The 56,195-nt window shown below is 36.4% G+C and carries 65 protein-coding genes, 3 tRNA genes and 1 pseudogene; 39 read left to right on the top strand and 30 right to left on the bottom strand.

Annotated features, from left to right (window positions below):
* The first annotated feature begins 14 nt into the window (after positions 1-14).
* From rplN to pmbA, 22 genes are all read left to right on the top strand, one after another.
* Entirely contained in the window at positions 15-389 is a 375-nt protein-coding gene (rplN, locus tag CF67_RS05065; protein WP_034415248.1) for a 50S ribosomal protein L14, read from the top strand.
* Positions 390-405: 16 nt separating this feature from the next.
* Complete coding sequence (rplX, locus tag CF67_RS05060; RefSeq protein WP_034415246.1) at positions 406-729, top strand: 50S ribosomal protein L24; 324 nt, start codon at positions 406-408, stop codon at positions 727-729.
* Between the two features lie 25 nt (positions 730-754).
* The gene (rplE, locus tag CF67_RS05055) at positions 755-1,306 is read left to right on the top strand and encodes a 50S ribosomal protein L5 (RefSeq protein ID WP_034415288.1); all 552 of its coding nucleotides are present in this window, start codon (positions 755-757) and stop codon (positions 1,304-1,306) included.
* A 4-nt stretch (positions 1,307-1,310) separates the two neighbouring features.
* Positions 1,311-1,616 carry a 30S ribosomal protein S14 gene (gene rpsN, locus CF67_RS05050; RefSeq protein WP_034415245.1) on the top strand — a complete coding sequence of 102 codons (306 nt, stop codon included), beginning with the start codon at positions 1,311-1,313 and terminating at the stop codon, positions 1,614-1,616.
* 29 nt (positions 1,617-1,645) lie between these two features.
* The gene (gene rpsH, locus CF67_RS05045) at positions 1,646-2,047 is read left to right on the top strand and encodes a 30S ribosomal protein S8 (protein ID WP_034415243.1); all 402 of its coding nucleotides are present in this window, start codon (positions 1,646-1,648) and stop codon (positions 2,045-2,047) included.
* A gap of 25 nt (positions 2,048-2,072) precedes the next feature.
* Positions 2,073-2,606 (top strand): 50S ribosomal protein L6, encoded by a 534-nt coding sequence (gene rplF / locus CF67_RS05040; protein WP_034415240.1) that lies wholly within the window; start codon positions 2,073-2,075, stop codon positions 2,604-2,606.
* 10 nt (positions 2,607-2,616) lie between these two features.
* Entirely contained in the window at positions 2,617-2,970 is a 354-nt protein-coding gene (gene rplR, locus CF67_RS05035) for a 50S ribosomal protein L18 (RefSeq protein WP_034415286.1), read from the top strand.
* Between the two features lie 18 nt (positions 2,971-2,988).
* Complete coding sequence (gene rpsE, locus CF67_RS05030; protein WP_034415237.1) at positions 2,989-3,492, top strand: 30S ribosomal protein S5; 504 nt, start codon at positions 2,989-2,991, stop codon at positions 3,490-3,492.
* A 9-nt stretch (positions 3,493-3,501) separates the two neighbouring features.
* Complete coding sequence (rpmD, locus tag CF67_RS05025; protein WP_034415235.1) at positions 3,502-3,693, top strand: 50S ribosomal protein L30; 192 nt, start codon at positions 3,502-3,504, stop codon at positions 3,691-3,693.
* A complete protein-coding gene (gene rplO / locus CF67_RS05020) occupies positions 3,684-4,124 on the top strand; it encodes a 50S ribosomal protein L15 (protein WP_034415233.1) in 441 nt (146 codons plus the stop codon). Before rpmD ends, rplO begins: the two co-directional genes overlap by 10 nt.
* Positions 4,117-5,442, top strand: a complete 1,326-nt coding sequence (gene secY / locus CF67_RS05015; protein WP_034415231.1) for a preprotein translocase subunit SecY — start codon at positions 4,117-4,119, stop codon at positions 5,440-5,442. The genes rplO and secY overlap by 8 nt, the downstream gene beginning before the upstream one ends.
* Positions 5,443-5,474: 32 nt before the next feature.
* A complete protein-coding gene (gene rpmJ, locus CF67_RS05010; RefSeq protein WP_034415229.1) occupies positions 5,475-5,588 on the top strand; it encodes a 50S ribosomal protein L36 in 114 nt (37 codons plus the stop codon).
* 148 nt (positions 5,589-5,736) lie between these two features.
* On the top strand, positions 5,737-6,093 hold the full coding sequence (gene rpsM / locus CF67_RS05005) for a 30S ribosomal protein S13 (protein ID WP_034415226.1): 357 nt from the start codon (positions 5,737-5,739) through the stop codon (positions 6,091-6,093).
* 21 nt (positions 6,094-6,114) lie between these two features.
* Positions 6,115-6,504: a 30S ribosomal protein S11 gene (gene rpsK, locus CF67_RS05000; protein WP_034415223.1), complete on the top strand. Its 390-nt coding sequence runs from the start codon at positions 6,115-6,117 to the stop codon at positions 6,502-6,504.
* 26 nt (positions 6,505-6,530) lie between these two features.
* Complete coding sequence (gene rpsD / locus CF67_RS04995; RefSeq protein WP_034415221.1) at positions 6,531-7,151, top strand: 30S ribosomal protein S4; 621 nt, start codon at positions 6,531-6,533, stop codon at positions 7,149-7,151.
* 35 nt (positions 7,152-7,186) lie between these two features.
* Positions 7,187-8,176, top strand: a complete 990-nt coding sequence (locus tag CF67_RS04990) for a DNA-directed RNA polymerase subunit alpha (protein ID WP_034415220.1) — start codon at positions 7,187-7,189, stop codon at positions 8,174-8,176.
* Between the two features lie 28 nt (positions 8,177-8,204).
* The gene (rplQ, locus tag CF67_RS04985; RefSeq protein WP_034415217.1) at positions 8,205-8,561 is read left to right on the top strand and encodes a 50S ribosomal protein L17; all 357 of its coding nucleotides are present in this window, start codon (positions 8,205-8,207) and stop codon (positions 8,559-8,561) included.
* A 31-nt stretch (positions 8,562-8,592) separates the two neighbouring features.
* On the top strand, positions 8,593-9,204 hold the full coding sequence (locus tag CF67_RS04980) for a flavin prenyltransferase UbiX (protein ID WP_034415215.1): 612 nt from the start codon (positions 8,593-8,595) through the stop codon (positions 9,202-9,204).
* A 70-nt stretch (positions 9,205-9,274) separates the two neighbouring features.
* Positions 9,275-10,264 carry a thiamine ABC transporter substrate binding subunit gene (gene thiB / locus CF67_RS04975; RefSeq protein ID WP_034415284.1) on the top strand — a complete coding sequence of 330 codons (990 nt, stop codon included), beginning with the start codon at positions 9,275-9,277 and terminating at the stop codon, positions 10,262-10,264.
* A 22-nt stretch (positions 10,265-10,286) separates the two neighbouring features.
* The gene (thiP, locus tag CF67_RS04970) at positions 10,287-11,894 is read left to right on the top strand and encodes a thiamine/thiamine pyrophosphate ABC transporter permease (protein ID WP_034415211.1); all 1,608 of its coding nucleotides are present in this window, start codon (positions 10,287-10,289) and stop codon (positions 11,892-11,894) included.
* Positions 11,895-11,902: 8 nt separating this feature from the next.
* The gene (gene thiQ, locus CF67_RS04965; RefSeq protein ID WP_034415208.1) at positions 11,903-12,610 is read left to right on the top strand and encodes a thiamine ABC transporter ATP-binding protein; all 708 of its coding nucleotides are present in this window, start codon (positions 11,903-11,905) and stop codon (positions 12,608-12,610) included.
* 122 nt (positions 12,611-12,732) lie between these two features.
* Entirely contained in the window at positions 12,733-14,073 is a 1,341-nt protein-coding gene (pmbA, locus tag CF67_RS04960; protein ID WP_034415201.1) for a metalloprotease PmbA, read from the top strand.
* A 158-nt stretch (positions 14,074-14,231) separates the two neighbouring features.
* Here pmbA and CF67_RS04955 read toward each other — a convergent pair whose 3' ends face one another.
* Genes CF67_RS04955 through CF67_RS04925 form a run of 7 tightly spaced genes read right to left on the bottom strand, consistent with a single transcriptional unit; the run spans position 14,232 to position 19,963 of the window.
* Positions 14,232-15,662, bottom strand: coding sequence for an RNA polymerase factor sigma-54 (locus CF67_RS04955; RefSeq protein ID WP_034415198.1), 1,431 nt, complete (start codon positions 15,660-15,662; stop codon positions 14,232-14,234).
* Positions 15,663-15,710: 48 nt separating this feature from the next.
* Positions 15,711-16,436, bottom strand: coding sequence for an LPS export ABC transporter ATP-binding protein (gene lptB, locus CF67_RS04950; RefSeq protein WP_034415281.1), 726 nt, complete (start codon positions 16,434-16,436; stop codon positions 15,711-15,713).
* Positions 16,437-16,438: 2 nt separating this feature from the next.
* Entirely contained in the window at positions 16,439-16,933 is a 495-nt protein-coding gene (gene lptA / locus CF67_RS04945) for a lipopolysaccharide transport periplasmic protein LptA (protein WP_034415196.1), read from the bottom strand.
* On the bottom strand, positions 16,914-17,471 hold the full coding sequence (gene lptC, locus CF67_RS04940) for an LPS export ABC transporter periplasmic protein LptC (RefSeq protein ID WP_034415194.1): 558 nt from the start codon (positions 17,469-17,471) through the stop codon (positions 16,914-16,916). Before lptC ends, lptA begins: the two co-directional genes overlap by 20 nt.
* Positions 17,468-18,019, bottom strand: coding sequence for a 3-deoxy-manno-octulosonate-8-phosphatase KdsC (gene kdsC, locus CF67_RS04935; protein WP_034415192.1), 552 nt, complete (start codon positions 18,017-18,019; stop codon positions 17,468-17,470). Before kdsC ends, lptC begins: the two co-directional genes overlap by 4 nt.
* Positions 18,020-18,994 (bottom strand): KpsF/GutQ family sugar-phosphate isomerase, encoded by a 975-nt coding sequence (locus CF67_RS04930; RefSeq protein WP_034415190.1) that lies wholly within the window; start codon positions 18,992-18,994, stop codon positions 18,020-18,022.
* A 21-nt stretch (positions 18,995-19,015) separates the two neighbouring features.
* Positions 19,016-19,963: a calcium/sodium antiporter gene (locus CF67_RS04925; RefSeq protein WP_034415187.1), complete on the bottom strand. Its 948-nt coding sequence runs from the start codon at positions 19,961-19,963 to the stop codon at positions 19,016-19,018.
* Between the two features lie 230 nt (positions 19,964-20,193).
* Here CF67_RS04925 and CF67_RS04920 point away from each other — a divergent pair, with 230 nt between their 5' ends.
* From CF67_RS04920 to CF67_RS04885, 8 genes are read left to right on the top strand one after another with little or no spacing between them, the layout of a single operon-like run.
* A complete protein-coding gene (locus CF67_RS04920; protein WP_034415185.1) occupies positions 20,194-20,988 on the top strand; it encodes an ATP-binding cassette domain-containing protein in 795 nt (264 codons plus the stop codon).
* Positions 20,989-20,990: 2 nt separating this feature from the next.
* Positions 20,991-21,779, top strand: a complete 789-nt coding sequence (mlaE, locus tag CF67_RS04915; RefSeq protein WP_034415183.1) for a lipid asymmetry maintenance ABC transporter permease subunit MlaE — start codon at positions 20,991-20,993, stop codon at positions 21,777-21,779.
* A gap of 2 nt (positions 21,780-21,781) precedes the next feature.
* Positions 21,782-22,243: an outer membrane lipid asymmetry maintenance protein MlaD gene (mlaD, locus tag CF67_RS04910; protein WP_034415182.1), complete on the top strand. Its 462-nt coding sequence runs from the start codon at positions 21,782-21,784 to the stop codon at positions 22,241-22,243.
* An 18-nt stretch (positions 22,244-22,261) separates the two neighbouring features.
* Entirely contained in the window at positions 22,262-22,912 is a 651-nt protein-coding gene (locus CF67_RS04905; protein WP_034415173.1) for an ABC transporter substrate-binding protein, read from the top strand.
* Positions 22,909-23,217, top strand: coding sequence for an STAS domain-containing protein (locus CF67_RS04900; RefSeq protein WP_034415170.1), 309 nt, complete (start codon positions 22,909-22,911; stop codon positions 23,215-23,217). Before CF67_RS04905 ends, CF67_RS04900 begins: the two co-directional genes overlap by 4 nt.
* Positions 23,218-23,239: 22 nt before the next feature.
* Complete coding sequence (locus tag CF67_RS04895; protein WP_034415167.1) at positions 23,240-23,494, top strand: BolA family protein; 255 nt, start codon at positions 23,240-23,242, stop codon at positions 23,492-23,494.
* 10 nt (positions 23,495-23,504) lie between these two features.
* Entirely contained in the window at positions 23,505-24,758 is a 1,254-nt protein-coding gene (gene murA, locus CF67_RS04890; protein WP_034415164.1) for a UDP-N-acetylglucosamine 1-carboxyvinyltransferase, read from the top strand.
* Between the two features lie 47 nt (positions 24,759-24,805).
* The gene (locus tag CF67_RS04885) at positions 24,806-25,549 is read left to right on the top strand and encodes a 1-acylglycerol-3-phosphate O-acyltransferase (RefSeq protein WP_034415161.1); all 744 of its coding nucleotides are present in this window, start codon (positions 24,806-24,808) and stop codon (positions 25,547-25,549) included.
* A 96-nt stretch (positions 25,550-25,645) separates the two neighbouring features.
* Here CF67_RS04885 and CF67_RS04880 read toward each other — a convergent pair.
* From CF67_RS04880 to mutY, 4 genes are all read right to left on the bottom strand, one after another.
* Positions 25,646-25,721 (bottom strand) — tRNA-Asn (locus CF67_RS04880).
* 49 nt (positions 25,722-25,770) lie between these two features.
* A tRNA-Phe gene (locus CF67_RS04875) sits at positions 25,771-25,846 on the bottom strand.
* A 123-nt stretch (positions 25,847-25,969) separates the two neighbouring features.
* Positions 25,970-26,245: an oxidative damage protection protein gene (locus CF67_RS04870; protein ID WP_034415159.1), complete on the bottom strand. Its 276-nt coding sequence runs from the start codon at positions 26,243-26,245 to the stop codon at positions 25,970-25,972.
* 22 nt (positions 26,246-26,267) lie between these two features.
* Entirely contained in the window at positions 26,268-27,308 is a 1,041-nt protein-coding gene (mutY, locus tag CF67_RS04865; protein WP_034415150.1) for an A/G-specific adenine glycosylase, read from the bottom strand.
* Between the two features lie 325 nt (positions 27,309-27,633).
* Between mutY and trmB the strand changes: the two genes are divergently transcribed.
* Positions 27,634-28,359, top strand: a complete 726-nt coding sequence (gene trmB / locus CF67_RS04860) for a tRNA (guanosine(46)-N7)-methyltransferase TrmB (RefSeq protein WP_034415280.1) — start codon at positions 27,634-27,636, stop codon at positions 28,357-28,359.
* Positions 28,360-28,438: 79 nt separating this feature from the next.
* Here trmB and hemW read toward each other — a convergent pair whose 3' ends face one another.
* The 10 genes from hemW to metK all read right to left on the bottom strand — a co-directional run bounded on the left by hemW (position 28,439) and on the right by metK (position 36,461).
* Complete coding sequence (gene hemW / locus CF67_RS04855; protein WP_034415147.1) at positions 28,439-29,608, bottom strand: radical SAM family heme chaperone HemW; 1,170 nt, start codon at positions 29,606-29,608, stop codon at positions 28,439-28,441.
* 4 nt (positions 29,609-29,612) lie between these two features.
* Positions 29,613-30,245, bottom strand: coding sequence for an RdgB/HAM1 family non-canonical purine NTP pyrophosphatase (rdgB, locus tag CF67_RS04850; RefSeq protein WP_052538149.1), 633 nt, complete (start codon positions 30,243-30,245; stop codon positions 29,613-29,615).
* A gap of 3 nt (positions 30,246-30,248) precedes the next feature.
* Positions 30,249-30,683 carry a DUF4426 domain-containing protein gene (locus tag CF67_RS04845; protein WP_034415144.1) on the bottom strand — a complete coding sequence of 145 codons (435 nt, stop codon included), beginning with the start codon at positions 30,681-30,683 and terminating at the stop codon, positions 30,249-30,251.
* A 36-nt stretch (positions 30,684-30,719) separates the two neighbouring features.
* Positions 30,720-31,277, bottom strand: a complete 558-nt coding sequence (locus CF67_RS04840) for a YggT family protein (RefSeq protein ID WP_034415141.1) — start codon at positions 31,275-31,277, stop codon at positions 30,720-30,722.
* Positions 31,278-31,321: 44 nt separating this feature from the next.
* The gene (gene proC / locus CF67_RS04835; RefSeq protein WP_034415137.1) at positions 31,322-32,140 is read right to left on the bottom strand and encodes a pyrroline-5-carboxylate reductase; all 819 of its coding nucleotides are present in this window, start codon (positions 32,138-32,140) and stop codon (positions 31,322-31,324) included.
* 59 nt (positions 32,141-32,199) lie between these two features.
* Positions 32,200-32,907, bottom strand: coding sequence for a YggS family pyridoxal phosphate-dependent enzyme (locus tag CF67_RS04830; protein WP_034415135.1), 708 nt, complete (start codon positions 32,905-32,907; stop codon positions 32,200-32,202).
* A 106-nt stretch (positions 32,908-33,013) separates the two neighbouring features.
* Positions 33,014-33,457 carry a Holliday junction resolvase RuvX gene (gene ruvX, locus CF67_RS04825; protein WP_034415277.1) on the bottom strand — a complete coding sequence of 148 codons (444 nt, stop codon included), beginning with the start codon at positions 33,455-33,457 and terminating at the stop codon, positions 33,014-33,016.
* Between the two features lie 39 nt (positions 33,458-33,496).
* The gene (locus CF67_RS04820) at positions 33,497-34,051 is read right to left on the bottom strand and encodes a YqgE/AlgH family protein (protein ID WP_034415133.1); all 555 of its coding nucleotides are present in this window, start codon (positions 34,049-34,051) and stop codon (positions 33,497-33,499) included.
* A gap of 38 nt (positions 34,052-34,089) precedes the next feature.
* A complete protein-coding gene (gene gshB, locus CF67_RS04815) occupies positions 34,090-35,046 on the bottom strand; it encodes a glutathione synthase (RefSeq protein ID WP_034415131.1) in 957 nt (318 codons plus the stop codon).
* Between the two features lie 260 nt (positions 35,047-35,306).
* A complete protein-coding gene (metK, locus tag CF67_RS04810) occupies positions 35,307-36,461 on the bottom strand; it encodes a methionine adenosyltransferase (RefSeq protein ID WP_034415129.1) in 1,155 nt (384 codons plus the stop codon).
* A gap of 434 nt (positions 36,462-36,895) precedes the next feature.
* On the opposite strand from metK, the gene mdh reads away from it, so the two are divergent.
* Complete coding sequence (gene mdh, locus CF67_RS04805; RefSeq protein ID WP_034415127.1) at positions 36,896-37,840, top strand: malate dehydrogenase; 945 nt, start codon at positions 36,896-36,898, stop codon at positions 37,838-37,840.
* A 36-nt stretch (positions 37,841-37,876) separates the two neighbouring features.
* On the opposite strand, the gene ispB is transcribed toward mdh, so the two are convergent.
* The gene (gene ispB / locus CF67_RS04800; RefSeq protein ID WP_034415125.1) at positions 37,877-38,821 is read right to left on the bottom strand and encodes an octaprenyl diphosphate synthase; all 945 of its coding nucleotides are present in this window, start codon (positions 38,819-38,821) and stop codon (positions 37,877-37,879) included.
* 260 nt (positions 38,822-39,081) lie between these two features.
* Here ispB and rplU point away from each other — a divergent pair, with 260 nt between their 5' ends.
* The 4 genes and pseudogenes from rplU to folA all read left to right on the top strand — a co-directional run bounded on the left by rplU (position 39,082) and on the right by folA (position 41,455).
* Positions 39,082-39,408, top strand: a complete 327-nt coding sequence (gene rplU / locus CF67_RS04795) for a 50S ribosomal protein L21 (protein WP_034415124.1) — start codon at positions 39,082-39,084, stop codon at positions 39,406-39,408.
* Positions 39,408-39,665 carry a 50S ribosomal protein L27 gene (gene rpmA / locus CF67_RS04790; protein WP_034415120.1) on the top strand — a complete coding sequence of 86 codons (258 nt, stop codon included), beginning with the start codon at positions 39,408-39,410 and terminating at the stop codon, positions 39,663-39,665. Before rplU ends, rpmA begins: the two co-directional genes overlap by 1 nt.
* A gap of 181 nt (positions 39,666-39,846) precedes the next feature.
* Positions 39,847-40,887: pseudogene (gene cgtA / locus CF67_RS04785) on the top strand (Obg family GTPase CgtA); the annotation flags it as partial.
* An 82-nt stretch (positions 40,888-40,969) separates the two neighbouring features.
* Positions 40,970-41,455 carry a type 3 dihydrofolate reductase gene (gene folA, locus CF67_RS04780; protein ID WP_034415117.1) on the top strand — a complete coding sequence of 162 codons (486 nt, stop codon included), beginning with the start codon at positions 40,970-40,972 and terminating at the stop codon, positions 41,453-41,455.
* Positions 41,456-41,473: 18 nt separating this feature from the next.
* Here the strand turns inward: folA and CF67_RS04775 are convergent, their stop codons facing one another.
* The 7 genes from CF67_RS04775 to pepA all read right to left on the bottom strand — a co-directional run bounded on the left by CF67_RS04775 (position 41,474) and on the right by pepA (position 52,866).
* Positions 41,474-42,316, bottom strand: coding sequence for a symmetrical bis(5'-nucleosyl)-tetraphosphatase (locus CF67_RS04775; protein ID WP_034415114.1), 843 nt, complete (start codon positions 42,314-42,316; stop codon positions 41,474-41,476).
* A 125-nt stretch (positions 42,317-42,441) separates the two neighbouring features.
* Positions 42,442-43,245: a 16S rRNA (adenine(1518)-N(6)/adenine(1519)-N(6))-dimethyltransferase RsmA gene (gene rsmA, locus CF67_RS04770; protein ID WP_034415113.1), complete on the bottom strand. Its 804-nt coding sequence runs from the start codon at positions 43,243-43,245 to the stop codon at positions 42,442-42,444.
* Between the two features lie 23 nt (positions 43,246-43,268).
* A complete protein-coding gene (gene pdxA / locus CF67_RS04765; RefSeq protein WP_034415110.1) occupies positions 43,269-44,267 on the bottom strand; it encodes a 4-hydroxythreonine-4-phosphate dehydrogenase PdxA in 999 nt (332 codons plus the stop codon).
* A complete protein-coding gene (locus CF67_RS04760) occupies positions 44,257-45,549 on the bottom strand; it encodes a peptidylprolyl isomerase (protein WP_034415102.1) in 1,293 nt (430 codons plus the stop codon). Before CF67_RS04760 ends, pdxA begins: the two co-directional genes overlap by 11 nt.
* A gap of 43 nt (positions 45,550-45,592) precedes the next feature.
* A complete protein-coding gene (lptD, locus tag CF67_RS04755; RefSeq protein WP_034415275.1) occupies positions 45,593-47,926 on the bottom strand; it encodes an LPS assembly protein LptD in 2,334 nt (777 codons plus the stop codon).
* Between the two features lie 259 nt (positions 47,927-48,185).
* Complete coding sequence (locus CF67_RS04750) at positions 48,186-51,047, bottom strand: valine--tRNA ligase (RefSeq protein ID WP_034415100.1); 2,862 nt, start codon at positions 51,045-51,047, stop codon at positions 48,186-48,188.
* Positions 51,048-51,354: 307 nt separating this feature from the next.
* Positions 51,355-52,866: a leucyl aminopeptidase gene (gene pepA, locus CF67_RS04745; RefSeq protein ID WP_034415096.1), complete on the bottom strand. Its 1,512-nt coding sequence runs from the start codon at positions 52,864-52,866 to the stop codon at positions 51,355-51,357.
* Between the two features lie 201 nt (positions 52,867-53,067).
* On the opposite strand from pepA, the gene lptF reads away from it, so the two are divergent.
* A complete protein-coding gene (lptF, locus tag CF67_RS04740; RefSeq protein ID WP_034415094.1) occupies positions 53,068-54,171 on the top strand; it encodes an LPS export ABC transporter permease LptF in 1,104 nt (367 codons plus the stop codon).
* Entirely contained in the window at positions 54,171-55,241 is a 1,071-nt protein-coding gene (gene lptG, locus CF67_RS04735; protein WP_034415092.1) for an LPS export ABC transporter permease LptG, read from the top strand. The genes lptF and lptG overlap by 1 nt, the downstream gene beginning before the upstream one ends.
* Before the next feature lie 96 nt (positions 55,242-55,337).
* Here lptG and CF67_RS04730 read toward each other — a convergent pair whose 3' ends face one another.
* Positions 55,338-55,820, bottom strand: coding sequence for an RDD family protein (locus CF67_RS04730; protein ID WP_034415090.1), 483 nt, complete (start codon positions 55,818-55,820; stop codon positions 55,338-55,340).
* Between the two features lie 160 nt (positions 55,821-55,980).
* Here CF67_RS04730 and CF67_RS04725 point away from each other — a divergent pair.
* Positions 55,981-56,066 (top strand) — tRNA-Leu (locus CF67_RS04725).
* Positions 56,067-56,195: the final 129 nt, after the last annotated feature.

Genomic DNA, 56,195 nt, shown 5'->3' with positions numbered 1-56,195 from the left:
AGTGAAGTGCTAGTATGATACAAGTTCAAAGTATATTATATGCTGCTGATAATTCGGGTGCTCGTAGAGTGATGTGCATTAAGGTTCTTGGTGGTTCTCGTCGTCGGTATGCACATATAGGAGACATTATTAAGGTTGCCGTGAAGGAAGCTATCCCTCGAGGTAAAGTTAGAAAGGGTGATGTTCTTAAGGCTGTTGTTGTTCGAACCTGTAAGGGTGTGCGTCGTTCAGATGGTTCCGTTATTCGTTTTGATCGGAATGCCTGCGTACTGTTGAATGATACTACGGAGCAATCTATTGGTACACGTATCTTTGGTCCGGTAACACGCGAACTACGTAATGAAGCAAAGTTCATGAAGATAGTTTCGTTGGCTCCGGAAGTTTTGTAAGGAGTATTGTAAAGAAATGGCTGCAAAAATACGTCGTAATGATGATGTCATCGTTCTTACCGGCAAAGACAAAGGTAAAAAAGGTAAGGTAGTCAAGGTGTACCGGAGTGGTAAGGTTGTTGTTGAAGGTATCAATTTTATTAAGAAACATCAAAAGCCTGTGCCAGCTTCGGGTCAGAAGGGTGGTATCATTAAACAAGAAGCAGCTATTGATGTTTCTAATGTTGCAATTTTTAACACAACTACTGGCAAAGCAGACCGTGTTGGTTTTCGTTTTGAGGATGGAAAGAAAGTTCGTTTTTTTAAATCTAATGGCGAAAATATTTCTAGTTTTAAATAAAAAAAATAATTTGGAGAATTTTACTGTGGCGAAACTGCATGGTTACTATAAGTCATTTGTAGTTCCTGAACTTACGAAAAAGTTCAGTTACACGAGCGTCATGCAAGTCCCTAGGATTGAGAAAATTACGTTGAACATGGGTGTAGGTGAAGCAGTTAATGACAAGAAACTATTAGAAAATGCAGTATTTGATATGGAGATGATCTCTGGTCAAAAGCCTGTCATTACTAAAGCACGTAAATCCGTTGCTGGTTTTAAAATTCGTGAAGGTTACCCAATTGGTTGTAAAGCAACTTTGCGTGGTAGACGTATGTGGGAATTTTTTGAGCGCTTAATTTCAATTGCTCTCCCGCGTGTACGTGATTTTCGTGGCATGAACGCTAGGTCTTTTGATGGACGTGGCAACTACAGTATGGGTGTGCGTGAGCAAATCATCTTCCCTGAAATTGATTATGACAAGATCGATCGTGTACGTGGTCTTGATATTGCCATAACAACCTCAGCCGATACTGATGATGAAGGCCATGCCCTATTGGTTGCTTTTGGCTTCCCGTTACGTAAATTAGTGAAGGATTGATATCATGGCTAAACAATCGGTGAAAGCGCGAGAAGTTAGACGTGCTAAGTTGGTAGCTAGGTTTGCTAAGAAACGTTCTGTTTTTAAGGCTACTATTAGTGATATAAATGCATCTGATGAAGAGCGATGGAATGCAGTTTTAAAATTGCAATCTCTTCCGCGTGACTCGAGTGCATCGCGTCAGCGTAATCGTTGCAATCAGACAGGTCGTTCAAATGGTTATTTGCGCAAGTTCGGTCTAAGTCGTATTAAAGTTCGTGAGGCTTGTATGAAGGGTGAAATTCCAGGTCTTTGTAAAGCTAGTTGGTAATTGGTACTTAACCACTTGGAGTAAATTTTATGAGCATGCAAGATCCGATTTCGGATATGTTGACCCGAATTCGTAATGGTCAAGCAGCGAGAAAAGTTGCTGTGAAAATGCCTTCTTCAAAGCTGAAAGTCGCAATCGCTGAATTGCTTCAAATAGAAGGTTATATTTCTGATTTCAATGTTGAAAATGCTGGAGATCCAGCAAAGCCTGAGCTTAAGCTTGTTCTTAAGTATTTTCAAACGAAGCCGGTAATTGAAGAAATTCAGCGTGTATCACGTCCTGGCTTGCGTGTTTACAAGAAGAAGGATTCGTTGCCGTTAGTGATGGGCGGTTTGGGTGTTGCTGTGATATCTACCTCTAAAGGTCTAATGTCTGATCGTTCGGCTCGTGAAGTAGGTCTTGGCGGCGAAATTATTTGTTATGTAGCTTAATTATTATGATTGGGAAGAAGAGATTATGTCTCGCATTGCTAAAGTACCTGTCTCTATTCCGTTTGGTGTGAAGGTGAATTTAACCGATCAGGAAATCACTGTAAAGGGTGGTAATGGTGAACTGACTCGTGTGATAAATGACGCTGTAATGATTGAACAGAAGGGTAACAGTTTAGTTTTTCATGCACGTATCAGGGCCGCTGCTGCTCGCGCACAAGCTGGAACAGCTCGTGCTCTTGTAGATAATATGATCGTTGGTGTTACTCAGGGTTTTCATAAAAAACTAATTTTGAAGGGTGTTGGGTATCGTGTTGTTCTGAAAGACAACGTTGTAGTTTTAACTCTTGGATTTTCACATTCAATACAGCACGCTTTGCCTTGTGGTATCAAAGTGAATTGCCCAAATCAAACTGAGATCATAATTATGGGATGTGATAAACAGTTAGTTGGTCAGGTTGCGGCTGATATTCGTTCTTACCGCGAACCTGAGCCTTACAAGGGTAAAGGTATCCGTTATCTGGATGAGGATGTACGTACCAAAGAAGCTAAAAAGAAGTAAGGTTGACGCTATGGATAAGAAAGTATCTCGTATTCGCCGTGCTATGCGCACACGCTGTAAGATTGCAAAATTGGGGGAAATTCGTTTGGTGGTGCATCGAGCTTCACGCCACGTATATGCTCAAATTATCGCGCCTAACGGATCCGATGTTATTGCGGCAGCCTCGACTGTAGAGAGAGCTATACGTAGATCAGTAAAAAATACCGGTAATATCGAGGCAGCAAAAGTGGTAGGTAGAATTATTGCTGAACGTGCACTTGAAAGAGGTATCTCAAGTATTTCATTTGATCGTTCTGGTTTTCGATACCATGGTCGGATAGCGGCATTAGCAGAATCTGCTCGTGAAGTTGGTCTGAAATTCTAGTAAAGGTTGATAGTGAAGATGGCTAAAGAACAACAATCTAATGTTAATGACCTACAAGAAAAGCTAATCTCTGTGAATCGAGTCTCTAAGACAGTCAAGGGAGGACGCGTTATGAGTTTTACCGCGTTAACGGTAGTTGGTGATGGTAACGGTCGTGTAGGTTTTGGTTATGGGAAAGCTCGCGAGGTACCTGCTGCGATTCAGAAAGCAATGGAGAAAGCACGTAGAAATATGATCACTATTGCTCTCAAAGAAGGAACTCTTTATCATGCAGTGAAGGGTCGTCATTCAGGCTCTAAAATTTATATGCAGCCTGCTTCAGAGGGTACTGGTGTGATTGCGGGTGGTGCTATGCGTGCAGTACTTGAAGTAGCTGGTGTGCATAATGTATTGGCTAAGGCATACGGTTCTACTAATCCGATTAATGTTGTTCGTGCAACTATTGCAGGTTTAGTGGATGTTAAATCTCCAGAAATGGTTGCTGCTAAGCGTGGTCTGGCTGTTGAGAATATTTTAAGGTAGAAGAGTGCTATGGCAATTGTTAGAGTAACTCAAATTAAAAGTGTAATCGGGTGTCTACCTAAGCATAGGGCATGCCTTAAAGGTTTAGGACTTTGTAAAATTAATCAAACAGTCGAACTTGAGGATACGCCGTGTATTCGTGGTATGATAAATAAAGTTCATTATATGGTTAAGGTTGAGGAGAGTTTGGGATGCGTTTAAATACTCTATCACCGGCTTTAGGCTCTAAGTTTTTAAAGAAGCGTTTAGGTCGCGGTATTGCTTCAACTTTTGGTAAGACAGGAGGTCGTGGTCATAAGGGACAAAAATCACGCTCTGGAAGCAGTATTCATTTAGGTTTTGAAGGGGGGCAGATGCCTTTAAAACAACGTCTACCTAAATTAGGCTTTACCTCTCGCAGGAGCCTGTTATCTGCTGAGGTTCGTTTATCTGAATTAAGAAAAGTAGCCGGCGATGTAGTTGATATTAAAAGTCTTAAGGTAGCCAATATTATTTCTAAGAATATTAAGTTTGTTAAAATTTTTCTTTCTAAAGATAGATTTAGTAAGGTTGTTACCATTAGAGGTATACGTGTAACGAAAGGTGCTAGAGGTGTTGTTGAAGCTTTAGGTGGTAAAGTTATAGATGGTTAAGAAATCAGATTTTCGTAATGCGCAAACTGGTTTGATTCGGTTAAGGTCGCGTTTGTTGTTCGTCATAGGTGCTCTTTTAGTGTTTCGAGCAGGTTCTTTTGTGCCTGTTCCTGGCGTTAATGCAGCTGTGCTTGCTGATTTATTTGCGCAACAAAAAGGGACTATTGTAGAGATGTTTAACATGTTTTCTGGTGGAGCCCTCGAACGTGCGTCTATTTTAGCATTAGGAATTATGCCTTATATTTCAGCTTCTATTATTATTCAATTGCTTACCCTAGTTCATCCACCGTTAATTGAACTAAAAAAAGAAGGTGAAGCTGGTCGCCGTAAAATAAGCCAGTATACGCGTTATATGACTCTTTTATTGGCAACATTTCAGGCTATTGGCGTTGCAACTGGTTTACCAAATATGGTCGATAATTTAGTTGTTATAGACAAAGCTGTGTTTACACTCATTGCCACCGTGAGTTTAGTAACTGGCACTATGTTTTTGATGTGGTTAGGTGAGCAGGTTACAGATCGTGGTGTTGGTAATGGCATTTCGTTATTGATTTTTGCGGGTATTGTCGCGGGATTGCCTTCTGCAATCGGAAAAACCTTTGAGCAAGCACGGCAAGGTGAATTGCATTTTCTTCTATTATTGCTAATGAGTATGTTAGTTTTCTGTGTAATTTATTTTGTTGTTTTTATGGAACGTGGTCAGCGTCGTATAGCTGTTAATTATGCAAAGCGTCAACATGGTCGCAAAATTTTTGCCGCTCAAAGTACTCATTTGCCTTTGAAAATTAATATGGCGGGGGTTATACCAGCGATTTTTGCATCAAGTATTATTTTATTTGCAGGCACGTTGTCTCAATGGTTTGGTCAAGGTGATGAGAGTAATCCTTCTTGGTTAACTGATATATCTATAGCTCTCAGCCCAGGTCAGCCGTTATATGTTATTTGTTATGCGGTCGCGATAATTTTTTTCTGTTTTTTCTATACAGCTTTAGTCTTTAATCCACGTGAGACAGCAGATAACCTAAAAAAATCTGGTGCATTTATACCTGGCATTCGTCCAGGTGAACAGACAGCAAGGTATATTGATAAAGTAATGGCGCGTTTAACTCTTGTTGGCGCACTGTACATTGCTTTTATTTGTTTAATTCCAGAATTTATGATGGTAGCTTGGAATGTTCGTTTTTATTTCGGTGGTACATCATTGTTGATAGTGGTTGTTGTAATCATGGATTTTATGGCGCAAGTTCAAACTTATCTGATGTCGCAACAATATGATTCTGTGTTAAGAAAAGCGAATCTTAAAGGCTACAGTCGTTGATCAAAGTGTCATTTTTGTGGAGTAATTAAAGAGTGAAAGTTCGTGCTTCTGTTAAGAAAATTTGTCGTAATTGTAAGTTGATCAAGCGCAACGGTGTTATTCGTGTTATTTGTGTGGAGCCAAGACACAAGCAACGCCAAGGGTAATTAGAAATTTTTACTTGAAATACGATACTGTCAAGTATATTCTTGGTCAAGTGTTTGTGTGCAAGAGAATCTGAGTAGTATTCCACGGTGTATCCTCAACGGGCTTTACCGGGATGTTTTTTTATATTGTAATTACTAGGAGTTAATAGTGGCCCGTATAGCAGGTATTAATATTCCTGATCAAAAACATGCTGAAATTGCTTTAACTGCAATTTACGGTATCGGTAGGACTCGTTCCAGAGCTATTTTGGCTAAGGTGGGTATCAATACAGCCGTCAAGATCAGTGAGCTAAGCGAAGAACAGCTTAATAAGCTACGTGATAGTATAGCCGGACATACTGTGGAGGGCGATTTACGTCGCGAAGTATCCATGAATATCAAACATCTTATGGACCTTGGCTGTTACCGAGGTCTTCGTCATCGTCGCAGTCTACCATTACGTGGGCAGCGTACTAAAACCAATGCTCGTACCCGCAAGGGTCCGCGTAAGCCGATTAAAAAATAGATCGGATAAGGTAACTTTAAAATGGTAAAACAAGCAACTCGCCCTCTTAAGCGAGTACGTAAGCAGGTTTCTGATGGTGTAGCGCATATTCATTCATCTTTTAATAATACAATTGTGACTATTACAGATCGTCAGGGTAATGCCTTAGCTTGGGCAACTGCTGGTGGTTCTGGATTCCGTGGATCTCGTAAATCCACTCCCTTTGCTGCTCAAATTGCTGCTGAACGTTGCGCTGAAATGGCTAAAGAATACGGTTTAAGAAACTTAGAAGTTATGATTAAGGGTCCAGGTCCAGGGCGGGAATCTACTGTTCGTGCGCTGAACGCTGCTGGTTTTCGTATTACGAATATTGTTGATGCCACACCAATCCCTCATAATGGTTGTCGTCCGCCTAAAAAACGTCGTGTGTAACCTTTTTGAAATATTGGAGAAAGATTATGGCAAGGTATCTAGGTCCCAAATTAAAGCTTAGTCGTAGAGAAGGGACTGACTTGTTCCTTAAGTCTGGTGTACGTTCCATTGATAGTAAGTGTAAAATTGATAATGTGCCAGGTATACATGGAGCTCGTCGTGGTCGTTTGTCTGAATACGGTATTCAATTGCGTGAAAAGCAGAAAGTTCGGCGTATCTATGGAGTTTTAGAAAAGCAATTTCGCAATTATTATAAAAAGGCTGCACGTCTTAAGGGAAACACAGGTGAAAACTTGCTTCAGCTTCTTGAAGGGCGTCTTGATAACATAATTTACCGTATGGGGTTTGGTGTAACTCGCGCAGAGTCGCGTCAGTTAGTCAATCATAAGGCTGTTCTAGTCAATGGTAGTGTTGTTAATATTCCTTCCTTCAAAGTATTGGTTAACGATATAATTTCAATCCGTGAAAAAGCTCAGAAGCAAGCTCGTATTAAGGCTGCTTTAGATATTGCTGAACAACGCGAAAAAATAACTTGGATTGAAATTCATGTTGATAAGATGGAAGGTAAGATTAAGCGCGTACCTGAGCGTTCTGATTTTTCACCTGATATCAATGAGCAATTGATTGTCGAACTTTACTCTAAGTAAATTTCGGATTTAATTTAGAACTAAGAGAGGATATAATGCAAGGTTCTGCAACGGAATTTCTTAAGCCGCGCTTCGTTGACATAGAGCAGATTAATACGAAGCATGCAAAAGTCACTCTTGAGCCGTTAGAGCGTGGCTTTGGTCATACTCTAGGTAATGCGTTGCGTCGTATTCTTCTATCTTCTATGCCAGGCTGTGCTGTAACAGAAGTGGAGATTGAAGGCGTATTACACGAATATAGTACTAAGGAAGGAGTACAAGAGGATATTCTTGAGATCCTTCTGAATCTTAAAGGGCTTTCTATAAGGGTTGCTGATGGAAAAGATGAAGTATTTATTGAATTAAGCAAATCAGGCTTGGGTCCTGTGACTGCGGCTGATATTATTTGCGATGCTGATGTTAGGATCGTAAATCCAGAACATGTTATTTGTCATCTGACTGCTGATGATGCTGAAATTACTATGCGAATTAAGGTAGAACGGGGTCGAGGTTACGTTCCAGCTTCTGCTCGTGTCCATATTGAAGATGAGCGTCCAATTGGTCGTTTATTAGTAGACGCAACATATAGTCCAGTGGATAAGATTGCTTATTCGGTTGAAGCCGCCCGCGTAGAGCAGCGTACAGATTTAGATAAGCTTGTAATTGATATGGAGACGAATGGTACTTTGGAACCTGAAGAGGCTATTCGTCGCGCCGCTACTATTTTAGCTGAGCAACTGGACGCTTTCGTTGACTTACGTGACTTACGGGTGCCTGAAGAGAAAGAAGAAAAACCAGAGTTTGATCCCATTTTACTACGTCCTGTGGATGATCTTGAATTGACAGTTCGCTCTGCTAATTGTTTAAAAGCGGAGGCGGTCCATTATATTGGTGATCTTGTACAGCGTACTGAAGTAGAGTTGCTTAAGACTCCAAATCTTGGTAAAAAATCTCTTACGGAAATTAAGGATGTACTTGCATCACGTGGTCTTTCTCTTGGTATGCGCCTTGAAAATTGGCCTCCAGCGTCTATTGTTGAAGATTAATATACAATAATTTAATAAGGATTAGATTATGCGTCATCTTAAGAGTGGTCGTAGATTAAACCGTAATAGTAGTCATCGTAAAGCAATGTTGAGTAATATGTCTAGTTCTCTTGTTACTAATGAGATCATTAGGACTACTTTATCAAAAGCAAAGGAGCTACGTCGTGTAATTGAGCCTTTAGTTACATTAGCTAAAAAAGATACTGTTGCTAGTCGCCGTCTTGTGTTTTCACGTATTCGTAATGATCGAGTAGTTGCGAAATTGTTTAATAAATTAGGTCCACGATTCGTTGCTCGTAACGGCGGTTATACTCGTATTTTAAAAGCTGGTTTTCGTGTTGGCGATAAAGCTCCAATGGCTTATATTGAATTTGTTGATCGTTAACGTTTTCTGATTTAGTGTATTATAATTGCAGATGATTAGGGAAAAATCAATAACTCTCGCAATTACGGGTGCGTCCGGCGCTTTTTATGCCCTGCGTCTGCTTGAGTGTTTATTGTCTTTACGGTATAAAGTGCACTTGTTGATATCATCAGCAGCAAAGGTGGTTTTAGCTGCTGAGAATAATTTTCAGTTGCCGGATGAACTACCAATGATAAAAAAGGCTTTCCTTGACCGTTTTGGCTGTCTTTCAAATAATCTGGAGGTTTACGGTCAAAAAGACTGGTTTTCACCTTTAGCTTCAGGATCAGATGCACCAAAGCAAATGGTTGTTTGTCCGTGTTCTATGGGTAGCGTTGCTTCGATTGCGCATGGCATATCCAAAAATTTGATTGATAGAGCTGCTGATGTGGTTATAAAAGAATGCGGTCAACTTTTGTTGGTGGTTCGTGAAACTCCATTTTCAACTCTTCACTTAGCTAACATGTATAAATTAGCTCAAATGGGTATTACTATTATGCCTGCTTCGCCTGGTTTTTATCATCATCCTAAGTCGATTGCAGATTTGGTTGAGTTTATTGTAGCGCGTATTTTGGAACATCTTGATATTAAACAGAAATTAATTCCACGTTGGGGAACGGATTGATCATTGTTAAAACTGAGTCATTATAAGTTAATAAGATCAACTCAATTGTTAGGTTAGGACTTTGTTTGGAATTGTTAGATTTTTATTCTTTATTTCAGCAGCAATTTTTTCATTTTCATTGCGGGCTACCCATGATACTTTGGTTGTGTATACATATGATTCATTTGTAGCTAAGTGGGGGCCTGGACTGGAAATTAAGAGATTGTTTGAGATGGATTGTAACTGTAAGGTTAGTTTTGTTACTCTCGGCGATGGTGTTTCTCTATTAAATCGTTTGCGTTTTGAAGGTGAAGCAAGTAAAGCAGATATTGTATTAGGCTTGGATAGTAACCTAATGTTAGAAGCAGAACTGACAGGTTTATTTGTCGAGCATAATGTTGATATATCTTCTTTAAATTCTCTCAAAGATTGGAAAAATCGTGTTTTTCTCCCTTACGATTACGGATATTTCGCTTTTGTATACGACAAAAGGAGATTAGCAAGTCCACCGAAAAGTCTAAAGGAGTTAGTTATGCGAGATAATCATTTAAAAGTGATATATCAAGATCCCCGAACATCGATTCCAGGACAAGGTTTAGTGCTGTGGATGAAGTCAATATATGGTGATCGTGCATTAGAAGCGTGGAAAAAATTTGCTAAAAAGACAGTGACTATCACAAAAAATTGGTCTGAAGCCTATGCGATGTTTTTAAAAGGCGAATCTGATTTAGTGCTTTCATATACTACATCGCCTGCTTATCATTTGATAGTAGAGGGTAATGAAAATTATGTAGCGGCTGATTTTTCTGATGGACACTATATGCAAATTGAAGTAGCTGCGAAAGTTAGAAGTTCAACTAACCAAAAGCTTGCAGATCGTTTTATGAATTTTATTTTGAGCAATGATTTTCAATCTRTGATACCAACAGGTAATTGGATGTATCCAGTGATTGATGTCACGTTACCTGAGGGTTTTAAAAGGCTTTCAAAGCCTAAAAAACAGCTTGTTTTCCCTTTTGAGAAAGTAGCTGTAAATCGTAATTCTTGGATTGAAGAATGGCGAAACTCTTTGATATTTTGAGTTTGATGAATTAGGTAAGCTGTTGGATTCGGTTTCTAAAGTTGGTATTTGGATAGCGATAGTTATTTTGGTTTTTATCGTTCTAATATTGCGTTCTTTTTTTATTGAAATTTCGTTATCTGACGTTACCTTAGTATTGCTAGATCCTTACTACCAACATGTAACTAAGTTCAGTTTTTATCAAGCGTTTTTATCGAGTCTGTTTAGTGTAGTTTTTGCTTTACCTATTTCTCATGCCTTATCGTATCGTAAATTTAAGGGTCGTTCTTTGTTGTTAAAGTTGTTTTCTACGACCTTAGTATTACCTGTTTTTGTTGGAATTTTTGGTTTACTGGAGATTTATGGAAACAATGGTTTATTAGTTAAATTATTACAGTCGTTTGGTGTTCAGTTATCATTTTCAGTTTACGGATTCAATGGTATTTTACTCGCTCATGTATTTTTTAATTTACCATATGTAAGCTATTTGCTATTGCAAGAATTAGAAAGAATTCCTAGTGAACAACATAAACTATGCGCTTATTTGGGAATGAGTCGTTTGAATAAATTTAGGTGGATTGAGTGGCCAAGGCTGCGTCAGCAGCTTCCCCATGTGTTTGGATTGGTTTTTATGTTGTGCTTCACCAGTTTTGCCACTGTAATGGCTTTAGGTGGCGGTCCCAAGCATACTACTATCGAAATAGCTATTTATCAGGCGATAAAGTTTGATTTTAATCTGAAAGTAGCAGCTTTGTTAGCAATCTGGCAAATTTTGTTGTGTGGGGTATTTCAATGTTGTATACAGCGTATGGCAAAACCAATGCCAATCTCCATTGGTTCCAATAATCATGGTCATATCTTAAGCAATCAAGATTATTGGGTAAGAGTTTGGGATGGTTTTTGGATTATAGCTTCTTGTTTGCTGGTTTTTCCTCCTTTACTGATGGTAATTTTAAGTGGTTTTAATAGTCAAACAATAAATGTATTAACTGATGCTCAATTTTTGATGGCATTGTTATTTTCGTTAAAAATAGCGGTTTTTTCTAGCGGTATTGCCTTATTGGTTGGAATTTCTATTGTGATTACAAGTAGAGCATGGCGTTTAAACCGTAAAGAGCTTAGAGCAGATAAAATTGAGTTAATTGGAATGATTATTTTAATCACTCCGAGTTTAGTACTTAGTAGTGGACTGTTTTTGTTGTTACGAAAATGTTTAGGCTGCAACAGCTTTATCTACATTACTATTGTTATAGTTAATGCTTTGATGGCGCTTCCCTATGTAATTAAAGTTCTTTCTCAGCCGATGTTATGCGTTGCACAGAGATATCAATTTTTATGCTTGCATTTGGGCATAAAAGGTTGGAAGAGATTTAAGATTATTGAATGGAAAATATTGAAAAAACCAATTTTTTACTCTTTTTCAATTAGTTTTATGCTGTCTCTCGGTGATATAAGTTCCTTTGCTTTGTTTAATAGTCAAGAGTTACAAACTTTGCCTTTTTATCTTTTCCAATTGTTAAGTAGTTATCAAATGGACGCAGCAGCAGTTGTTTCATTAGTTTTGCTCTTTTTCAGCATTATCTTTTTCTTTTTAATTGACTTTTTATTCTGGATGAATGAAAAATTTTTTAATTGTAAATGTGTTTTATGAGATGCTCAATGTTAAATCTTAGCCAGGTGAGACATGATTTTGATCAAAGATCATTTTTGTTTAACTTAGAGATAAAACAGGGATCAATTGTTGCCTTAATGGGATCTAGCGCTTCTGGTAAATCAACTTTATTGAATTTAATTGCAGGTTTTATAGAGCCGATTAGTGGAACAATCGAGGTAAAAAATGTATCTCTATCTAGAATACCTCCTAATCGACGTCCTTTTTCAATATTGTTTCAAGAGCATAATTTATTTACTCATTTAACAGCAATGGATAATATTGGTTTAGGTTTGAATTCTGGATTGCGTTTTACTAAAGAAGAAAAACAGTGTATTGTGTATGCTGCGGAAAAGGTGGGTGTGGATGAAGTACTTGATCGATTACCTGGACAACTTTCTGGTGGTCAACGTCAGCGTGTAGCACTTGCTCGTTGTTTTGTTCAGTCTCGCTCAATTTGGTTGTTAGACGAACCGTTTTCTGCGCTTGATCCAGTTTTACGTTACGAGATGCTGATCTTGTTAAAGAGCTTAGCAATAGAGCGTAATATTACTGTTGTGATGGTTACGCATGATATTAGTGACGCGAAATTAATAGCAACGAATTTGGTTTTTTTAGTAAATGGTAGAGTGGAAGTAGCGTTTGATATCTCTGAATTATCAAATGAGATGACAAATAATCCGTTTATAAGAAATTTTATTAAAGTTGTTGAATGAGCTTTCAAAATATGTCTACACTGATAATTATGATTTGGATAGGTTTTGAGTCAGAATATTGAAGGATAAAAGAATTTTTGTTTACCTTGCTGTAGTTTTAATAACAAACGTTTAGCTTAAATATGGATGTAAAACAACAAGTGAGTCAGCAGCGTGTTAGGTTGGAAGTTGCTGTCAGAAAAGCGCTGGATATTGCTTTAGCAAGCGCCCATGCTTGTGAAGTGGCAATTACAAAGTCAACTGGTTTTAGTGTTACTACTCGTATGTGTGAAGTAGAAAGTATTGAGTTTAATAGTGATGGTGTACTTGGTATTACCGTGTATCGAGATCAGAGAAAGGGTAGTGCTTCAACATCTGATTTAAGTGAAAAAGCGATTCAGCAAGCAATAGTAGCTGCACTTGATATCTCTCGGTATACTTCAGAGGATCCATATGCGGGTTTAGCGCCAAGAGAATTAATGATCCAGAGTGTCCCTGATCTGCATTTGTTTTATCCAGATATGCCGAAACTAGACTATGCAGCGCAAATTGCGATTGCAGCTGAAAGAAAAGCGTTGTCTTATACTAAGATTAAACAAAGTGATGGTGCAAGTTACGATAGTCGCTACGCAGTTAAGGTTTATGGTAATAGTCATGGATTACTCGCCAGTTATTCATCTAGTCGGCATAGCATAAGCTGTTGTGTTATTGGTCAAGGGAAAAATAATAGGATGGAGCGTGATTATAGTTACACAGTTGCTCGAGATTGTAATGAGCTTTGGACACCAGAAACTGTCGGTCAACAAGCAGCCGAAAAGACTATAAGCCGTTTGGATTCAAAAAAGCTTACTACTGGTAAGTATCCGGTTATGTTTTCTTCTGACGTAGCAACAAGTCTAATAGGTCATTTGATCATTGCAATTAGCGGTGTAAATTTGTACCGTAAATCCTCATTTTTACTTGATTGTCTTGGTCAACAGATATTACCGAAATGGTTTAATATTGTAGAACGTCCACATGTTTTAGGTGGTTTAGCGTCTGCTCCATTTGATGACGAAGGTATATTTACACAAGATCGTCAAATCATTGCTGATGGTATATTAACAACTTATCTATTGACCAGCTATGCTGCACGTAAAATGAGTATGATTCCAACAGGGCATGCAGGTGGTGTTCATAATTGGTTTGTTAAGTCAACAGGACAAAATTTTGAGATGATGTTAAGAGAGTTGAATACGGGTTTACTTGTTACTGAAATAATGGGCCAGGGTATAAATGTTGTTACAGGTGATTATTCTCGTGGAGCAGCTGGTTTTTGGGTGGAAAATGGGGAGATTAAGTATCCGGTTTCGGAGGTAACAATTGCAAGTAATCTGAAAGATATGTTCATGAATATTGTTGCTGTTGGTAAGGATACTGAAGTGCGTTCTCAGGTGCAAACCGGTTCTATTTTACTTGAGTCCATGAAGGTAGCAGGCGATTGATTTTTAAAAATAAGTTTTGCCAATTATTTTTACAGCGCACCTTTCAATTCTTTATGTTTGGAGAGCATACTCCAGAAGTGGTTTGTTATAAAAGGGATCTTTATAGAATAAAGATTGTTTGAGTTTAAACTCAGCATTTTAGTGCTTAGATATGATAATCATATTAGACGTCTGCGTTGACTGGAGGATAGTATACCTAAAGATTCACGGTATTTTGCTATCGTTCTTCTGGCAACTTTAATTCCTTGTTCTGCAAGTAGGCCTGCGATTTTGTTATCGCTAAGTGGTTTTGAGGTGTTTTCAACAGCAACTAGCTTTTTGATTAATGCCCTAATTGCAGTAGATGAACGTGCTCCTCCATTTTCGGTGTTTACATGACTAGAGAAAAAGTACTTTAATTCAAAGATACCTCTTGGTGTATGTATAAATTTTTGGGTTGTAACTCGTGAAATAGTTGATGCATGCATATCGACTGCAAGAGCAATATCATTCAGGACCATTGGTTTCATAGCCTCTTCTCCATGTTCAAAGAAATCATGTTGATGTTCAACTATGCATTTTGATACTTTAAGTAATGTATCATTTCTGCTTTCTAAGCTTTTAATCAACCATTTAGCCTCTTGCAAATGACTTTTTATATACTGACTATCAACATTGTTTCCTTTAAGACTAGCATATTGTTGGTTTACTTTAAGTTTCGGTATATTACCTGGGTTAATTTTAACCGTCCACTTTCCATGTTTTTTAAATCCAGACACATCTGGGATAATGTATTCAGTGTTATTAAGAGTGATACAATTTCCTGGATAAGGATTTAATCTCTGAATTAGAGCTAAAGCACTACGCAGCTCAGTTTCTTTGAGTTTAGTATTTTTAGTGATTAATTTATAGTCACGGTTACGTAACTCTTCAATATATTCGGTAAGAATTAGTTTCGCTTCGTTGAGCCATGGAGTATTTTTTTCTAGAGTGGCTAATTGAAGTAGTAAGCAATCCTGTAGGTTTATTGAAGCTACTCCTAAAGGATCAAATTGCTGAATGCGTTTTCGAACAGCTTCAATTTCATCTAATTCAATTTCTTTGTTGTTAAAGCTTGCTAAAATGTCTTCTGTAGAAACATTTAAGTAACCTCGATCATTAACTGCATCAATTATAGTAAGTGCAATAGTACGATCATTTTCGCTAAATGGTGTAAGATCGAGCTGCCAAAGCAGATAATCATAGAGTGATTCAGTGGTTTCACCCTGGTAAATAGTCATCTCATCATCGAGAGCTATACCTGCGTTGCTAGTATTAGCGCTGTAGACATCATTCCAAGTGGTATCGATTTCTAATTCGTTGCTTATTTCGGATTTTTTAATCAGTTCAGAGCTATCCTTAGAATCAATTTGAATAGTTAAATCTTTTTCTGCGCTCTGTAGTAATTCTTCAGTTTCTTCTTCAAGATCTAGTAATGGATTGGAATTAAGAGCTTCTTGGATCTCTTGTTGAAGATCTAATGTGGATAATTGTAGTAAGCGAATTGCCTGTTGCAACTGAGGTGTCATTGTCAGCTGCTGGCTTAGCTTCAGTTGTAATGAAGGTTTCATTCAGTGAATTACCTTAACTGTTTCTTATAAAGTTTATCTTTCATTTAATCATAGACGGAATTGTTCACCTAGATAAACTTGCTTTACTTGTTCATTATTCAGAATATCTGTTGGTGTTCCTTCTGCGATTATGTGACCTTGGCTAACAATGTATGCCTTTTCACATACATCTAAGGTTTCACGAACATTGTGGTCAGTAATGAGCACACCTAAACCTCGGTTTTTGAGATGTTTAATAATTTTTTTGATATCGATAACGGAAATAGGATCAACACCTGCAAATGGTTCATCAAGTAAGATAAACTGTGGGTTAGCTGCTAACGCTCGAGCAATTTCTACTCGTCGACGCTCTCCACCAGATAGAGCTATACCAGTGATTGATCGAATATGTTGAATGTTGAATTCTTTCAATAAATCCTCCAATTTGTCCTGCTGTTCCTCATGAGTCATTTGTTTACAGGTTTCTAACACTGCCATAATATTATCTTCAACATTAAGTCTGCGGAATATGGAAGCTTCTTGAGGCAAGTAGCCAATACCCATACGAGATCTTCTATAGATAGGCAAAATACTAATATCTTTATCATTGATGCTAATTTTTCCTTCATCGCGAGCGATTAGGCCTACTATCATGTAGAAAGAGGTTGTTTTACCTGCGCCGTTAGGTCCTAGCAAACCAACTATTTGTCCAGATTCAACTTGCAAGCTAACATCAGATACTACTTGGCGTTTTTTGTAATTTTTAGCTAAATGTTCTGCTTTTAGAATTGCCATAATCATTTTTGTATTGCTTGTAATTGAAGTACTGTGGTCACTCTGTCTCCTATATTGCCATCAGCAATTAGTTTTTGTTTAGAAATTTTATAACGAATCTTACTACCACGAATCATACTATCGTCTTGAGCTAACATAGCTCGCCTAAGCATAGTGAGCTGATCATCTACTGTTTTGTAGCACAATTCTTCAGCTTCACCGTAGAGAACTTTGTTGTCATCAGTAAGTTGAGAGAATGTTGCTAAATTGCCGTAGCCTTTTATTTCTTGTATACCACCAGTCTTCATATCACGGATAATAACAACTTTGTCTGCATTAATCTTTATGCTACCTTGTTTAAGTTTCACATTTCCTAAGAATGTAGCCTGGTTATTTTGCATATCTAATTGTTGGCTATTAGAATCAATGTACACAGGTTGATTTTGGTCTACTGATAATGCCATAGTGTTGCCGTATGTAACTAGGCAAGCGATAAGGCTAAGATGCGAAATTTTCATATCTGCTTTGTACTTTATAAAGAAGGGCAGTTTTTTTGGAGAAATTTCCCTTCATTGCTTTTCCTTCAGTTTTAAATTTATGGCCTGTTAGTGTTACTTCATTATTTGTCCAAAAATTTTGATTATCGAGTTCCATACTAAGTTTTTCTGTTGAGATAATGTTTACGTCTGAAGTGTTAAGCAAATTCTCTACAAGGACATTATCATATAAAGTTAATATATGGTTCTTACTTAATGTGGCTTTGTTTGCAGTAACTCTCCATTCTTGAATTTGGCCTTTTTTGTAAATGTCTAGAACAGGAAATTTAAATTCGGTATTGCCTTCAGCAAAATGATTAAGGTGCGCAGAAGTGATGATATAACTGCGAATACCGTTTTCTGTGTACAAAATATTTTCCATTCTTTTGCTGCTAAACATTGGTAGCTCTTGATTTGGAGCTATTTGAATATCAAATGTTTTTTGTTTATCGAGTAAATAGTATGCCGAGCAAAAAATAACGAAAAGTAGTAGAACGTAAACAATACGAGATAGACTCATATGCTTAAGTCTTTGTATACAAAGTTACGTGCGTGAAGGATTAAATCGCATACTTCACGAATTGCTCCGTGTCCGCCTTTAATTTTAGTCACGTAATTTGCGTGTTTTGCAAGTAAAGGATGACCATCAGCAACACAAACCCGTAGAGCTACTTGCTCCATTACAGGAAAATCCGTGAGATCATCGCCAATGTATCCTACGTTTTCTGGTGAAACATTCAATTTTTTGCAGATTTTTTGATATGCTTTAATTTTATTGTTCTGTCCTTGATAGACTAGTGTAATGCCGAGAGTCTTCATGCGATTTTCGACAATTTGTGATTGGCGAGCTGTAATCACAGCGATTTTAATACCAGCATTTATTAATAATCTAATACCATATCCATCTCTAGTATGGAAAGTTTTCAATTCCTCACCGTTGTTACCTATATAAATTAAACCGTCGGAAAAGACACCATCAACATCACAAATCAGAAGTTCGATCTTTTTGGCGATCTCAATCATTTTTTTTTCTACTGGACCATAAAGAGTTTCAACTACTTGTTTCAATTACATCACTCCAGATTTAAGCAAATCATGCATGTTTAATGCACCTATTGGAGAACCATCATCATTGCACAATATTAGACCGTTAATATTCTTTTTTTGCATCAAATTGACTCCCTCTACTGCGAGCATATTAGGGCTAGCAGTAATTGGTTTTGGATTCATTACTACATCAATAGTGGTACTATGAATATTGATACGTTTGTCAAGAATTCGACGTAAATCTCCATCTGTAAAAATGCCAACTAAATTTTCTTTTTTATCCACAATAGCTGTCATTCCTAAGCCTTTTTTGCTAATTTCGACTAATGCTTCTCGAATGAATGTTTCTGGTGTTACAACCGGTACTTGTTCACCTGCATGCATGATATCACATAGTCTAAGTAATAGCTTACGTCCTAACATTCCACCTGGATGAGACAGGGCAAAATCGTTCGCAGTGAAACCACGAGCCTCTAATAATGCCACTGCAATTGCATCGCTCATCACTAAGGTTGCTGTTGTGCTTGACGTTGGAGCTAAACCTAACGGGCATGCTTCTTTGGGTACACTTACTTGTAAGTGGACATCAGAAAGTTTTGCCATATTTGAACATGATTTACTTGTTATGCTTATAATACGAACATTCAATCTTTTCAACACCGGAAAAATGGAAAGAATTTCTGAAGATTCACCAGAGTTGGAGAGTGCTAAAACGATGTCTTTAGAATCGACCATGCCTAAATCGCCATGTGCAGCTTCACCTGGATGAACAAAAAAAGCTGATGTACCGGTACTTGCGAGGGTAGAGGCTAGTTTTTTTCCGATGTGACCAGATTTTCCTATGCCCATAACTACAACTTTGCCCTGATTTGATAAAATCATGTCACATGCTTTAATAAAGCTGGAATTGAAATATTGTTTCAGTTGTTCCAGTGCTGCCATTTCAGTTTTCAGGACTCGTTTGGCTATGCTACAATAATCGAAGGTAGATGACATCAGATTCCTCCATAATGTGGTTTATGCGTTTATGTTGATAATTAGATATGTTTGATAAGCAACGAACAAAGTAAGCAGGATACTACCTTTTATAAAGTTGATAGTGCGAGATTTATCTAATACCATTGTAACAAGTAAGAGTGATACACTGAACATAACCCAAAAGTCTCGTTCCATTGCGTAATTAGTTAAAAAAGATGGATTTAGAATACCAGAAATACCCATCACAACTAGAATGTTAAAAATATTAGAGCCAATAATATTTCCAATAACCATGTCACTCTCACCTTTCAATATTCCGACTAAGGAAGTGGTCAGCTCAGGTAGACTTGTACCCACTGAGATTATAGTCAGACCAATCATCAAGTCACTCATGCCGAAATGTTTAGCTATTAATACAGCGTTACTAACTAAGTTGTCTGATGAAAGCGGTAAGACAATCAAAGCGAATATTGTCCAGATCAGAGCCTTAAAATTGCTCATATTTTTAGAAATGTTTTTTTCTTTGATGTTTGTTTTATTCTTTCGACTGATATGCACTATGACGAGTGTTAGGGTAATAAATGCTATCAATAGCCACAAACCTTCACATAAACTTAAATGATGATCCCAAAGAACTGTGCCTGCTATCGAAGTTACTATTATCATTAAAGGCAATTCTCGGTATAGCGCTGAAGTGTTGAGAGATACAGGTTTAACCATTGCTAAAATACCAAGAATAAGAGTAACATTAGCGATGTTTGAACCAAGAATATTACCAACCGCAGTGTTGATTTTGCCTTCCATTGCTACAGTTATAGAAAGAATCATTTCCGGAATGGAAGATCCTATCGCAAGTATTGTCATACCGATTACAATTGGGGAGAGTCCAATATTATGAGCTAAGGTAGCAGCACCAATGACCAGTTTATTTGCACTCCATGCTAAAAAGATAAGGGCGATGATAAGAAACATGATGGCTTTAACCATAACGGTTCCCAATTTAATTAATGGTTTAACCGCCCATTCTGACGATTTGATTAGGAAAATGGAAGTTGAATATACAAGATTTTATTATCAATCGATAAATTTATGTTTTCTTTCATGAAGAATTTAAGCAGTTTCGTTTAGTATTAAATTGTATAGTACTTTAAATATTCTATTAATGTGCTTATGATTACTGACTCCTAAAGGTGCATAAACTAATTAGAGAGTACCTTATGACAATAACTCATCTTGTTAGAATCAATAATCTATGTTTTTCGCGTGCTCATAGAAAGATTTTTAGTGGGCTCAATTTGCATATACCTACGGGTAAGATTACTGCTATTATGGGACCATCTGGAAGTGGTAAAACAACTTTATTACGTCTAATAAGCGGACAGTTAGATCCTGATCTTGGAGAGATCTGGTTTGATAATGATAATATTCCGACATTAAGTAGAGGTAAACTCTATCAAGTGCGTAAGAGGATGAGTATATTGTTTCAGTCTAACGCACTTTTTACAGACCTTAATATTTTTGATAACGTTGCTTTTCCTCTCAGAGAGCATACTCAGTTAAGCGAACAATTTATTCGTACGTTGGTGCTTTTAAAATTAGAGGCGGTTGGTTTGCGTGGCGTTGCTAAACTGATGCCAAATGAATTATCTGGTGGTATGGCTCGCCGTGTTTCTCTGGCTCGTTCTATTGCGCTTGACCCTGATTTGATTATGTATGATGAACCTTTTGTTGGTCAAGATCCAATAATGATGGGTGTGCTAGCGAAGTTGATTCTTGATTTTAATCGTGCCCTTGGCATAACATCAGTAATAGTTTCTCATGATATTTTTGAGGTAATGAGTATTGCTGATTTGGTTTATTTGTTGCTCAACGGTAAAATAATAGTTGCAGGTTCACCAGAAGAGCTACGAGATAATTCTAATCCTTATCTTCAGCAGTTTTTGCAAGGAACAGCAGATGGCCCAGTAGGATTTCATTATCCTGCTATTGATATTGAGAAGGATTTGTTCTGACAATGTTTTACTTCTTGAGGTTTGTCTCCGTTATTGGTCAAAAGGTCCTCGCTGTTGCTCTCTTGTTTGGGCGTGCTACTTTAATGTTGGTTGGTGCAATGACCTTTCGTTTGCGACCAGTTCAAAACTTATCTTTGTTGGTTAAGCAGATTTACAATATTGGTGTTCAATCTCTTCTCATTATAGTGTTGTCTGGATTATTTATTGGTATGGTACTCAGTTTGCAAGGATATGTAGTTTTGGTAGATTATGGTGCAGAAGGTAATTTGGGTAAAATGGTAATTTTTTCTTTGCTACGTGAACTTGGTCCTGTTGTGACAGCATTATTGTTTGCTGGTAGATCTGGTTCTGCACTAACCGCTGAAATTGGTTTAATGAAAGTTACTGAGCAGCTATCAAGTTTAGAAATGATGGCAATAGATCCACTAGAGCGTATTATTTCACCTCGTTTGTGGGCTGGTTTAATTTCAATGCCATTTTTAGCAATAATTTTTATGGTAGTAGGAATATGGGCAGCTCAACTTATTGGAGTTGAATGGAAAAATGTCGACTATGGTAGTTTTTGGTCCTCTATTCAGTCTTCTATTCGATTGGAAAAAGATATTGCTTGTAGTGTGATCAAGTGCTTAGTGTTTGCAGTTACCGTTACTTGGATCGCGTTGTTTAACGGATACAATGCAACTCCAACTCCGGAAGGAATAAGTCATGCTACAACTTGCACCGTAGTACACTCATCACTCGCTATATTAGGATTAGATTTGATACTCACAGTATTGATGTTCGGGAATTAGTCATGCGACAGGTAAAAATAGAGCTCTGGGTTGGTAGTTTTATGCTAGTAGGCATTTGTTCAGTTTTAATAATGATTTTTCGGGTTGCCGATGTTACAAGGTTAGGTTCAGGTGACGTTTATATTTTAAAAGCAGAGTTTAATAATATTGGTAGCTTAAAAATCCATGCTCCGGTTAAGGTCGCTGGAGTGGCAATTGGTCGAGTTAAGAGTATTGATTTAAATATTGAAAGTATGTTGCCTGTAGTATCGATGGAGATTAATGTCAAATATAGCCAATTTTCTGATACCTCAAGTGTTCAAATTTTAACTTCTGGTTTAATTGGTGAACAGTATATAGGTTTATTTCCCGGTTTTATGTCAGGTGGTGAAAAAATGTTGTCTGATGGTGATTTTATTGAAGATACAAAGGCAGCATTGGTATTGGAAGATTTAATAGGTCAAATATTTTATAGCGTCAAATAGAGATAGGAGTCGTTATATATGTTTAAAAAAATTTGGCGGGTTTGTTGTTTTTGTTTGGCTCTGATGTTTTTCTCTTCAGTAGGTGCATATGAAATTGATAAAACAAGGCCTTTTCAAATGATGCAAGAAGTCTCCAAGCGACTATTTACTCGACTTTATAATGAACAACTTAAAATTCATCAAAATCCTGAATATTTAAAGGTGGTTGTTGAGGAAGAATTAATGCCTTATGTCAATGAACAGTACGCGGCGCTTAAATTGCTTAGTTTAAATTTGAGAGGGAAAGATAAAGGAGAGGTTAGGACTTTCATTAAGTCGTTTCGTAAATATTTGGTCACTTCTTATGCGAAAGTACTAGCTCAATATACAGATCAGAGGATTGAATTAGGACCTGAACCTGAACTCGGTTCTGAAAAACGTATTGTTGGTATAAAGTTTAAGATTATTAATACAGTTCAACCTAATATTGAATTAGAGTTCAGATTACGCAAAGATCAAAAGACAGGTGAATGGGAAGCATTTGATGTTATTGTTGAAGGTATTAGTTTACTATTAAGCAAGAGATCTGAATGGGGTGGAAAAATTCGTCAGGAAGGTTTAATTAGTGTGGCTAACAAGCTTAATGAATTAGCAGATCAAGCAATAAAGTTTGAAAGTAAAGGATTATGAGTCATCCTCAATGGCAACAGTCAAATGTAAAGCATGTAACACTGCTTGGTGAACTTAATCGTGATACTGTTCCTTCGTTGTGGAAATTCATAAGAAGGTGGAAAATTCGGGTTGAAAGTGTTGAGATATCGTTAGAAAAAATAGATAAAATTGACTCTGCTGGGATGGTGATGTTGATTCACCTCATAGACTATGCCAAGAAGCACAATTGTCATATAATGTTGAGTTCTATTCCGGAAGAATTGATTGTCTTATTTCGACTAAGCAGAGTTGAGTTTATGATCCAGAATCATATAAGAAATTAGTTATGGTATTTAGGAGGCAGTCGTGAATACCGAAAAATTGCAACGAATATTAGAAAAGGCATTAGGTCTTCAAGAATTGTACGTTACGAGTATGGGTAATCATTATGAGGTGATAGCTATTGATGTTTGTTTTGATGAAATGAGTTATCTTGAGAAACAACGACTAATTTATTCTCCTTTAATGGAGTATATTCAAAGAAATGAAATTCATGCCCTTTCTATTAGAGCGTTTACACCAAATGAATGGGCTTGCGACAAAAGACTAATGTCGCTGTAGGTTTTTATTAATGGAAAAATTTCGTATAATTGGCTCGAATAAGGCATTAAGTGGTGAGGTTATCATTTCTGGTGCGAAAAATGCTGCTTTGCCGATTTTGTTCGCATCTATCTTGACAGAAGAGCCATTGGAGATAACTAATGTTCCTCATTTGCGAGATGTTGATACAGCCATAGCATTGCTTAGATGTTTAGGTGCAAAAGTAGAGAGAAATGGTTCAGTTCAGGTTGATCCGAGCCAAATTAATAAATTCTGTGCATCCTATGATTTAGTCAAAACTATGCGTGCGTCTATTTGGATATTAGGTCCACTTGTTGCGCGGTTTGGTCAAGGACAGGTCTCTCTTCCTGGTGGTTGTGCGATTGGTGCTCGCCCAGTGGATTTGCATATTCGTGGTTTAGAACAACTGGGTGCAACGATTACTTTAGAGGATGGTTATATTAAGGCAAAAGTAGACGGATTACTGAAAGGAGCTCATATTGTTATGGATAAAGTGAGTGTTGGCGCAACTATTACTATCATGTGTTCGGCTACTTTAGCAGAAGGTGTGACAATACTAGATAACGCAGCACGTGAACCAGAAATTATTGATACAGCAGATTTTTTGAATAAGTTAGGTGCGAAGATTACTGGAGCTGGGACAGGGGCTATTGTCATTGAAGGTGTTGAAAAGCTTAGTGGTACTAAACATGCTGTGATTGCTGATCGTATTGAAACTGGTACTTTTCTTGTGGCTGCAGTTGTGTCTGGCGGAAAGGTTGTATGTCGCAATACAAGTCCAGACTTGTTAGAAGCGGTGTTAGCTAAACTAGAAGAAGCTGGTGCATTGGTTGAATCTGGTAGCGATTGGGTTAGTGTTGATATGATTGGTCGTAATTTAAAAGCAGTTAGCGTACATACTGAAGTATATCCAGGTTTTCCGACTGATATGCAAGCGCAATTCACCTTGCTTAACTTAATGGCAAAAGCTGGCGGTGTGATAACTGAAAATATTTTTGAAAATCGGTTTATGCACGTGCCAGAGCTCATGCGTATGGGAGCGAAAGCAGAAATCGAAGGAAATACAGTTATTTGTGGTGATGCTGATAAATTGAGCGGTGCACAGGTGATGGCAACAGATTTACGTGCTTCAGCAAGTCTGGTGATTGCTGGCTGTATTGCACAAGGGGAAACTATTGTGGACAGAATATACCATATTGATCGTGGTTACGATAAAATTGAAACTAAATTATCAGCACTTGGTGCCAATATTGAGCGTTTTTAAAGCATGTTAGCTAAAGGTAGAAAAGTTTTGTTTTGGAGAATTATAGAGTGATTGCACTGTTACGTGTATTTTCTGCGGTCGTTTTTATAATCGTAATTTTTTTGGTTGGCTGCAGTCTTTGCCTGTTGACTCCTCATAGCATGAATCATGTATTCAATTTCGGCCGTTGCTTTAGTTATATGTCTAGGTTTTTTGGAATTAATCTGATGCTTAGAATGCCTGAAGACGCTTATCATCGACGAGGTCAATACGTTTATATTGCTAATCACCAAAATAATTGGGATATGTTCACTGTATCTTCAGCAGTGACACCTAAAGTAGTGACAGTAGGTAAAAAAAGCTTGATTTGGATACCTTTATTTGGTCAGTTATATTGGCTTTCAGGAAATATTTTGATTAACCGAGCCAATCGCTTTCAAGCGATTGATACCATAGAATATATTGTTAATAGGATAAAACGGACGAGTGTTTCGGTATGGATGTTTCCTGAAGGAACGCGTTCTCGTGGACGTGGTTTGTTACCGTTCAAAAATGGCGCATTTTATGCCGCGATTTTTTCCGGCGTGCCGATTGTTCCTATTGTGTGCAGTTCTACTAGTGAACTTAAGTTAAACCGTTGGAGGAATGGTTACGTAATAGTCGAAATGTTGCCACCAATCAGTACTAAAGGTTACAATAAAGAAAGTGTTCGTGAGCTTGTAAATCTCTGTCATCATCAAATGAGAGCTAAGCTTGCGCTTCTAGATGAAGAGGTTAACACACTAAATCAACTTTCGGTCGCAAAGAATTAATTCCTGATTTTGTTGCTTAACTATAATTTTGAGAACACTGATGAGGAGTCGGCAGGTTTTTTGTCTACTTTTTTTTCACTCAAATACTAAGCTTGTTGGCTCCCCCTGCAGGACTCGAACCTGCGACATACGGATTAACAGTCCGCCGTTCTACCAACTGAACTAAGGAGGAATAAAATTCTTTCTTGAAGACTTTTATCCATGCAAACCAAGAATAAAAATGGTGCCTCGAGGTGGAATCGAACCACCGACACGAGGATTTTCAGTCCTCTGCTCTACCTACTGAGCTATCAAGGCAAAAAAACTCGAGTTATTAAAAACCACGAATTTCTAGCTCCGAAGAAACATCTCACTGGCTGGTTTACTTCAGTGTAACGAGGCAACATTAAACGGATTTTTTTCACTATAGTCAACTTGTTTTTAATTTTTTTTTGGCAAGATGTAACCTTCAATGTACACTTTTTTCCCTTTAAATAAGAAGTTAACCATTTCAATTTCGAGCAGTTTTCGATGTTCCAGGTTCATCATATTTAATCGCTTTTCATTGATAAGCATAGTTTGCTTGCCTTGCCAAAGTCTCCAAGCTTCCTTGGAGATATTATTTAAAATACGTTTACCTAAATTTCCAGGATAAGGTTGAAAATCTAGACCTTCTACATTTTTTTTTAACTTGGTACAAAAAATGGTACGACCCATGATTATTCCTTATTGTTTATCATCAAAGTATAGATAAGGTAAGTTCTTCTAATAATAGCTTTACCGGTGCAGCTAATCCTATTTTAGCGGGCTTGAGTAAATTATACCAAAGACCTCTAGTTTTTTCTATTAACGGTTTGTTTGATAGATCAACTAAAATCGGTGTAATTTTAAGGTGATAGTGGCTAAAAGCGTGCACAAAAGTAATGGATTGAGTGATTTTTGAGATGGTTTCTTTGTATTCGATACACAAATTGAGTTCAACTTCAGAATTTTTATTTTCGGGAAAGCAAAATAGTCCCCCCCAAATCCCAGAATTTGGACGTTGTTCGAGCCACACCTGATTATTATAGCGCAGTATGATAAACCAAGTTTCTTTCACTAATTTATCTTTCTTGTTTTTTTTGCTTGGATAATCTAGTGGATTTCCTTGTTGGTAAGCAACACAATTTTGACTTATTGGACATAAACCGCATTTGGGATTATGACGAGTGCATACTGTAGCCCCGATATCCATCATAGCTTGGTTGTATTTGTCGGTGTCTTTTTGAGGTGTGTATTCTTCGGCATGCTGCCATAATATTTTTTCTACCTTTTTCTGCCCTGGCCAGCCTCCAATAGCGAAATAGCGAGTGAGTATGCGTTTGACATTACCATCTAAAACCGCATATTTTTTTTTATGTACTGAAGAAAGTATAGCAGCGGCAGTTGAACGTCCAATACCTGGAAGAGCACGTATTTCTTCCATGTTCATAGGAAATTTTCCACTGTATTGTTTTGTGATTATTTGGGCTGTTTTATATAAGTTTCGCGCACGGGCATAGTAACCCAATCCGCTCCATAGATATAGAACTTCATCTTGGCTTGCATTAGCTAAATCAACAATATTTGGAAATTTTTTTAAAAAACGTAGATAGTGAGGAATCACAGTGGCAACTTGAGTTTGTTGTAGCATAATTTCAGATAACCAAACACGATAAGCAGTTTTATTTTTTTGCCAAGGTAAATTTTTTCGTCCGGAGATGTCATACCATTTTAGGATGGCTTTTGCGAAAGGTGTCATTATTTATCTAGATGTTTTATTATTTTGAATGAAATTCCATCACATTTATTACTTAGTGTAAATACAGAAATATTTAGATGAGTTGTTAGCGTTTTTCGTTTTAAATATAAAATTATGATATAATACGATACAAATCAGTGGCTTCAGAGTTTTCTTCTTCATTTCCATTATAGATGGATGATCATTTCGTTTTGTTTACTTAATGAACCATTTGATTAGAAGGTTTTTTTTAGCGTATTTTCATGTTTCGTACATCAATTATTCAAGCACAGATTTTGGTTAAAAAGTTTGGGTAATTTAGGTGAAACAGAAATTTCGATTAGGTTTGGAGTGGAAAAAGGTGATTGTTAATCAGTATAGTAAGGATGGAACGTCACTACGTAAAATACGTAGTTTTGTGCGTCGAGAAGGTCGTTTAACTAAAGCACAAAAGAATGCGATAGAAGAATGTTGGCCGAGGATGGGGATTGATTATCAACAAGAAAATCTTGATTGGAAAAAAATATTTGGTAATGAGAATCCTGTTATTTTAGAGATTGGATTCGGTATGGGCGCTTCATTGGTTGAAATGGCAAAAAAATCTCCAGAAAAAAATTTTGTTGGTATTGAAGTTTATACTCCTGGTGTCGGTGCATGTTTAGCGCTGGCTCGAAATTCTAATATAACTAACTTGTATGTTATATATCATGATGCACTTGAGGTATTTGAACATATGGTTCCAGATGATAGCTTGAATAAGTTGCAGTTATTTTTCCCTGATCCTTGGTTCAAAGTGCGTCATCATAAACGTCGTATTATCAAGGTTGAGTTTGTCGAAATATTTCGAACCAAGTTGCAAATAGGAATTGGTACTTTCCATGTAGTAACCGACTGGAAAAATTATGCGGAAAATATAGTTAAAGTGATGAATTTTGTGTCAGGTTTTGAAAATGTTTCTGAACATAGGGATTATATTCCTCGTCCTGATGATCGTCCAATAACTAAGTTTGAAGCGCGTGCCTATTGTCTAGGTCAAGAGATTTGGGATATGAAATATAGGCGTACTGCATAAGTGGCTTTTTTTCAGAGAGACAAGAAGGAAAAAGAATTCTTAGACGTTATAGATAGTTTTCGGAAGTACTCTTAACTCTTCATTCCATAAAAGCTTCAAGTAGTTCATTCAGAAATAGTTTACCTTTTTTTGTAGTTTTCCAGTAGATTTCATCAGAAATCAAGTATTTGTTATTTACAGACCAATTGATAATATCTCTGATGGATTCAGGGTTAAGTCCTATTCTATCAATAAAATCCTGTTTAGGACAGGGTTCCATCAACCTAAAACGATTCATAAAAAATTCAAAAGGTTTATCTTTATTTGGCACTTCAAATTCCTCAAATAAGTATGACTTTGTACTTTTTTGATATACATCTAAATATCCTTTTGGATGTTTAATTTTAGTGGTACGAAGAATTGTATTATTGTCAAAGCTTAGCTTACCATGTGAACCACAGCCTATACCCAAGTAATCCCCAAAGCGCCAATAGTTGAGGTTATGCTGACACTGATAGCCTATTTTACTATAACTTGATATTTCATACTGTACATAACCAGCTTCGCTGAGTTTTTTATGCCCTTTGTTGAAAATATTCCAAATGTTATTATCTGGTAAAGTTGGTTTTTTATAATAGAACATAGTATTTGGTTCAATAGTTAATTGATACCAGGAGAGGTGTCTAGGATCAAGCTTAATGGCCTGATCTAGATCTAATAGTGCTTCTTCAACATTTTGATCTGGCAGACCATACATCAAATCTAAATTGAAACTATTAAGATGGATGTCACGTGCGAGCAAGATAGAATCGATTGCTTCCTGCTGTCCATGAGTGCGTCCCAAACGTTCTAGCTTTTTTGAATTAAAGCTTTGGATACCGATTGAAATACGTGTGATGCCTGCATTTTGGTAATCAACGAAACGTTTTGTTTCCGTTGTACTCGGGTTAGCTTCCAAAGTTATTTCAATATCAGATTGGAATGGAATGCGTGACCTAATACCTGAAAGCAGATTATTAATACCTTGAGAAGAAATCAGGCTTGGTGTGCCACCACCGATGAAAATTGAATGAAGAGGACGCCGGTTTTTATCGAGTTGGTATTTTTTAATATCGTTATCAAGATCTTCCAGAAGAGCGGCGATATACTGTTCTTCTGGAATATTGGATTTTAAATTATAAGAATTGAAATCGCAATATGGACATTTTTGTATGCACCAAGGAATGTGAATATAAAGACTAAGTTCTGGTAATTTGAGTGAAATTGGCATAAAACTATGAATTTTGAGCAGAAAGAGCCATGAATAGTTTTTTAAGTGCTTTAGCACGATGAGAAAGCTGCTGCTTGCGGTTTGTTTCTAGTTCAGCTGAGGTACACTGCTCTTCTGGTATAAAGAAGATCGGATCGTAACCGAATCCATTTTTCCCGTGGGCTTCTTTCGAGATTCGACCTTCCCATTTTCCATGACAAATAAGCGGTACTGGATCATTTGTATGACGAATAAGCACTAGCACACAGTGGAAACGAGCAGCACGTTGCTTTTCTGAAGCTCTTTGCATTTTTTTTAGTAGTTTATTTAAATTTTGCTCATCACTAGCGTTTACTCCAGCATAACGTGCTGAATGAATCCCTGGTTCACCTTGAAGGTAGTCTACCTCTAAACCTGAATCATCTGAGATAGCAGGATAACCAGTTTCTTTAGAAGCATGTCGTGCCTTGATGATGGCATTTTCGACGAAGGTTGTGCCTGTTTCTTCCACTTTAGAGATATTGCAGTCGTTTTGCGTGGTAATATTGAAACCAAAATCTATCAGAAAATCAACTATTTCACATACCTTATTTTTATTTTTTGTCGCTAGTATAATTTTCTTTGCACGTTTTAAAAAATCAGTCTGATTAAATATCATAAGTTATCTTTCAATATAAAATATCTGTCTGAATTGTAATTTACCTATACCTTTGTTTCCAGCATTGATATCTAAATCAAAAAAAATATTTTCTTCATTAGTAATGGGGAACTCAGCAAGATAATAAATTGAGTTGCCTTCTTTGATTTCTTTGAAAGCAAGTTTATAAACATGACCAATTAAATTTTTACTAATACCAGAGATTTTCGCAGTTGTTGCCGGTTTTCTTGTTCTTGCATTGTCTAATAGGACAATATTTATAATAGCTGAGTGACTATTGCGTCGAATACCGTAACGTTGTGCTACTTGATCGGTTAAAAAGGTTGAGTTGAATGCGGAATAATGTACTTCAATATCTTTGATGCTTTTAAACTGATCAGCCAAAGTAGGTTCAACAGCGAAAGTTGCAAGTAAGGATCCTATAATCCATCGTTTCATTATATTTACTATTATAAATCGCAATCTATTGGAATATTATAATTGATACCAGACTGGACCGATAAGATCACCCATAAGAAAGTTTGCGAACTGTAGTACAAGGAATAAAATTAGTACGCTTAAATCAAAACCTCCTATCGTAGGAATAATACGGCGAATTGGTGTAAGCATTGGTTCTGTTAATTGATGGAACACATATTCTACAGGACTGTAGCCCTGACTTACCCAACTTAAAATTGCACAGATAAGTAGCACCCAAAATAGTAACCCACCAGCTATTTTCAGAAGAGACACTAAACCAAGAAACAGAAATTCAGTACTTAAATTTGCGAAACCATTAGAAGTAATTAGGATAAGCGCAATAAGTTTAAATACACATAGAGTATAAGCGAATAATATAGTTGCTAGATCAATATTCCCTACTGATGGAATGATTTGGCGTAGCGTACCAAGGATAGGCTCTGTAGCTTTTACGATAAATTGAGAGAACGGGTTATAGAAGTCAGCGTGAGAAGCCTGTAGCCAAATGCGTAAGATTACTATCATGATATAAAAATCAAATATTGTAGAAATGAGAAATTTTATTGAATTCATAAATACTCCTTTGCCATCGTTCATTACAAGAAACGAACAAAAAGTTAAAATAATTTTCCTATTTCTTCAGCCCGAGCAACTACAGCTTGCATTGCTTTGGCTACGATATCTGAAAGTTGGTGTTTATTAAAAATTTTTAATGCTTCTGCAGTCGTTCCGCCTTTTGATGTAATTTGTTCACAGAGTGTTGATAATTCAATATTTGGATTGGCAAACCCCATTTTTATTGCTCCTAACGCAGATTGTTGAACTAGCAGTCGAGCAGTATTTTTATCGAAACCTTGAGCAATGGCTTCTATTTGCATGGCTTCCATAAACAGGAAAAAATATGCCGGTGCACTGCTTGCTATAGCAATGATATTATTGATGTCTGATTCTTGTTCAACCCAGCAAATTTTTCCTACTGTACCCATTAGTTCTGAAACGAATACTTTATCTGATTGATTGACATTACTATTAGCGTATAAACCAGTCATGCCTTGCTTTATTAGTACTGGCATATTTGGCATTGCACGAATAAGATTAATGGAATCACTAAGTATTTCATTTAGACGCGCATTATTGATGCCTGCTACGATAGAAATTATTAATTTATGATTCCAATCGACAGAACGAAGATCATTTCCCACCAATTGCATCAATTGTGGTTTTACTGCAAGGACAATTACGTCTGCTTGTTCAGCTGCAAGAAAATTATTTTTTTTTGTATCGATATTATACTGATTAGTGAGAAAGTCACACTTATCTGGCTTAGGATCGCTGGCTGTAATCAAGTTTGTCGGATAACCGCTAGTAACTAATCCAGCTATGATAGCGCATGCCATATTGCCGGCGCCAATAAAAGTAATCTTCTTGTATTCCATGAATTTTATCCTAGGTTGCGGAAAGAAATGCTGATAGTTAGCATTTGCTCAATGTGATCTTATTTATCGTTTCTTGTTCCAAAAATACTAGTGCCAATACGTAGCATAGTGCTACCAGCTCGAATTGCAGCATCCATATCACCGCTCATTCCCATTGATAGGGTATCTAATTCTAATTGTGGATATTTTTTTGTAAGTTTATTTTTGAGCTTAGTTAATTTAGAAAAAGCAATGAACTGAGATTGGTGATCGGATGTGTTAGCTGGAATTGACATCAGCCCTCTTAATGTTAGGTTTGGTAACGATGTAATCAAATCTACTAAAGCAAATATCTCGTTTTCAAAAACGCCAAATTTGTTTTTTTCGCTGCAAGTGTTGACTTGGATTAACACCTGAATTGGCTCCATTCCTACAGGACGTTGGTCATTAAGTCGTTGGGCTATTTTGGCACGATTTATTGTATGTACCCAATCAAAATTTTCAGAAACATGACGGGTTTTGTTTGACTGTATTGGACCAATAAAATGCCATTTTAGTGATAAATTTGCATAATTTTTTCGAAAAAACTGAATTTTATTTATACTTTCTTGTACATAGTTTTCACCAAAAAATTTCTGCCCACCCTGCACTGCATCTAAAATAGCCTCTATTGGTTTGGTTTTGCTGACAGCCAGAAGTTGCACTGAATTTCGGGCTCTTCCATACTTTTTTTGTGCGCTTTCAATCTGTGAGATGATACGTTTAATGTTTTTCTGGATATTATTCATATTTATATGCAAGAAAAATTAATGGACACAATTTCATACAAAGAACTTAGCGCAATGAATTTTTAGAGTAATTCTTCATTCATCGCTTCAACGGAATTTAGAGATGCTAGAATATCGGCATATTTTTCATCTTTTTTTGACTTTTTAACCAGCTTTCTAGAATGATTACTGCAGATCGGCAATCTATACTATCTTTACTTAAGGCTTTGTAACCACCTATATCAAATAGTGACGATCGCGCTTCGGAAGTTGAAAATCTCTCATCATGAAGCTCTACGCTTAAACAATAGCGACTTTGGATATGTTTAGCAAACTTCTTTGCTTTTTGAGTAATGTTACGAAGATTTTTACCATTTAAGTCGGTAGGTAAACCAACAATCAGTAGGTCAGGTTTCCATTCCGTAATTTGTTTTTTTATATCATACCAATTGGGAACACCGTCGTCAGCTTTCAATGCCCTCAACGGAGAAGCAGTTTGCGTAATCTCTTGTCCGATAGCACTGCCTATGTTTTTAGTGCCAAAGTCAAAAGCCATAATTGTTCTAGATATAGCCATGTTTATTCGATTAGATTTAAATCACTCTATCTGTTAGGCACGACCTGTTTGTGTTGATAACTGTTTGGCGTCAATTCCAAGAATTTGAATAGCTTTACGCCAACGTTCTCGAATCGGTGTATTGAAAATAACATCAGGATCAGCCTCTATTGTAAGCCACGAATTTTTTACTAGTTCGTTTTCAAGTTGACCAGATCTCCATCCTGAGTAACCCAGAGCAATGACGTAATTGTTTGGTTCAGCTTCAGTCCCTAGAACAGAGAGAATGTCCTTTGAAGTTGTTACGGAAATTTTGTCTGTCATTTGAATACTTGATTCATAATCATCTTTAGGTTGGTGAATGATAAATCCACGATTTTCTGATATTGGTCCACCGTTTAAAACTGGTTTATTTAAATTATTCATATTGAAATGGGCCTGTGTATTAGTTTGTTCGAGTATCCCAGCGATGGTGATGTTGATTGGTGCATTAATTATTAATCCTATTGCTCCATTTGCGCTATGTTCACAAATATAGACCACACTATTTTTGAAGTAGTAATCTTTAATGCCAGGCATTGCAACTAAAAAATGATTTGTTAGGTTCATAGAAATTCCGGGTAGTAAAGTAAATAAACAAAACTTGCTTATTTTAAATAATTCTTTAAGCGACGTTCAATTACATCCATAAGTTTACCTGTAATCGAAACATTAAGTGTTCTTTCAATTTCACGAACGCAGGTTGGACTGGTTACATTGATTTCTGTGAGCTTGTCACCAATAATGTCTAAGCCTACAAATATTAGTCCCTTTTTTTTCAAGGTTGGTGAAACGGCTTGAACAATTCTAATGTCACTTTTATTTAGAAGGCGTACTTCACCACTAGCTCTTGAGGTTAGGTTACCACGCGTCTCACCTATGGCGGGAATGCGTGCTAAGCAGTAAGGGAATGGTTCACCATCGATCACTAGAACCCTTTTATCGCCATTAGTGATATCAGGTACAAACTCTTGCACTATCGTATAGCGTTTTCCGTTATTAGTTAAAGTTTCCACAATAACTGAAAAATTGGGATCGTTTTTTTTTATCCAGAAGACAGAGGAACCACCCATACCATCGAGAGGTTTTAGAATAATACTATCATGATTGTTTTGGAATGCTTTTATTCTCTCTATTTTTCGAGTAACAACTGTACTTGGTATTAATTCTGGAAACCAAGTAGCGAATAGTTTTTCGTTACAATCTCGTAAGCTTTGTGGCTTGTTAATAATTAATGTTCCTTGCTTTGCTGCTTGTTCTAAAATATATGTTGCGCAGATATATCCTTTATCCACTGGAGGATCTTTACGCATCAGAATTACATCTAGTTCAGAGAGCTCTATAGTTTGCTCCGACTTAAATTGATACCAATCGACTACATTGTCTTTTAATTTGACTATTTTAGTATCAGCTATTGCTATATTTTTCTCTAGGTGTAGATCATCTATCTCCATATAGTGGATTTCATAACCACGACGTTGTGCTTCCAACATCATTGCAAAGCAGGAATTTTTTCTAGTGTCGATGTGCTTAATACAGTCCATCAAAATGCCGAGTTTAATCATATTTCTCTCCGATTATTCAATATATCTAAAATAAAACTTGAAGAAATAACAAATGGAAATTACACGGTCGTTGTCGATAATTATCGCCATATTTTATACTTTTCTCAAAGTTTTGTTTATGACGTCTTTCTAGTTTAGAATGATCGTGATGTTATATCGCCTAGATAATAGCCTTAAATCAAAATATGAGAGAATACGTTTCTTCCACAAGAAGCCGAAATTAATTAATCGAAAGTTCGTGTTAGATCGAGATTTCTGATTTACGCCAAACCGGCAAAACTCCGTAGCAATCCAATTTTATCTGTTGCTTCCCAAGGAAATTTTTCTCGACCAAAATGACCATATGAGGCAGTTTTTTTATAGATTGGTTGCAAAAGATTAAGCATTTCTTGCAAGCCATATGGACGTAAATCGAAATATTGACGTACTGCTTTAAGGATAATATCTTGCGGCACTTTTTCAGTGCCAAACGTTTCAATCATAATAGATGTTGGATTTGCCATACCAATAGCGTAAGAAAATTGTATTTCGCAGCGATCAGCCATTCCAGCTGCAACGATGTTTTTTGCAACGTAACGAGCCGCATATGCTGCTGAACGATCAACTTTCGAAGGATCTTTCCCTGAGAAGGCGCCACCACCGTGGCGAGCTGCGCCTCCATAGGTATCCACAATTATTTTGCGTCCTGTTAAACCGCAATCTCCCATTGGGCCACCTATAACAAAACGTCCTGTTGGATTAATAAAAAAATTGGTGTTTTTATTGATCCACTCAGGAGGAAGCACGGGCTTAATTATTTCTTCCATTACCGCTTCGCGTAGATCAGGAGTGGAAACTGAATCACAATGTTGAGTTGAAAGGATAACCGTATCAATCCCAACAATTTTGCCTTGATTATATTGAAATGTTAATTGAGATTTTGCATCGGGACGTAAAAAATTAAGTTTTCCACTTTTACGTACCGCTGCTTGTTTTTTAACGAGGCGGTGTGAGTAAGTAATTGGAGCCGGCATGAAAGTTTCAGTTTCATTAGTTGCATAGCCAAACATGATACCTTGGTCTCCAGCACCTTGTTCTTTTGGATCAGCTTTGTCAACACCTCGGTTGATATCTGGAGATTGTTTGCCAATAGTATTTAGGACTGCGCAGGAATCAGCATCAAAACCCATATCCGAATGTATATAGCCAATTTTTCGTAAGGTTTTTCGAGTAATTTCTTCGATATCAACCCAGGCGGAAGTAGTAATTTCTCCACCAACCATAACCATTCCTGTTTTTACATAGGTTTCGCATGCTACTCGTGCTGTAAGATCTTGTTCTAAGATAGCGTCAAGGACAGCATCGGAAATTTGGTCTGCAATTTTATCTGGATGACCCTCGGAAACAGATTCGGAAGTGAATAGGTGCTTAGCCATATAAAGCTCCAGGTATCTCGGCCTATGGCTGATTTTACCAGCCCATAACCGGTGAATGTACGGTAATACTTGAGTGTTTTCACATCCATTAAGTGCGTTCTATTTTAGTGCTTAATCTTTAAATTACAAGCTTTTGTTCTGAATTTAAATGACACTTAAAAAGATGCTTGGATTTTTAATTTAGATACAACAAGTATCCTAAATATCATAAATCTGCTCAACGTAATGAGATTACACCCTCCATTGGTGGATGAAAGATTCAATTATTTTTTTATTTTTTGCAAAGCATACTATACTAAACATTCTTTTATTCTTCTATAATCACTTTTAGCTTTTTTATTTTTTGTAGGATACTTTATCAGTAATGATTTTAATTCTCAAATTTGATGAAAATGCTATGCAACAAAAAATAATTTGACTAAGGGAGGATTACAGTGAAAATTGTTCTTATTGGTGCTGCTGGTGGCATTGGTCAAGCTTTGGCACTTCTTCTTAAGAATTATTTGCCGGAAGGGAGTTGTCTGGCTTTATATGATATTGCTCCTATAACCCCTGGTCTAGCAATTGATTTGAGTCATATTCCGACTTGGGTTGCAGTCACAGGTTATACAGGTAAGGATATTACAGTAGCTCTTGAAGGCGCTGATATAGTTCTAATTGCAGCAGGTGCCGCTCGTAAAGTAGGTATGGATCGTGCTGACCTTTTTAATATTAATGCAGATATTATAAAGTACTTGGCTGAAAAAATTGCAGGAGCTTGTCCAGAAGCCTGTATAGGAGTGATTACTAATCCTATAAATTCGATCGTACCAGTGATGGCAGGTATGTTAAAGAAGTTTTGTGCTTATGATAAAAAACGTTTATTTGGTATTACAACGCTAGATGTAATACGTTCTGAAGTTTTTGTTTCTAGATTAAAAAATAAAGATCCAAATAGTATCAATATAACTGTTATTGGAGGCCATTCTGCTGTCACTATCCTTCCTTTACTCTCTCAAATTCAGCATGTAAAATTGACGGATGAGGAAATAGAAGCACTGACTAGACGTATTCAAAATGCTGGTACTGAAGTTGTAGAGGCAAAGGTGTGTGGTGGTAGTGCGACTCTTTCAATGGGACAGGCAGCATGTCGTTTTTGCTTAGCACTTGTTAAAGCAATTCAAGGTGAAAGTAATGTGATTGAGTGTGCCTATGTAGAAGGATACAGTGAATATGCTCCGTTCTTTGCTCAACCAGTAAAATTAGGTAAAGAGGGAATCGAGACTACTTTAGGCTATGGTAATCTGAGCAGCTATGAGGCAATTGCGTTGGATAGCATGCTACGAGCGCTGAATGATGACATTAGTATTGGTATTAATTTCGTCAATAATCATCAATAGTGGTTTTTCTTCAACTGACTATAGTTTAGATTGAGATTATCTGCTGCTTTGGTTCACGGCAGCATAGGCCAGCATAACTAGAGCTTGTTTATGTTCTGATTCTGGTAAAACCGATAAGGAGGCTATGGCTTTATCCACTTCAATGAGTGCTTTTTTTTTCGCATATTTTAAAGATCCGGTTTGTTTTATAGTTGTTAAAATCTCTTTAAGTTTATCTGGACCATTTGTTTTTTCGACGATTACTTCGCGAATCAAAGAGGCTTTTTCTGGTGGGCTGTTGCGTATAGTATGCAATAGCGGTAACGTTGGCTTGCCTTCTGATAGATCATCTACACAGTCAATGACATCATCTGTTAATTGGAAAGCAATACCTAAGTGCTTACCATAGTTCCGTAACGCAATTTCTATTTCTGCAGGAGAGTTGTTTAAAATCGCGCCAATTTGCATAGCTGCTTCAAATAAGCGTGCTGTTTTTGAGTAAATTACCTTCATGTAGTTTTCTTCAGTTGTATTTGGATCGTTACAGTGCATTAGTTGTTGGATTTCACCTTCTGCAATAATGTTAACAACATTACTCATTAACTCTAGAATTCGTAATGATCCTAGTTTAGTCATCATTTGAAATGAGCGGGTATAAATGAAGTCACCAACAAGAACACTAGCTGCGTTTCCGAACGCAGTATTTACTGTTGCTTTACCACGACGCGTATCCGATTTATCAATTACGTCATCATGTAGTAACGTAGCTGTGTGAATAAATTCTATAAAAGCAGCTGATGTAGTATGAGCATCACCTTGATAACCGAGAGCTCTGGTCGAGAGAATTACCAACAGGGGTCGCAAACGTTTACCACCGCTATTGAGAACGTACAATCCTATTTTTTTTATTAGAGTTACGTCAGAACTAAGTTGCGTTTGAATCGTCTTATTCACTTTTGCCATATCGTCGGCAGTGAGTATTTGGATAGCCTTAAAATCCATCTAGAGTTACCTCTATGATACGTTGTCATTATCTTCATGAGGATAGTGAATAATACACTAAAAAACGTTTATTGACATATTATACAGAAATATGTATATAGCACTTTCTTTTAGCATTACTTTTTTCACCAATTTATTTTAAAATATTACTTGTAATGGAAGTGCATTTTTTGTAGAATTCGGCCTTTGTCGATGATTAGAGTTGATTAGTCTGCCGTGTATCTAGGTCTTTATGACAGTTTGCACGAGACGGGGTGAGTATGTACGCTGTTTTCAAATTTGGTGCTAAGCAACACCGTGTAAGCAAGGGTCAAAGCCTACGTTTAGAAAAGTTAGACGTGGAAATTGGAACGAGTGTTGAGTTTGATGAAGTTTTTTTGGTAGCCAATGAAAAAGAAGTTGTTGTTGGTGACCCTTTGGTTAAGGGCTGTAGAGTTGTTGCCAAAGTGATTCGCCATGGACGCGGCGATAAAGTCAAGATCATTAAGTTTCGTCGTCGCAAGCATTTTCGTAAGCAACAAGGGCACCGTCAATGGTTTACAGAAGTTAAGATTGTTCGATTAATGTTTAATTTGGAGGGGTTGTAATGGCGCATAAAAAGGCTGGTGGTTCTACCCGAAATGGACGAGATTCGGAAAGTAAACGTCTTGGTGTTAAACGTTTCGGCGGTGAGTTTGTATCAGCAGGTAGTATAATCGTGCGTCAACGTGGTACTAGGTTTCATCCTGGCACTGATGTTGGTGTAGGTAGGGACCATACGCTTTTTGCTCTCCGTGAAGGTAAGGTTAAATTTGAAGTAAAAGGTTTTAAAAGCCAGAAATTTGTTAGCATCGAATCAAAGTAATCTCTTTTCAGAACGAGGTTTAAGCCCTGCCAATTAGGTAGGGCTTTTAGTTTGTGTTTTAGAATCCAATATCAATTAAACGTTAGAGCATTATTTTAAAATGGATCCTATCATGACATTATAGATCTGATGAAAAATCTGCGGGTCGGTCATTCAAATTGGAAAAATATAAAAGCAAAAGATGAAATTTGTTGATGAAGTGGTAATAAAAGTTGAAGCCGGTGATGGCGGTGATGGTATTGTTAGCTTTTTGCGCGATAAATTTGTAGCAAAAGGTGGTCCTGATGGTGGTGATGGTGGTGATGGTGGTGATGTTTATATACTTGGTGACGAAAATTTAAATACCTTGGTTGATTATCGTTTCCAGCGTTTTCATTCAGGAGAGCGTGGTGGAAATGGTCGTGGTGGAAATTGTACTGGGAAACGTGGTAAAGACAGGGTATTACCTGTTCCTATTGGTACGCGCGTCATTGACGTTTGTACTAATGAAATTATTGCTGAAGTTATTGAAAATGGAAAAAAAATTATGGTTGCTAAGGGAGGTTGGCATGGTTTAGGTAATAGTCGATTCAAATCTTCAATTAATCGTGCTCCGTATCAAAAAACTGTAGGTACTAAAGGTGAAGTGCGTCAACTGCGTTTGGATCTGATGCTTTTAGCTGATGTCGGTATGCTAGGTTTGCCTAATTCTGGAAAATCCACTTTCGTTCAAGCAGTATCTGCAGCTAAACCAAAGATTGCTGATTATCCGTTTACGACATTAATGCCTCATCTAGGTGTTGTTAATGTTGTTTCTCATAAAAACTTTGTTGTTGCTGATATTCCTGGTCTTATTGAAGGTGCAGCAAGCGGTGTTGGGTTGGGTATTCGTTTTTTGAAGCATCTTGAACGTTGCAGAGTATTGTTACATATGATTGATATCACATTTGTTGAGCAAAATTATTCTCTTCAGAGTGTGTTAACAGTTGTTGATGAACTTGAGAAATACAGTCATAAATTAGCAAATAAGCCACGTTGGTTGATTTTTAACAAGATTGATTTATTGCCTGAACATGAAGTAAATACAAAGATCCAAGAGATATTAGGACTATTAGCTTGGAAAGAGGACTACTATAAAATTTCCGCAATTAATAAGTTAGGCACCAAGGAACTTTGTTGTAGACTAATTAATTTCATAGAGCGATCACCTTCTGAAAAACAAAATGAAGTCGAAGGCATGTGGAAAGGTTGCAATTATTAATTAGTGTATATTGTTTCTAACTTTTTAAGGATAGAAATCGGAAGGTTTATATAGGATTTTTTTGATGCTTATTAGTATGATTGCAGCGATGTCAGAAAATCGAACTATTGGTAAAGATAATCAAGTTCCATGGCATTTGCCAGCTGATTTCGCTTGGTTTAGGCACTGTACTATGGGTAAGCCAGTAATTATGGGACGTAAAACTTTTGATTCGATTGGACGTCCATTGGCTGGTCGAAATAACGTCGTAATTAGTCGTAATAGGATGTTGAATATTAGTGGTGTATTGACGGTTATTTCGATCGAAGGAGCATTAGCATCAGTTGCCAATTTCAATGAGGTTATGATTATCGGTGGTGCTTCTATTTATCAAGCTTGTTTACCTAAAGCAGGACGTTTATATTTGACATATGTAGAATCGAGTATTAACGGCGACATTCAGTTTCCTAATTTGGGATACGGGTGGCACATGATTTATCAAAAATACCATCAAGCTGATGTTAAAAATATGTACAGCATGCGCTTTGTAGTGTTAGAACGCCAAATCTAAAAACTAACAAGGGCACAACTATGATTTGATATTGATTAATTTTGACTGTTTGTTCAGAGCGTTTTGAGCAAAAAAAGTTTTGCTTTCCCAACATAACATAGTTAAGGTTTTTCCCCATACACACCCTGTATCTAAAGCAATAACATTACTGTCTTGATAGCCGTCTAGTCCTGCCCAGTGACCAAATAGGATTGTTTTATCTAATGGTTGACGCCAAGGTATTTTAAACCAAGGTATAAGTCGTTTATTACGTACTTCACTCGGAGGATGTTTATGCTTCATATCGAGTTCTCCGTTAGAATAGCAAAACCGCATTCGAGTAAACGCATTAATGGTATAGCAGTAGTGTTTAATTCCTGATAGAGTGTTACTCCATACTTTTTGGGTAGTGTGAGTATACATATTTTTAATAAGCCAAGGCCAACTTTTTTGTTTCTGAAGTTGTTGTTCTACTTCTCGGGCAGCCGCTCTTGCTTTGGAAAGAGTCCATTGTGGTGAAATACCGGCATGGCATACAATGAATTCTTCATGTTCGGCCATTAGTGGTTGAAAACGAAGCCAATTAAGTAGCTCTTGTTTATCTTCAGAAAATAAAATTTTAGAAGTTTTATCTTTCTTTTCAATCTTTTTTACACCAATAGATACAGCTAATAAGTGTAGTTCGTGATTTCCTAAAACAACTCTGGCTGCATTTCCTAGATTTTTTATAAATCGAAGAGTTTCTAGGGATTTTGGACCTCGGGCGATAAGATCTCCTGTTAACCATAATGTATCTTTGCTGGGATCGAAGGAAGCACAACTCAGCAGCAGTCTTAGCTCATCAAAGCAACCTTGAACATCACCTACGATATAGTTTGACATGAGCAGATCTCAATTAATTAAAATATTCGACACACTATAGAATGTGTAGAGTGTAGATTTTATCTTCAAAAAATTCAGCTTACTGCATATTAGCATAAGAATCAGTTTTTTATTTCTGAATTGGATTAGCGATCCATATCTAACCAATTAGCTATTTCAACGAATTCTTTCAGGGTTAAATTTTCAGGTCTTATGTTTGGATTTATACCTAATTTTTGCAGTATTTTTATATCAAGCAATTCCTTATAGCAATTACGAATCGTTTTACGTCTTTGATTAAAAGCATAGCGGCAAACACGATTTAGCCATTTAAGACTAGTGGCAGGATATGGTAGGTTGTCATGTAATATTAAGCGAACAAATGCTGAGTTTATTTTAGGTTTAGGAAAGAATGCTGTTGATGGTATTTCTAATACTGGGACTATTTTACAGTAGTACTGTGTCATTACGGTTAGGCGGCTATAAGCTTTATTTCCTGGTTGTGCGGCTAGGCGGTTTACTAGCTCTTTTTGTAAGGTAAAGTGCATATCTTGAATATTTTTATGAAATTTGAATAAATGGAATATAAGCGGAGTAGAAATGTTATAAGGTAGGTTACCGAAAATACGTAGTTTATTATTTACCCTCATTAGTTTTGTAAAATTGAATTGCATTGCGTTTTCTTCATAAATGGTAAGTTTATCTTTTAATATAGGGTGGTTACGCAAACGTTTAGTTAGATTATGATCCAATTCAATAACAGTAAATTTATCAATTTTTTGGACGAGAGCTTCTGTTATAGCGCCCAATCCAGGGCCAATTTCTACTAGATTTTCACTAGATTTAGGATCTATTGAGGATACAATAGCATTAATAATATTGGGATCATGCAAAAAATTTTGCCCTAAGTGCTTAATGGCTTTATGTCCTAAGTAGACGTTGTTTCTCATATTTCTCTCAAATTTTGATTTTTTTAAAAAAATGTATTTGTTTTTTTATCTACTAATTCAATTGCATGAATTAGTGCTGCTTTAAAACTTTCTATATTTGCTATCTTTTTTCCTGCAAGTTCAAGCGCGGTACCGTGATCTACTGAAGTTCTTATAAAAGGTAGACCAAGAGTAATATTTACTAACCGGCTAAAACTTTTGTATTTTAAGGCAGGTAGTACTTGGTCATGGTACATACCTAGTATAATGTCTGCATTTTGCAAGTGTTTGCTGTTGAAAATAGTATCAGCTGGTAACGGGCCTATTATATTTATATCTTGTTTGCGAATTTTTTCTAATGTGGGTGTAATAATTTCGATTTCTTCTTTTCCAAGAAAACCATTTTCCCCTGCATGTGGATTTAAACCACATACATAAATCGACGGTTTTTTGATTGCAAATTTTTCTACTAATTCTTTATGAATTATATGAATTGTTTTCTCCAATCTATCTTTTGTGATTGCTTTAGGTACAGAAGCTAATGGTATATGTGTGGTAACTAACGCTACTTTTATATTTTTAGTAACCAGCATCATTACGGCCAATGGTGTATTAGATTTTTTAGCAAAAAATTCGGTATGTCCGGTAAATTCGATACCAGCTTGGTTAATTACTCCCTTATGGATAGGACATGTAACAATTGCATCAAATTCACAATTTATGCAGCCTAAGATGGCTTTTTCTAGTATATTTAATACATAGGGACTATTTCTTTTGTTAAGCTTTCCTGTGGTGACGGTGTGCTCGAGAGGAATATGAGCAACAATTAACTGTCCTGCTTTTTTTGTTTTAGGTTTTAGTTTGGAGTTGTAATCCATTAATTCAACATCAATACCTAGAAGTTGAGCACGTTCAGTTAATAGTCCTTTGTCTGAAAAGACAATTAGTTCATGCGGAAATTTTTGAGTTGATTGGGCTAGTACTAGGTCTGGTCCGATGCCAGCAGGTTCACCTGTGGTGACAGCAATTCGCTTAATTGTCATGTGATTCATCTTTTATGATTTTAACAAAGGCACCTGCACGAATTTCATGTATCCATGCTTTCGCTTTTTCATTGAATTTACGATCGAACAGGATTCGATAAGCTTTATCTTTTAGCGCATTATGCGTATAATCGACCTCGCGCCGATTTAACACCTCTAAAATATGCCATCCATTAGCAGTTTTGAATGGTTTGCTAATTTGACCAATGGGTAGCTGCTCAATTTGATTTTTAAATTCTGGTACGTATGAATCAGAAATTCGGTAACCCAGTTCACCACCTTGTGCTGCAGAATTGAGATCTTGACTGTACTGTTCTGCAATCTGAGCGAAGGTTGCTTTATCTTCACGGATAATGCGAGTAAACATGTTCAGTTTTTGTTGCACGTTTTTGTCACTCAAAATTATACTTGGTTTGATGAGGATATGACGAGCATTTATTTCCGTTGCCATAACTGTTCTTCGGCTTTTAATATCTTCAATTTTTAAAATATGCAATCCAACACTACTGCTAAACGGACCGATAATAGTACCTTTATTATGTAATTCAATTTGATTAGCAAAGATACTTGGCATGTTTTTTTTACGCATCCATTTCTGACTATTTTGTAATATCCCAGAACTGCTGGAACAATTATAAGCTGCAGATCGAAAATGAGCACCTTGCTTTAGCTCTTTAATCAATTTTTTTGTTTGTTTTTTAATTTCGTCCTTATCTTGTTTATTGTTAAAACAAAATTGAATATGGCTTATTTTGTATTGTACAGAGTCTTCAACCTCTTGAATTAGAATATCGGCTAAATTATTTATTTCAATTGATGATATATGAATGCGACGACGAACCAACGTATTACGCACTATATTTATTGCAATCGCTTTACGCACTTGTTCTCGAAAAATTTTATAAGAAAGCTTTTCCTTAGCTACATTAGCAACAAATTCATCAATGTTTTGTTTGTTTTCTTGGGCTATTTTAGTAATTGTATCATTTAAATGGTTATCGTTTACATGTATACCAATACGTTTAGCTTCTTGTTCTTGAATACTATCAACAATAAGTTTTTCAAGCATTTTCTGCTTCAACAATTTTTTTTCAGAAAGAGTTTGTACATTTTTTATTCTATTAATGTTTGACATTTTAAGTATTGTATTGACATCACTTTGTAGTACTACTTCTTTATTAACAACAGCTAAAATGCGATCAAGTTCTATAAGTTGTGCTATAGCTGGTGTGGTATTAATTATCATAACCAAGCTAACGAGGGTACATTTCAAGAATTTCATTGAGCATCCTATTAAAGTCTCAATAATTGATAAAGTGTAAAAACTAGTTATTTAACAGGAATGGTCGAGCATATTTTAATGTGTTATCTGCATTATCGATACCTATGATTCCTGAATCAGAACCTATATTTGTACCAAAACCTGTAATACCAAAGTTAATGCTAAAATTATTTTCGTATATAGGGGTAAGGTTTGGATAATTGATAAGCCAGTTATTTTTATCTTCCCAACCGCGAAACTGATTGCTGTACGTCAAGCCAATATACCAACAGTTTGATTGATACCCTAGACTAGCCAGCCATTCTAATTCTTGGCTAGTTGTAAGATCATAAAAGTATTGTACATTGGTTCGCCATTTAGAATTTATTTGGTACTGTCCAAATAGACCTAATTGTGATATTCCAGATTTAGCGATTTCACTAAGTTGTTTTTCAGAGTAACTAAGATTTTTTTCAATGTAATTTTGGCTAACATAGCGGTAGTTGGTCTGCAAGTAACCACTGTTAAAGCGATATTCTAAAGTACTGTTACCTAATTGTACCTCATTAGTATCAACATCGTATTGAATACCACCATGATAAAAAAAATAATCATCATAATTGAAATTCGTTTCAATAGCCCAAGCAGAATAATTAGAAATTGCTGAATTTTGATTAGGGTTGTGTGATTTTTCGGAATTTTGTTCTAGATAAAACACTTGGCCAAAAGAAATATTAAGGCGTTCTTTGTGAAAGACATCAAAAAATCGAGAAGAAGCGCTATAACTAAACTTATTAGCTCCAGCTATTTCATCAACACTGCTGAATTTTCTCTTGCTAAAAAAATTATAGTAATCCGTTTGAAGAAGAGCGGTATCATATTTAACTATATTTGATTGTTCTTTTTTCGGTACGTATAAATATTGAACTTGTGGTTCTAATGTTTGAGTATAGCCACTGAAAATTTTGTTATCTCGTTCAAATGTAATACTAGCGTGTGTACTCAATTCTGGGATTATTCGTATGATATTTTCCTCAGAATTAGAGTTTGCAAGCGAATTATTTTTTTCTTGATAAAATGTTCCCAGCAAGCGAGCTTCAGTCGTCCAAACACCCCATGTATTAGCAATTGGAATGGTGAATCCTGGTTCAATGTGTATACGGATGGATGAGGGTTTTTTTTCATCATCAGTATCAAAGCGTGATATGTGACTAATTAGATCAAAGTCTAAGTATTTCATTAGAGCAGGAGTATAGTAATGGAATTGAAATTGAGGTATCAAACGGTATGGTGTACTATTTTCCGTAAGTGTTTGAAAATCACGTACTAGAATGGACACATCCCAATTGTCAGAACGGTATGTTACTTCAGTTTCTTGAGTTAGTTGACCATCTTTTCGGTTGCCAACACTTGAATCTATGTCAGTGAAATAAGTAATATCACCTACTTTTGAGTAATCGACTTTAAACTTCCAAGTTTCTTGAAAAATTCCATTGTGCTTATATTGAAATCCCCAACGTTTTCTCTTATTCAGATATTTTTTATCATTGGGGAAAAATTCTGAATCTATACTACCTGAGCCAAAACTAGATAAGTAACGAAATTTACTGTTGATTTGAAAATCACGTTCTTGCATATATTTGAATATGGTTTTTAAGTCGTAGTTTGGGGCAAGATTCCAGTATATGGGTACCTCTGTTTTAAATCCATTACTTGAACTATAAGAAACCGTTGGATATAAAAATCCTGTTTTGCGTGTATCTCCGATTGGAATAGTTAAAAGTGGAAGGTAAAAAATAGGCAGATTTCTAATTTCAAAGCGAGGGTTATAGAAAGTAACTTCTTTCTTATTCGGATTAATATTAATTTTTGATGATCTTATACGCCAAGCATTAGAATTTAGCGAGCAGGAAGTAATAAAGCCATCTTCAATTTGGTAAATAGTTTTTTCTGTTTTGGAGATATTAACTGCTTCTCCACGTCCTGGTTGACACAAAAAACTGTATTTGGTGTTTTCTATAAACATAAAGTTGGTATTGAGATGATTAGTTACTTTACTAGAGACCGTTTTGAGTTCACCATCACTGACGTGTACGTTGCCTTCTGCAATAACGATATTGTCTTTTTGGTGCAGTGTGACGCTATCTGCTTGAATACGTTTTTTACCTTGTACTATCACAACATTACCATTGTAGGTAACCGTCTCGCCATTTATAGACTCTAACGAATCTGCTTCGATGTTAATGGGTAATTCATTGATATTTTTTGGCTCTGATTCATTTATTAAGCATTCCTCCATGGAAAATATTTTTTGTTCGTTATCATCACCTAACATTAACTTTGCTTGAATTTGAGGAATAGTTAAAATGGTTAAAATAGTTAATAGGAAACGTGAAATCAAGTTGTACTATCCTGTTGAATTGTCGTTTATAAAGAGACAAAAAAGTGGATACTAATAGAACTATTGCTATCATAATGGGAATGAAAGCCACATAAACAATCTGTAATTTCTACGAAATGTTTTTTATAGATTAGAGATTGAAATACAAAAACAGTCAAATTGTAACTTTACATACAGTATCACCTTACCTAAGGATAGGTTGCTATCGTATTATCCAATAAGAAATCGAAATATCCGTATACATCTTTTGGATGACTTATTTTACGATACTTTTAACAGTTGTTTTTTGTTTTTCAAGTTTCATTAGTTTTTCCCTATAACTTTCAAGTTTTTTTTGTTCTTTTTCTACAATTTTTTTTGGTGCTCTACTAACGAAATTTTCGTTATTTAATTTATTTAGAACACGCTTTATTTCATTTTGAATCCTCCTTGTTTCATTTTCTAAACGATTAAGTTCTAAGCGTGTATTGATAAGACCTGTCATAGGAATCAATAATTCGGCTTTATCAATAAGCACTGTTGCACATGGAGGAAGCTGATCCATTTTGGTTACAAGTTTTATGTGATCTAGTTTAGCAAGTGATATTAAAATTTCACGGTTTGTTTCAAAATCAATTGAACATTGCTTATTTAATATCAACATTACACTTAATGGTTTAGCCGGTGCGATATTATATTCTGAACGCAGGTTTCGAACACTAGTAATGAACATTTTTACCCACTCGATATTATTTAGAGCACTCTGGTTGAAGTTAGTTCGATTGTACTGAGGAAAAGATTGCAACATAATAGTGTCGCCTTTAATTTCTTTTAATAGAGGTTTGACATTTTGCCAAATAGATTCAGTGATATACGGGATAATTGGATGTGCAAGACGAAGTGTTTTTTCTAGTACTGTAATTAATGTGTTACGTGTGGCACGTTGTTGTATTTCTGTACCTTTATGTAGAATTGGTTTAGTCAGTTCAAGATACCAATCACAGAATTGGTTCCATATGAATTCATAGATAGCCTTTGCTGCCATGTCTAAACGGTAGTTATTTAAGTAGGCATTAATTTTTTGTACAGTCAGTTCAAATTGAGATTGAATCCATTTATCAGTTAATGAATATACAAGCTGCATAGTCGATTCAGAACCGCAATCTTGATGTTGTGTATTCATTAGAACGTAACGGCTTGCATTCCAGAGCTTATTACAAAAATTTCGGTAGCCCTCAAGACGTTTTATATTCCAATTGATGTCTCGCCCTGTAGAAGCCATTGCTGCAAGAGTAAAACGTAGTGCATCAGTGCCGTAGGGTTTAATACCATTTTTGAAGTTTGTACGTGTATTTTCTTCAATTTTTTTTGCTAATTTTGGTTGCATCATGTCATTACAACGTTTTTTAACGAGAGATTCTAGATCAATGCCATCGATTATATCGATTGGATCAATAATGTTACCTTTTGATTTGGACATTTTATTACCATTCTCATCGCGGAGTAGACCTGTCATATAAACTTTTTTGAATGGTATTTGCGGTTTTTTATCTTGATCTTTAATAAAATGCATAGTCATCATAATCATACGGGCAACCCAGAAAAAAATGATATCGAAGCCAGATACTAAAACATTTGAGGGATGGAAGATTTTTAAAGCTTTGGTGTTGTCTGGCCATCCCTGAGTAGCGAATGTCCAAAGAGCGGATGAGAACCAGGTATCAAGGACATCACTATCTTGATTTAAAGATATACTTGGAGCTATGTTGTTTTTTCTACGTACTTCTTTTTCGCTACGACCTACATAGATTCTACCTTCTTTATCATACCATACTGGGATACGATGCCCCCACCAAAGTTGACGAGAAATGCACCAATCCTGAACATTGTGCATCCAGGAGAAGTACATGTTTTCGTATTGTTTTGGAATGAATTGAATCTTTTTATTTTTTACTGCTTTAATAGCAGGTTCCGAAAGTAATTTCGTACGAATGTACCATTGATCAGTGAGTCTTGGTTCGATAATTACAGCGCTGCGATCACCATAAGGAAGAGTTAGATAGTGTTCTTTAATTTTGTCGAGCATGCCTAAATTTTTGAATTCAGCAATGATGTTTTTTCGTGCAACGAAACGATCCATACCATGATATTTTTTAGGAAGTTTCGTACTATATATGTTACTTTTCTCGCCGTTAGTTGTAAAAATTTCAGCTGAATCGCAGATTGTAGCATTGTAAGTTAGGATATTGATCATCGGTAAGTTATGGCGTTTGCCAACCTCATAATCATCAAAGTCATGCGCTGGTGTAATTTTTACGCAACCCGTACCTTTTTCTGCATTAGCGTGAGTATCACCGATTATCGGAATTAATCGATTGACTACCGGAAGCAGAACTCTTTTTCCGATTAAAGAATTGTAGCGGGAATCTTTTGGATTGATTGCAATGGCTGTATCACCAAGAATGGTCTCTGGTCGAGTTGTTGCGACAACAATGTAGTTTTTATTATCCAGCGTTTTTGCGCCGTTGAACAATGGGTAACGAAGGTAATACATGTAGCCTTTCATGTTCTTGTTTTCAACTTCAAGATCAGAAATTGCGGTGCAAAGTTTGGGATCCCAATTAACTAAGCTTTTGCTACGATAAAGCAGGTTTTCTTCATAAAGACGTATGAATGCCTCTTGAGTAGCAGAAGAGAAACCATCGTCCATAGTAAAACGCTCACGATCCCAGTCTACGGAAGCGCCAAGACGGCGTAGCTGTTGTGTAATATTTCCGCCAGATTTTCTCTTCCATTCCCAAATTTTATCAATAAAACCGTCGCGACCAAAACAATGTTTAGTCTTGCCTTCTTTTTCAATGTTGCGCTCAACAATCATCTGAGTAGCAATACCAGCATGGTCGCTTCCTACTTGCCATAAGACATTTTTTCCTTTCATACGTTCAAAGCGGATGAGTGTATCCATAATAGTAGTTTGAAAGGCATGACCCATATGTAAATTACCTGTAATATTTGGCGGTGGAATCATAATACTATAAGCTGTTTTAAATGTATTATAGTTTGCTTTAAAGTAGCCTTTTTCTTCCCAAATTTGATATATGATTTGCTCTATTTTTTCTGGTTTATATGTCTTTTCCATAGTGTTCTTAAAATGGTTAGTTGAGTTTAAATTTGGATTGTAGGTATGAGATTACTATCGTTTGATTGTTCAGATTGCAGACACAGCAAACAAATTCGTTATGTTAGACGATAGTTGCATAAACCAACAAGTATTCTTAAATTCAAATCTTGAGGTTGTTAAAACAACTAAGTTTGAATTGTCTAACTTTCAGTTAGATATTTCAAAAAAATTTGATCTTCATAACTATAAAAGAAGCAGCGACAATATCAATTATGGAATACAACGAAACAAAATAGACTTGCTAGTACTGTTTTAAAACCGAGATCTACTCTTCTACGTCTTGTTCGCTACGATTCAATAAAAATTGGACAAGCATTGAGACTGGGCGACCTGTTGAACCTTTTGTTAACTTTGATGATTTCCAAGCCGTTCCTGCAATGTCAATGTGTGCCCAATTGTATTTTTTAGCAAACTTAGACAAAAAACAGCCAGCTGTGATTGCACCAGCTGAAGGGCCACCAACATTTGCTATATCGGCAAATGGGCTCTTCAGTTGTTCATGGTATTCATCTGTCATAGGCAATCGCCATGCACGATCGCTTGCTTGTTCAGATGCATTGATCAGTTCATGAGAAAGAGGATTGTGATTTGACATTATTCCACTAATATGGTGCCCAAGTGCGACAACACATGCACCTGTCAGAGTTGCAATATCTATCACGCAGTCAGGCCTAAAACGTTCAACATAGGTTAAGACCTCACAAAGCACTAAGCGTCCTTCGGCATCTGTATTTAATACTTCGACTGTTTGGCCTGACATAGTATCCAAAATATCACCTGGACGGTAGGCATTACTGCCAGGCATGTTTTCGCAACCAGCGAGAACACCCACAACATTAATTGGTAAGCCTAGTTTGGCTAACGCTTTCATTATGCCAAAAACGGATGCTGCACCGCAAACGTCGTACTTCATTTCGTCCATGTTACTACTTGGTTTAAGGGAAATACCCCCTGAATCGAAGGTAAGTCCCTTCCCTACCAAGACAATTGGTTTGATATCGTTAGCTAGGCTACCTTTATACTCTATGACAGACATTACAGATTTATTCTTGGATCCGCGACCTACTGCAAGATACGAAGACATGCCCAATTTTTCCATTTCTTCTTCATCAACAACTGTCGTAGTGATAGTTTCATAACTATTAGCTAAATTAGACGCTTGGCGTGCCAGGTAAGCTGGATTAGCGATATTTGGTGGCATATTTCCAATATCTTTTGATGCTTTAACACCGGATGCAACAGCAAGACCATGAAAAACCGCTTTTTCACCTTGGTTTAATTCACGACGGGTAGGTACATTGAAAACTAGTTTACGTAATGGACGACGAGTTTCTGGTTTAGTGCTTTTGAATTGCTCAAAAGTATAAAGGCCGTCTATGGTTGCTTCAACTGCTTGACGAACTTTCCAATATGTATTACGACTTTTAACATGTAACTCAGTAAGAAAACATACGGCTTCCATAGAGCCCGTTTCATTCAACGTACTAATGGTTTTTTGAACAATTTCTTTATATTGACGATCTCCAAGTTCACGTTCTTTACCACAACCAACAAGTAAAACACGCTCTGAAAGCACACCTGGTACTTGATGTAAAAGTAACATTTGTCCTGATTTACCTTCTAAATCACCACGGCGAAGTAGCGAGCTAAGGTAGCCATTACTAATTTTATCTAATTGTTCAGCTACCGGAGAAAGGCGACGTGGTTCAAATACCCCAATAACAATACACGCGCTACGTTGTTTTTCTGGGCTGCCACTTTTTACACTAAACTCCATGCGTACTCCTAAGATACTATGATTAAGGAAAAGAACTAAGTGTTAGACAAGATTCATTCATTTGTTGCATTCTTAGCTTAGCGTAAGAGCCAACTTTAAATGAGTCAAACAACAACATAGTGAGTTATTTTTAAAATGTAAAGCCTAAATAAAGTATATTGATTCAAATAAAAAAACAAGTTTTGTATAGGAAATTTTAGTGTGATTATTATTAGATATTTGATCTATGAGACGCTCAAGAGTCAGTTTGCAATATTTTTCGTATTTTTTTTGGTGTTTTTAAGTCAAAAATTTATAAGAGCTTTGGCATCGGTGTCTGATGGAGAAATTCCTGCGAAAATGGTTTTGTCAATTATTAGCTTTAGCATACCAGCGATGGGATTATTGATGTTACCCCTTAGTTTGTATATAGGTATTTTATTAACTTTTGGTCGTTTGTATGCTGAAAGTGAAATTACTGTCATGAATGCAACAGGTATTGGGAATGCATTTTTAATGCGTGCTGCGTTATATTTAGCAGTCATTACTGCTAGTGTCGCTGCGTTTAACTCATTTTGGTTAGCACCCTGGAGTGCAGATAAGGAAGCACAGTTAATGGAACAACTAGCGTCAGAAAATAACGTAGATTTAGTAAAAAAAGGTAGTTTTCATCGTACACCTGATGGTTCCTCTGTTATTTTTATTGATGAGATTCAAGAGAAAAAATTAAAAAATGTTTTTATCGCGCAAATACGTCCTAAAAACTCTACTTTACCAAGTATACTTTTTTCCAACTCAGGTGATATTAAAATTACCAGCGATGGTCGGCAGGTGATCACTATGTATCAAGGCAGACGTTATGAAGGTGTACCAACTCGTGTTGATTATCGGATTACTAAGTTTGATGAATACGAAGGGGTAATAGGACAGCGTGGTACCAAACGGAAAGGAAGAGCTTGGGAAGCTATTCCTACACTAGAGCTTCTTTCTAACCCTGTTGCTCAAGCTCGAGCTGAGTTACAGTGGCGTATATCATTAGTGTTATCTATTCCATTATTGACAATATTAGTTGTACCTTTAGCAACAGTAAATTCAAGGCAGGGACGCTTTGGCAAAATCGGACCAGCTATACTAGTTTATTTAGCTTATTTTTTGTCGATTAGTGCCATTAAATCAGCAATCGAAGATAGTTCTATTTTTAGTTTTATTGGTATGTGGCCAGTTAATATAATACTTTTCATTGCTGCCGTAGGGATAAATATTTTAGACAGTACACCAGTTAGAAAATTTAAAGATAAAATAAGATACAAGAGGATAGCGAATTAGTGTTTAAAATTTTAGATTTATATATTGCTAGAACAATAATGTTGACTATTTCGCTTGTATTAATTACTTTCGTTAGTTTGTCTAGTATTATCAAATATATAGAACAATTAAGAAAAGTAGGTGATGGTACTTATGATTTATTACAGGCTTTATTTTTCGTAGCACTCAGCATTCCTCGTGATTTAGAAATTGTTTTTCCAATGGCAGCCTTAGTAGGAGGATTAATCGGTCTTAGTGTTTTAGCAGAAAATTCCGAGCTAGTAGTGATGCAGGTTGTGGGTTTTTCAAAGCTCAGTATTGGTTTTTCTGTACTTAAAACTGCTGTACCATTAATGATTATTGTAACTTTGCTTGGTGAATGGGGGGCACCGCAAGCGCAAAAAATGGCGCGTGATTTAAGATCTATTGCTATCTCTGGTGGTAACTTGATTTCATTTCGGATCGGAGTTTGGGCTCGTGATAGCAACGATTTTATTTTTATGGGTAAAGTGGAAAACGAAAAAATTTATAATCTAAGTATGTGGTGTTTCGATAATGAGAAAAATCTTGAGTTAGTTATACATTCAAAAGAGGTAAACTTTATTACCAATAATGAATGGGAAATGAAAAATGTTCAAATTACTGATCTGCGTAATAGCATTGAAATTTCAAAAAAAATACTGCCGACTTATCGTTGGAAAACATCTCTTTCACCTGATAAATTAGCTGTAGTAACAGTAAAACCTGAAGAATTATCTCTAAGTGGTTTATATGATTATATCATCTATCTAGAAGCATCAGAACAAGATTCATCGCGCTATCAATTAGCTTTGTGGCGTAAAAGCATAGAGCCTTTTTCTGTAGCAGTAATGATGTTAATGGCAGTATCATTTATTTTTGGCCCGTTACGTGGTGCAGCTATGGGTTCCAGAATTTTGTATGGTGTAGTTGCAGGGTTTATTTTCTATATTTGTAATGAATTTTTTGGTCCGATGAGTTTAGTTTACGGCATACCGCCAGTTTTAGGAGCAATTACTCCTAGTATTGTTTTTTTGTTTACGGCAGTATTTTTTTTACAACGAAAGCTGTAATTGCAAGGCAAAGATTAGAGTTAAACTTTTACTAAAACTGCTGATGTTGGTATAGATTAATATAATCGCTCCTAGGAATCATTTGGGTACTGTTATTTAGACAGAGTTATCGTTTAAAACAACAATTTTAGTTTTTGACCAAATATCATGACAGGGTTGTTTTTGAGAATTGAAAAGGATTGTTAGGTTCGCTAAACCAAAGAGAGAAGTACTTAAGCGGATCAGAGCTTGTGTTACTGTAATAGGGTTACCATTTTTTGCATTGCGTATATGTAGTTTCCAGGCACGCATACCTAAAGTTTGTCCTGCTTGTGTCCAAAAGAAAACAAAAAAATAGATCCAAATTATTGCTAGATAAAAAGTAAAAAGTTGACTTAATAAAGGGTGTTCGCTAAGCAAGCCTGCAGCATCACGATATTTATCATAGCTTAATAGTTCCATGGTATTAAGTGCGGAAATGACTGCGACTATAATGCCAGCTGCCATGATTTCAATAGAGATGATAAGGAGAAAATCATAAAAAAGAGCTCCAAGGCGACGGGTTAGACTTGCATGAGAGAAAGAGCTTAAATGAGTCATCAGGTGTTTATTATTTTTGTGAAAAAATAGCTGATATTGAATATTAAAAAGCGCGCATTCACTTTACAAGAAATTAAGAATATTAAAAAGAAGATTTTAGGACTTTTACTTACTTGTATGTGAAAACTCTTTGGGTATAATAGCATCCGAGTAAAAAGTTGCCGGTGTGGTGAAATTTGGTATACACGACGGATTCAAAATCCGTTGCCTTAGTGCTTAGCGGTTCAAATCCGCTCACCGGCACCATGTTTTCAGCGAATATAGTGCTTTTTGACAAATTAGGTTATCGAAATGCGGTTAATTTTTTATATGTAAAAAAGTATTTGACACAAAACCTTATCTCGCTAGAATGACCGTTCGCTTTGAGAGGAAAGC

The organism is Candidatus Photodesmus blepharonis (assembly GCF_000731795.2).
In the GTDB taxonomy this organism is placed as follows: Bacteria; Pseudomonadota; Gammaproteobacteria; order Enterobacterales; family Vibrionaceae; genus Vibrio; species Vibrio blepharonis.
The sequence above is the reverse complement of the archived record's forward strand: the minus strand, read 5'-3'. Positions and strand labels throughout refer to the sequence as shown.

Bases quoted from the DNA above. Each gene is read 5' to 3' on its own strand.
- ispB (WP_034415125.1), bottom strand. From the start codon at position 38,821: ATGGATTTTAAGGCTATCCAAATACTCACTGCCGACGATATGGCAAAA.
- CF67_RS04775 (WP_034415114.1), bottom strand. From the start codon at position 42,316: ATGTCAAACTATATCGTAGGTGATGTTCAAGGTTGCTTTGATGAGCTA.
- CF67_RS04905 (WP_034415173.1), top strand. From the start codon at position 22,262: ATGTTTAAAAAAATTTGGCGGGTTTGTTGTTTTTGTTTGGCTCTGATG.
- mutY (WP_034415150.1), bottom strand. From the start codon at position 27,308: ATGACACCTTTCGCAAAAGCCATCCTAAAATGGTATGACATCTCCGGA.
- pepA (WP_034415096.1), bottom strand. From the start codon at position 52,866: ATGGAGTTTAGTGTAAAAAGTGGCAGCCCAGAAAAACAACGTAGCGCG.
- lptC (WP_034415194.1), bottom strand. From the start codon at position 17,471: ATGAGTCTATCTCGTATTGTTTACGTTCTACTACTTTTCGTTATTTTT.
- CF67_RS04900 (WP_034415170.1), top strand. From the start codon at position 22,909: ATGAGTCATCCTCAATGGCAACAGTCAAATGTAAAGCATGTAACACTG.
- rdgB (WP_052538149.1), bottom strand. From the start codon at position 30,245: ATGATATTTAATCAGACTGATTTTTTAAAACGTGCAAAGAAAATTATA.
- metK (WP_034415129.1), bottom strand. From the start codon at position 36,461: ATGGCTAAGCACCTATTCACTTCCGAATCTGTTTCCGAGGGTCATCCA.
- rpsE (WP_034415237.1), top strand. From the start codon at position 2,989: ATGGCTAAAGAACAACAATCTAATGTTAATGACCTACAAGAAAAGCTA.
- mlaD (WP_034415182.1), top strand. From the start codon at position 21,782: ATGCGACAGGTAAAAATAGAGCTCTGGGTTGGTAGTTTTATGCTAGTA.
- rpsN (WP_034415245.1), top strand. From the start codon at position 1,311: ATGGCTAAACAATCGGTGAAAGCGCGAGAAGTTAGACGTGCTAAGTTG.
- rplN (WP_034415248.1), top strand. From the start codon at position 15: ATGATACAAGTTCAAAGTATATTATATGCTGCTGATAATTCGGGTGCT.
- murA (WP_034415164.1), top strand. From the start codon at position 23,505: ATGGAAAAATTTCGTATAATTGGCTCGAATAAGGCATTAAGTGGTGAG.
- CF67_RS04760 (WP_034415102.1), bottom strand. From the start codon at position 45,549: ATGAAATTCTTGAAATGTACCCTCGTTAGCTTGGTTATGATAATTAAT.
- CF67_RS04930 (WP_034415190.1), bottom strand. From the start codon at position 18,994: ATGTCATCTACCTTCGATTATTGTAGCATAGCCAAACGAGTCCTGAAA.
- lptB (WP_034415281.1), bottom strand. From the start codon at position 16,436: ATGGCAATTCTAAAAGCAGAACATTTAGCTAAAAATTACAAAAAACGC.
- CF67_RS04750 (WP_034415100.1), bottom strand. From the start codon at position 51,047: ATGGAAAAGACATATAAACCAGAAAAAATAGAGCAAATCATATATCAA.
- rplO (WP_034415233.1), top strand. From the start codon at position 3,684: ATGCGTTTAAATACTCTATCACCGGCTTTAGGCTCTAAGTTTTTAAAG.
- lptA (WP_034415196.1), bottom strand. From the start codon at position 16,933: ATGAAAATTTCGCATCTTAGCCTTATCGCTTGCCTAGTTACATACGGC.
- CF67_RS04925 (WP_034415187.1), bottom strand. From the start codon at position 19,963: ATGGTTAAAGCCATCATGTTTCTTATCATCGCCCTTATCTTTTTAGCA.
- CF67_RS04830 (WP_034415135.1), bottom strand. From the start codon at position 32,907: ATGAATAATATCCAGAAAAACATTAAACGTATCATCTCACAGATTGAA.
- rpmA (WP_034415120.1), top strand. From the start codon at position 39,408: ATGGCGCATAAAAAGGCTGGTGGTTCTACCCGAAATGGACGAGATTCG.
- CF67_RS04845 (WP_034415144.1), bottom strand. From the start codon at position 30,683: ATGAAACGATGGATTATAGGATCCTTACTTGCAACTTTCGCTGTTGAA.
- CF67_RS04820 (WP_034415133.1), bottom strand. From the start codon at position 34,051: ATGAACCTAACAAATCATTTTTTAGTTGCAATGCCTGGCATTAAAGAT.
- CF67_RS04870 (WP_034415159.1), bottom strand. From the start codon at position 26,245: ATGGGTCGTACCATTTTTTGTACCAAGTTAAAAAAAAATGTAGAAGGT.
- folA (WP_034415117.1), top strand. From the start codon at position 40,970: ATGCTTATTAGTATGATTGCAGCGATGTCAGAAAATCGAACTATTGGT.
- rsmA (WP_034415113.1), bottom strand. From the start codon at position 43,245: ATGAGAAACAACGTCTACTTAGGACATAAAGCCATTAAGCACTTAGGG.
- gshB (WP_034415131.1), bottom strand. From the start codon at position 35,046: ATGATTAAACTCGGCATTTTGATGGACTGTATTAAGCACATCGACACT.
- proC (WP_034415137.1), bottom strand. From the start codon at position 32,140: ATGGAATACAAGAAGATTACTTTTATTGGCGCCGGCAATATGGCATGC.
- CF67_RS04980 (WP_034415215.1), top strand. From the start codon at position 8,593: ATGATTAGGGAAAAATCAATAACTCTCGCAATTACGGGTGCGTCCGGC.
- rpsH (WP_034415243.1), top strand. From the start codon at position 1,646: ATGAGCATGCAAGATCCGATTTCGGATATGTTGACCCGAATTCGTAAT.
- CF67_RS04955 (WP_034415198.1), bottom strand. From the start codon at position 15,662: ATGAAACCTTCATTACAACTGAAGCTAAGCCAGCAGCTGACAATGACA.
- thiQ (WP_034415208.1), top strand. From the start codon at position 11,903: ATGTTAAATCTTAGCCAGGTGAGACATGATTTTGATCAAAGATCATTT.
- CF67_RS04730 (WP_034415090.1), bottom strand. From the start codon at position 55,820: ATGACTCATTTAAGCTCTTTCTCTCATGCAAGTCTAACCCGTCGCCTT.
- pdxA (WP_034415110.1), bottom strand. From the start codon at position 44,267: ATGACAATTAAGCGAATTGCTGTCACCACAGGTGAACCTGCTGGCATC.
- hemW (WP_034415147.1), bottom strand. From the start codon at position 29,608: ATGCCAATTTCACTCAAATTACCAGAACTTAGTCTTTATATTCACATT.
- rplF (WP_034415240.1), top strand. From the start codon at position 2,073: ATGTCTCGCATTGCTAAAGTACCTGTCTCTATTCCGTTTGGTGTGAAG.
- CF67_RS04990 (WP_034415220.1), top strand. From the start codon at position 7,187: ATGCAAGGTTCTGCAACGGAATTTCTTAAGCCGCGCTTCGTTGACATA.
- CF67_RS04840 (WP_034415141.1), bottom strand. From the start codon at position 31,277: ATGAATTCAATAAAATTTCTCATTTCTACAATATTTGATTTTTATATC.
- rplX (WP_034415246.1), top strand. From the start codon at position 406: ATGGCTGCAAAAATACGTCGTAATGATGATGTCATCGTTCTTACCGGC.
- rpmD (WP_034415235.1), top strand. From the start codon at position 3,502: ATGGCAATTGTTAGAGTAACTCAAATTAAAAGTGTAATCGGGTGTCTA.
- rpsD (WP_034415221.1), top strand. From the start codon at position 6,531: ATGGCAAGGTATCTAGGTCCCAAATTAAAGCTTAGTCGTAGAGAAGGG.
- rplR (WP_034415286.1), top strand. From the start codon at position 2,617: ATGGATAAGAAAGTATCTCGTATTCGCCGTGCTATGCGCACACGCTGT.
- rplQ (WP_034415217.1), top strand. From the start codon at position 8,205: ATGCGTCATCTTAAGAGTGGTCGTAGATTAAACCGTAATAGTAGTCAT.
- secY (WP_034415231.1), top strand. From the start codon at position 4,117: ATGGTTAAGAAATCAGATTTTCGTAATGCGCAAACTGGTTTGATTCGG.
- mlaE (WP_034415183.1), top strand. From the start codon at position 20,991: ATGTTTTACTTCTTGAGGTTTGTCTCCGTTATTGGTCAAAAGGTCCTC.
- rplU (WP_034415124.1), top strand. From the start codon at position 39,082: ATGTACGCTGTTTTCAAATTTGGTGCTAAGCAACACCGTGTAAGCAAG.
- pmbA (WP_034415201.1), top strand. From the start codon at position 12,733: ATGGATGTAAAACAACAAGTGAGTCAGCAGCGTGTTAGGTTGGAAGTT.
- rpsK (WP_034415223.1), top strand. From the start codon at position 6,115: ATGGTAAAACAAGCAACTCGCCCTCTTAAGCGAGTACGTAAGCAGGTT.
- CF67_RS04920 (WP_034415185.1), top strand. From the start codon at position 20,194: ATGACAATAACTCATCTTGTTAGAATCAATAATCTATGTTTTTCGCGT.